The sequence below is a fragment of the Roseateles sp. P2_H4 genome (assembly GCF_056403315.1).
Window position 1 is genome coordinate 1 of sequence record NZ_JBFUFR010000018.1, and the last position, 56,015, is coordinate 56,015.

At 68.6% G+C, this 56,015-nt stretch carries 49 protein-coding genes and 1 tRNA gene (1 of these 50 running past the window's edge); 24 read left to right on the top strand and 26 right to left on the bottom strand.

The genetic code is table 11. The features are described 5' to 3' along the window. The 8 genes from mnmC2 to AC1DW3_RS14785 form a co-directional block, all read right to left on the bottom strand. The coding region (gene mnmC2, locus AC1DW3_RS14750) for a tRNA (5-methylaminomethyl-2-thiouridine)(34)-methyltransferase MnmC2 (protein ID WP_477932148.1) at positions 1–789 on the bottom strand (789 nt) is incomplete at its 3' end. Further along, positions 786–2,075: an MgtC/SapB family protein gene (locus tag AC1DW3_RS14755; RefSeq protein ID WP_477932150.1), complete on the bottom strand. Its 1,290-nt coding sequence runs from the start codon at positions 2,073–2,075 to the stop codon at positions 786–788. The genes mnmC2 and AC1DW3_RS14755, both read right to left, overlap by 4 nt. Continuing rightward, entirely contained in the window at positions 2,075–3,445 is a 1,371-nt protein-coding gene (locus AC1DW3_RS14760; RefSeq protein WP_477932152.1) for an MBL fold metallo-hydrolase RNA specificity domain-containing protein, read from the bottom strand. The genes AC1DW3_RS14755 and AC1DW3_RS14760 overlap by 1 nt, the downstream gene beginning before the upstream one ends. After that, positions 3,442–4,068 (bottom strand): Rossmann-fold NAD(P)-binding domain-containing protein, encoded by a 627-nt coding sequence (locus tag AC1DW3_RS14765; RefSeq protein WP_477932154.1) that lies wholly within the window; start codon positions 4,066–4,068, stop codon positions 3,442–3,444. The genes AC1DW3_RS14760 and AC1DW3_RS14765 overlap by 4 nt, the downstream gene beginning before the upstream one ends. Continuing rightward, entirely contained in the window at positions 4,069–8,193 is a 4,125-nt protein-coding gene (locus tag AC1DW3_RS14770) for a DEAD/DEAH box helicase (protein ID WP_477932156.1), read from the bottom strand. Between the two features lie 73 nt (positions 8,194–8,266). After that, complete coding sequence (locus AC1DW3_RS14775; protein WP_477932158.1) at positions 8,267–9,820, bottom strand: DEAD/DEAH box helicase; 1,554 nt, start codon at positions 9,818–9,820, stop codon at positions 8,267–8,269. Between the two features lie 166 nt (positions 9,821–9,986). After that, positions 9,987–11,567: an ABC transporter substrate-binding protein gene (locus AC1DW3_RS14780; RefSeq protein WP_477932160.1), complete on the bottom strand. Its 1,581-nt coding sequence runs from the start codon at positions 11,565–11,567 to the stop codon at positions 9,987–9,989. Between the two features lie 63 nt (positions 11,568–11,630). Then, positions 11,631–12,221: a DUF642 domain-containing protein gene (locus AC1DW3_RS14785; RefSeq protein WP_477932162.1), complete on the bottom strand. Its 591-nt coding sequence runs from the start codon at positions 12,219–12,221 to the stop codon at positions 11,631–11,633. Between the two features lie 153 nt (positions 12,222–12,374). On the opposite strand from AC1DW3_RS14785, the gene ettA reads away from it, so the two are divergent. From ettA to AC1DW3_RS14805, 4 genes are all read left to right on the top strand, one after another. Next, a complete protein-coding gene (gene ettA, locus AC1DW3_RS14790) occupies positions 12,375–14,039 on the top strand; it encodes an energy-dependent translational throttle protein EttA (protein ID WP_477932164.1) in 1,665 nt (554 codons plus the stop codon). A gap of 140 nt (positions 14,040–14,179) precedes the next feature. Beyond that, entirely contained in the window at positions 14,180–14,671 is a 492-nt protein-coding gene (locus AC1DW3_RS14795) for a Spy/CpxP family protein refolding chaperone (protein ID WP_477932166.1), read from the top strand. A gap of 91 nt (positions 14,672–14,762) precedes the next feature. Further along, entirely contained in the window at positions 14,763–15,482 is a 720-nt protein-coding gene (locus tag AC1DW3_RS14800; protein ID WP_477932168.1) for a response regulator, read from the top strand. Between the two features lie 10 nt (positions 15,483–15,492). Next, positions 15,493–16,875 (top strand): sensor histidine kinase, encoded by a 1,383-nt coding sequence (locus AC1DW3_RS14805; protein WP_477932170.1) that lies wholly within the window; start codon positions 15,493–15,495, stop codon positions 16,873–16,875. On the opposite strand, the gene AC1DW3_RS14810 is transcribed toward AC1DW3_RS14805, so the two are convergent. From AC1DW3_RS14810 to trpS, 3 genes are read right to left on the bottom strand one after another with little or no spacing between them, the layout of a single operon-like run. Then, the gene (locus tag AC1DW3_RS14810) at positions 16,872–18,215 is read right to left on the bottom strand and encodes an MATE family efflux transporter (protein WP_477932172.1); all 1,344 of its coding nucleotides are present in this window, start codon (positions 18,213–18,215) and stop codon (positions 16,872–16,874) included. The genes AC1DW3_RS14805 and AC1DW3_RS14810 overlap by 4 nt on opposite strands. Beyond that, on the bottom strand, positions 18,212–18,619 hold the full coding sequence (locus AC1DW3_RS14815; RefSeq protein WP_477932174.1) for a DUF3717 domain-containing protein: 408 nt from the start codon (positions 18,617–18,619) through the stop codon (positions 18,212–18,214). Before AC1DW3_RS14815 ends, AC1DW3_RS14810 begins: the two co-directional genes overlap by 4 nt. Beyond that, positions 18,616–19,620, bottom strand: a complete 1,005-nt coding sequence (trpS, locus tag AC1DW3_RS14820; RefSeq protein WP_477932176.1) for a tryptophan--tRNA ligase — start codon at positions 19,618–19,620, stop codon at positions 18,616–18,618. The genes AC1DW3_RS14815 and trpS overlap by 4 nt, the downstream gene beginning before the upstream one ends. A 58-nt stretch (positions 19,621–19,678) precedes the next feature. Here trpS and purN point away from each other — a divergent pair, with 58 nt between their 5' ends. After that, positions 19,679–20,311 (top strand): phosphoribosylglycinamide formyltransferase, encoded by a 633-nt coding sequence (purN, locus tag AC1DW3_RS14825; protein ID WP_477932178.1) that lies wholly within the window; start codon positions 19,679–19,681, stop codon positions 20,309–20,311. On the opposite strand, the gene AC1DW3_RS14830 is transcribed toward purN, so the two are convergent. Then, the gene (locus AC1DW3_RS14830) at positions 20,304–20,951 is read right to left on the bottom strand and encodes a DUF1345 domain-containing protein (protein ID WP_477932180.1); all 648 of its coding nucleotides are present in this window, start codon (positions 20,949–20,951) and stop codon (positions 20,304–20,306) included. The two genes, purN and AC1DW3_RS14830, sit on opposite strands and share 8 nt — an antisense overlap. A 25-nt stretch (positions 20,952–20,976) precedes the next feature. On the opposite strand from AC1DW3_RS14830, the gene AC1DW3_RS14835 reads away from it, so the two are divergent. From AC1DW3_RS14835 to AC1DW3_RS14845, 3 genes are all read left to right on the top strand, one after another. Beyond that, positions 20,977–22,239 (top strand): RsmB/NOP family class I SAM-dependent RNA methyltransferase, encoded by a 1,263-nt coding sequence (locus AC1DW3_RS14835; protein ID WP_477932182.1) that lies wholly within the window; start codon positions 20,977–20,979, stop codon positions 22,237–22,239. Between the two features lie 130 nt (positions 22,240–22,369). Continuing rightward, positions 22,370–23,581: a DesA family fatty acid desaturase gene (locus AC1DW3_RS14840; protein WP_477932184.1), complete on the top strand. Its 1,212-nt coding sequence runs from the start codon at positions 22,370–22,372 to the stop codon at positions 23,579–23,581. Positions 23,582–23,679: 98 nt separating this feature from the next. After that, on the top strand, positions 23,680–24,174 hold the full coding sequence (locus AC1DW3_RS14845; protein WP_477932186.1) for a DUF3016 domain-containing protein: 495 nt from the start codon (positions 23,680–23,682) through the stop codon (positions 24,172–24,174). Positions 24,175–24,269: 95 nt separating this feature from the next. On the opposite strand, the gene rpmG is transcribed toward AC1DW3_RS14845, so the two are convergent. The 3 genes from rpmG to trxB all read right to left on the bottom strand — a co-directional run bounded on the left by rpmG (position 24,270) and on the right by trxB (position 25,842). Further along, entirely contained in the window at positions 24,270–24,440 is a 171-nt protein-coding gene (rpmG, locus tag AC1DW3_RS14850; protein WP_056274272.1) for a 50S ribosomal protein L33, read from the bottom strand. 34 nt (positions 24,441–24,474) lie between these two features. Continuing rightward, positions 24,475–24,708 carry a 50S ribosomal protein L28 gene (rpmB, locus tag AC1DW3_RS14855; RefSeq protein ID WP_477932188.1) on the bottom strand — a complete coding sequence of 78 codons (234 nt, stop codon included), beginning with the start codon at positions 24,706–24,708 and terminating at the stop codon, positions 24,475–24,477. 177 nt (positions 24,709–24,885) lie between these two features. Then, positions 24,886–25,842: a thioredoxin-disulfide reductase gene (gene trxB / locus AC1DW3_RS14860; RefSeq protein WP_477932190.1), complete on the bottom strand. Its 957-nt coding sequence runs from the start codon at positions 25,840–25,842 to the stop codon at positions 24,886–24,888. Positions 25,843–26,006: 164 nt separating this feature from the next. On the opposite strand from trxB, the gene AC1DW3_RS14865 reads away from it, so the two are divergent. From AC1DW3_RS14865 to AC1DW3_RS14885, 5 genes are read left to right on the top strand one after another with little or no spacing between them, the layout of a single operon-like run. Further along, positions 26,007–26,675, top strand: coding sequence for a Crp/Fnr family transcriptional regulator (locus AC1DW3_RS14865; protein WP_056196243.1), 669 nt, complete (start codon positions 26,007–26,009; stop codon positions 26,673–26,675). 16 nt (positions 26,676–26,691) lie between these two features. Beyond that, entirely contained in the window at positions 26,692–29,070 is a 2,379-nt protein-coding gene (locus AC1DW3_RS14870) for a DNA translocase FtsK (RefSeq protein ID WP_477932192.1), read from the top strand. After that, the gene (gene lolA, locus AC1DW3_RS14875; RefSeq protein WP_477932194.1) at positions 29,067–29,672 is read left to right on the top strand and encodes an outer membrane lipoprotein periplasmic chaperone LolA; all 606 of its coding nucleotides are present in this window, start codon (positions 29,067–29,069) and stop codon (positions 29,670–29,672) included. The genes AC1DW3_RS14870 and lolA overlap by 4 nt, the downstream gene beginning before the upstream one ends. Beyond that, positions 29,669–30,964: a replication-associated recombination protein A gene (locus AC1DW3_RS14880; protein WP_477932196.1), complete on the top strand. Its 1,296-nt coding sequence runs from the start codon at positions 29,669–29,671 to the stop codon at positions 30,962–30,964. The genes lolA and AC1DW3_RS14880 overlap by 4 nt, the downstream gene beginning before the upstream one ends. Next, the gene (locus tag AC1DW3_RS14885) at positions 30,948–31,847 is read left to right on the top strand and encodes an amino acid ABC transporter substrate-binding protein (RefSeq protein ID WP_477932198.1); all 900 of its coding nucleotides are present in this window, start codon (positions 30,948–30,950) and stop codon (positions 31,845–31,847) included. Before AC1DW3_RS14880 ends, AC1DW3_RS14885 begins: the two co-directional genes overlap by 17 nt. On the opposite strand, the gene AC1DW3_RS14890 is transcribed toward AC1DW3_RS14885, so the two are convergent. Next, entirely contained in the window at positions 31,844–33,184 is a 1,341-nt protein-coding gene (locus AC1DW3_RS14890; protein WP_477932200.1) for a sigma-54-dependent transcriptional regulator, read from the bottom strand. The two genes, AC1DW3_RS14885 and AC1DW3_RS14890, sit on opposite strands and share 4 nt — an antisense overlap. Further along, a complete protein-coding gene (locus AC1DW3_RS14895; protein ID WP_477932201.1) occupies positions 33,177–35,030 on the bottom strand; it encodes a sensor histidine kinase in 1,854 nt (617 codons plus the stop codon). Before AC1DW3_RS14895 ends, AC1DW3_RS14890 begins: the two co-directional genes overlap by 8 nt. Positions 35,031–35,327: 297 nt before the next feature. Between AC1DW3_RS14895 and AC1DW3_RS14900 the strand changes: the two genes are divergently transcribed. Genes AC1DW3_RS14900 through AC1DW3_RS14915 form a run of 4 tightly spaced genes read left to right on the top strand, consistent with a single transcriptional unit; the run spans position 35,328 to position 38,876 of the window. After that, complete coding sequence (locus AC1DW3_RS14900) at positions 35,328–36,251, top strand: branched-chain amino acid ABC transporter permease (protein ID WP_025564063.1); 924 nt, start codon at positions 35,328–35,330, stop codon at positions 36,249–36,251. A 13-nt stretch (positions 36,252–36,264) separates the two neighbouring features. Next, a complete protein-coding gene (locus tag AC1DW3_RS14905) occupies positions 36,265–37,347 on the top strand; it encodes a branched-chain amino acid ABC transporter permease (RefSeq protein WP_477932203.1) in 1,083 nt (360 codons plus the stop codon). 15 nt (positions 37,348–37,362) lie between these two features. Next, positions 37,363–38,148 (top strand): ABC transporter ATP-binding protein, encoded by a 786-nt coding sequence (locus AC1DW3_RS14910; RefSeq protein ID WP_477932205.1) that lies wholly within the window; start codon positions 37,363–37,365, stop codon positions 38,146–38,148. 14 nt (positions 38,149–38,162) lie between these two features. Beyond that, the gene (locus AC1DW3_RS14915; protein WP_477932207.1) at positions 38,163–38,876 is read left to right on the top strand and encodes an ABC transporter ATP-binding protein; all 714 of its coding nucleotides are present in this window, start codon (positions 38,163–38,165) and stop codon (positions 38,874–38,876) included. Positions 38,877–38,938: 62 nt separating this feature from the next. Here the strand turns inward: AC1DW3_RS14915 and AC1DW3_RS14920 are convergent, their stop codons facing one another. The 3 genes from AC1DW3_RS14920 to AC1DW3_RS14930 form a co-directional block, all read right to left on the bottom strand. Beyond that, positions 38,939–41,275, bottom strand: a complete 2,337-nt coding sequence (locus AC1DW3_RS14920) for an alkaline phosphatase D family protein (protein ID WP_477932209.1) — start codon at positions 41,273–41,275, stop codon at positions 38,939–38,941. 13 nt (positions 41,276–41,288) lie between these two features. Next, entirely contained in the window at positions 41,289–42,761 is a 1,473-nt protein-coding gene (locus tag AC1DW3_RS14925) for an OmpP1/FadL family transporter (protein WP_477932211.1), read from the bottom strand. Positions 42,762–42,917: 156 nt separating this feature from the next. Next, a complete protein-coding gene (locus AC1DW3_RS14930) occupies positions 42,918–43,973 on the bottom strand; it encodes a Leu/Phe/Val dehydrogenase (RefSeq protein WP_477932213.1) in 1,056 nt (351 codons plus the stop codon). Positions 43,974–44,141: 168 nt separating this feature from the next. Here AC1DW3_RS14930 and AC1DW3_RS14935 point away from each other — a divergent pair, with 168 nt between their 5' ends. After that, entirely contained in the window at positions 44,142–44,819 is a 678-nt protein-coding gene (locus AC1DW3_RS14935; protein ID WP_477932215.1) for a LuxR C-terminal-related transcriptional regulator, read from the top strand. Next, complete coding sequence (locus AC1DW3_RS14940; RefSeq protein ID WP_477932217.1) at positions 44,816–46,543, top strand: sensor histidine kinase; 1,728 nt, start codon at positions 44,816–44,818, stop codon at positions 46,541–46,543. The genes AC1DW3_RS14935 and AC1DW3_RS14940 overlap by 4 nt, the downstream gene beginning before the upstream one ends. Before the next feature lie 4 nt (positions 46,544–46,547). On the opposite strand, the gene AC1DW3_RS14945 is transcribed toward AC1DW3_RS14940, so the two are convergent. Both AC1DW3_RS14945 and AC1DW3_RS14950 read right to left on the bottom strand, forming a co-directional pair. Next, positions 46,548–47,276 carry a 2OG-Fe dioxygenase family protein gene (locus AC1DW3_RS14945; protein ID WP_477932219.1) on the bottom strand — a complete coding sequence of 243 codons (729 nt, stop codon included), beginning with the start codon at positions 47,274–47,276 and terminating at the stop codon, positions 46,548–46,550. Beyond that, complete coding sequence (locus AC1DW3_RS14950) at positions 47,276–48,295, bottom strand: CDP-6-deoxy-delta-3,4-glucoseen reductase (protein ID WP_477932221.1); 1,020 nt, start codon at positions 48,293–48,295, stop codon at positions 47,276–47,278. The genes AC1DW3_RS14945 and AC1DW3_RS14950 overlap by 1 nt, the downstream gene beginning before the upstream one ends. A gap of 72 nt (positions 48,296–48,367) precedes the next feature. Between AC1DW3_RS14950 and AC1DW3_RS14955 the strand changes: the two genes are divergently transcribed. Further along, positions 48,368–49,228 (top strand): NAD-dependent epimerase/dehydratase family protein, encoded by an 861-nt coding sequence (locus tag AC1DW3_RS14955; protein WP_477932223.1) that lies wholly within the window; start codon positions 48,368–48,370, stop codon positions 49,226–49,228. A 177-nt stretch (positions 49,229–49,405) separates the two neighbouring features. Here the strand turns inward: AC1DW3_RS14955 and AC1DW3_RS14960 are convergent, their stop codons facing one another. Next, positions 49,406–49,999, bottom strand: a complete 594-nt coding sequence (locus AC1DW3_RS14960) for a rhomboid family intramembrane serine protease (RefSeq protein ID WP_477932225.1) — start codon at positions 49,997–49,999, stop codon at positions 49,406–49,408. Between the two features lie 94 nt (positions 50,000–50,093). Beyond that, positions 50,094–50,178: transfer RNA gene (locus AC1DW3_RS14965), tRNA-Leu, on the bottom strand. 94 nt (positions 50,179–50,272) lie between these two features. Between AC1DW3_RS14965 and cysM the strand changes: the two genes are divergently transcribed. Genes cysM through AC1DW3_RS14980 form a run of 3 tightly spaced genes read left to right on the top strand, consistent with a single transcriptional unit; the run spans position 50,273 to position 51,931 of the window. After that, positions 50,273–51,169 (top strand): cysteine synthase CysM, encoded by an 897-nt coding sequence (gene cysM, locus AC1DW3_RS14970; RefSeq protein WP_477932227.1) that lies wholly within the window; start codon positions 50,273–50,275, stop codon positions 51,167–51,169. Further along, on the top strand, positions 51,166–51,699 hold the full coding sequence (locus tag AC1DW3_RS14975) for an NUDIX domain-containing protein (protein ID WP_477932229.1): 534 nt from the start codon (positions 51,166–51,168) through the stop codon (positions 51,697–51,699). The genes cysM and AC1DW3_RS14975 overlap by 4 nt, the downstream gene beginning before the upstream one ends. 4 nt (positions 51,700–51,703) lie before the next feature. Continuing rightward, positions 51,704–51,931 carry a sulfurtransferase TusA family protein gene (locus AC1DW3_RS14980; RefSeq protein WP_057299823.1) on the top strand — a complete coding sequence of 76 codons (228 nt, stop codon included), beginning with the start codon at positions 51,704–51,706 and terminating at the stop codon, positions 51,929–51,931. 64 nt (positions 51,932–51,995) lie between these two features. Here the strand turns inward: AC1DW3_RS14980 and galU are convergent, their stop codons facing one another. After that, the gene (gene galU / locus AC1DW3_RS14985) at positions 51,996–52,880 is read right to left on the bottom strand and encodes a UTP--glucose-1-phosphate uridylyltransferase GalU (RefSeq protein WP_477932231.1); all 885 of its coding nucleotides are present in this window, start codon (positions 52,878–52,880) and stop codon (positions 51,996–51,998) included. Positions 52,881–52,966: 86 nt separating this feature from the next. Between galU and AC1DW3_RS14990 the strand changes: the two genes are divergently transcribed. Further along, on the top strand, positions 52,967–53,917 hold the full coding sequence (locus AC1DW3_RS14990) for an NAD(P)-dependent oxidoreductase (protein WP_477932233.1): 951 nt from the start codon (positions 52,967–52,969) through the stop codon (positions 53,915–53,917). Positions 53,918–53,924: 7 nt separating this feature from the next. Here AC1DW3_RS14990 and AC1DW3_RS14995 read toward each other — a convergent pair whose 3' ends face one another. Continuing rightward, on the bottom strand, positions 53,925–56,015 hold the 3' portion of the coding sequence (locus AC1DW3_RS14995) for a valine--tRNA ligase (protein WP_477932234.1). Its footprint extends 723 nt past the window's final position; the window shows 2,091 of its 2,814 coding nt (coding positions 724–2,814); its start codon lies beyond the right edge, outside the window; it ends in the stop codon at positions 53,925–53,927.

The following is a 56,015-nucleotide window of genomic DNA, read 5'->3' on the forward strand; positions in this document are numbered from 1 at the left end:
CGCGAGGCCGGCACCGACGATGACGGCGCGGCGCGCGCCGGGCGCGAGCGGTTCGCGGCCCGCTGGTCGCTGCGGCTGGTGCCGAGGCGCGAAACGGGCGACGGTCATCTCCGGCTTGTTGGCAAAGCCCGGTGCCAGCTCGACCTCGAAGCCCAGCGATACCAGCGCCCGGCGCATCGGACGGTTGATGCTCCATGTCGCGGCCGTCGTGCCGGGCACGGCGTGGCGGGACAGGCTTTTCAGCAGCCACTCGTCCCAGAGCTCCGGGTTGCGCAGGGGCGCGAAGCCGTCGAGGTAGAGGGCATCGGCCTGCAGGACGAGTTCACGCAGCAGCTCGCGCGCTTCGCCCAGGCCCAGCAGCAGCTCGACGCGGCCGCCTTCGAAGCTCAGCGCGTGCAGGCCGGCCGTGAGCGGCGGCCACCGGGCGATGAGCTGGCTGGCCAGGTCCACCAGCGGGCTGGCCGCGTGGGCGCGAGCCAGATCCTCACGGCGCAGCGGGTGTTTCTCGACGCTGACAAAGACCAGGCGTTCGCAGCGTGCCGGGTCTTGCCGCCAGGCGTCCCAGGTCGCCAGGAAGTTGTTGCCCAGGCCGAAGCCCGTCTCCAGCACGACAAAGCGTTCGCGGCCCTGCCAGCGGCCGGGCAGGCCGCTGCCGGCGACGAAGACATGGCGGGCTTGCGCCAGCGCGCCGGCGCGGGAGTGATAGACGTCGCCGAAGGCGGGCGAGGCCGGCGCATCGGGGTCGGAGAAGTCGACATCGGCGGGCGTGATGGCCATGTTGGCGGTCATGCGCCGGTTCCGTACAGCAGGGCCACGAGGCCGCCGCCGAGCAGCAGCGGCAGGGCCAGGGCCGGGATGACGAAGCGCGCGAAGCGCCAGCCGCCCGCCGCGACGGCCGTGATGCCGCGCGTGCCGCTGTTGCAGGCAAAGGCCAGCAGCAGGCCCCGCAGCGCCTGGTCGGTGCTGATGCTGGCGGCGGCCTGCAGGCCGGCCAGCGAGGCGATGGGTGCGTGCACGTCCGCGAAGGCGGCGAGCGCGACGGCACCGTACAGCCCCGTGCTGCCGAAGTGCTCGCGCGCCCAGCTCACTGCCACGGCCACGGCGCTGAGGATGAGAGACAGGATCAGCGCTTCACGCAGGCGCAGCGGCCCGCGATGGTCACTCGGGCCGGCCGCCTGGCCAGCGGGCTCGGCCCGCCGCGAGCGCCGCGCCAACAGCCAGCCCAACCCGCCGCACAAGGCCATGCCCAGCAGCGAAACCGGCAGCGCCGCCAGCGCAGCCTCGGGCGCCATCGCGAACAACATGGCCTGGGCCTGCAGCCAGGTTGCACAGGTGGACAGCACCGCCCCCGCCGCGCAGGCCAGCGCCAGGCCCGGCGTGTTGCGCGCGCGGGCACCCATGGCAGCGATGGTGGCCGTGCTGGACACCAGGCCCGACATCAGGCCCGACAGCGCCAAGCCCGTCTGCGGCCCGGCCAGGCGCAGCGCGACATGGCCGGCCGCCTGCAGCACGAGCATCAGCAGCATCAGTCCGAGCAGGGAATTCATCTTCATGCCGGCCAGCCAGGGCAGGGGTTGCTGCGGCATCAGCGGCAGCACCACGAGGGCCAACGCGCCGAGCAGCAGGCCATCGTGCAGTTCCTCCTCGCGCAGCACCTGGGTGGCGAAGCGGTGCAGCCGGGTGCGTGCGGCCAGCAGGGCTGTCAGCACCACCGCGGCGGGCGAGCCCAGCAGCGGCGCCGTCACGCACAGCGCACCGATCAGATAGGTCACCAGCAGCGCGATCTCCGTCGTCAGCCCGGGTTCGCGGTCGCGGCTGCGCAACAAGGCCATGGCAGCGAGTGCCGTGATGGCGAGGGCGCCCACYGCCACCAGGCCGGGCAGTTGCAGGGCCTGGGCGAGCGCGCCGCTCATCGAGGCCAGCGTGAAGGTGCGCAGACCGGCGGGTTCGCGGTGGGCTCCGCGGCGCTTGTGGCGCTCGCGCTCCAGCCCGATCAGCAGGCCGCTGCCCAGCGCGGCAGCCAACCCGAAGATCAGCGCGTCAGAGACGCCAAATGCCTCGCCCAGGCCGCTCATCACCAGTCGACGGTCTCGCCGTGTTGGGGCACGCGCACCGCCCAGCCGAGTTCGTCCTGGATGCGGCCGCGCAGCGCGTCGGCGGCCGCCGGCTCGCCGTGGACGACATAGACCTGCTCGGGGCGGCGGGGCAGGGCACGCAGCCACTGCAACAGCCCGTCGGCATCGGCATGGCCGGACAGGCCATCCAGGTGGCTGATCTCGGCATTCACCGGCACCCAGTGGCCGCGGATCTTGACCTCGCGTTCGCCCCCCACCATGCGCGCGCCGCGCGTGCCCCCGGCCTGGAAGCCGGGGAAGGCGATGTGGTGGCGGGCTTGCGGCGCGAGCGTCTCGATGTAGTTCAGCACCCGGCCGCCGGTGGCCATGCCGCTGGCCGAGATGACCACGGCCGGCCGGGCACGCGGGCCGGCAAGGTCGGCGGCGAGCTTGAGGCTCTGGGCCTGCTTGGTCACATAGTGCACGCGGTCGGTCAGGCTGCGCGCCTCGCTGGCAGAGATGCGCAGCAGCCGCGCGTGCTTGATGGTCAGCTCGGTGGCCAGCTCAGCCATCGGACTGTCCAGCCAGATGGGCACGTCCAGCGGCAGCTCGCCGGCGTTGCGCAGGCGCTGCAGCAGCAGCAGCAGGGCCTGGGCGCGGCCGACGGCAAAGCTGGGCAGCAGCACCGAGCCACCGCGCTTGAGTGTGTTGCGCAGGATCTGGGCCAGGCGGGCCTGGGCATCCTGGGCGGGGTGCAGGCGATTGCCGTAGGTGGACTCGATGAGCACCACGTCGGCGGCGGCCGGCACCTGGGGCACCGGCATCAGCAGGTCGCCCACGCGGCCGATGTCGCCCGAGAACAGCAGGGAGCGGCCGCCGTGGCTGACATGGATGCTGCTGGCGCCGAGCAGATGGCCGGCCGGCGTGAAGCGCACCTCGGTGGCGCCCAGCTTGAGCTTGCCGTCGCGGGGCAGCGGGGCGAACTGCTTGAGCGTGGCCTCGGCCTCGCGCACGCTGTACAGCGGCAGCGCCTTGTCGTGGCGGCTGCTGCCGTCCCGGTTGGCGCGGCGTGCGTCCTCCTCCTGCAGGTGGGCGCTGTCGCGCAGCATCACGTCGCAGAGGTCGCGCGTGGCGCTGGTCGCGTAGATCGGGCCGTGAAAGCCCTGGCGCCGCAGCGCGGGCAGGTAGCCGCAGTGGTCGAGGTGGGCATGGGACAGCAGCACGGCGTCCAGCTGTGCGGCAGGGGCTCCGAGCGCCGCCCAGTTGCGCTCGCGCAGCGCCTTGTAGCCCTGGAACAGGCCGGCATCCAGCAACAGGCGCTGGTCGCCCAGCGTCAGCAGGTGGCGCGAGCCGGTGACGGTGTCGGCGGCGCCGAGGAAGGTCAGCTTCATGGGGCCCCCAGGGTTTGCATGGTGCCGGATTCCAGCACCTGCACGGCCGGGCCGGCTTGCGCCAGCGCAAGCCGCAGCGCGCGGGCGACGCGGTCGGCGGCGATGGGGCGCCAGGTCTTGGGGATCAGGCCGGCAACGGGGCGGACGAGGCGCAGCGTCCAGGCTTCGGCGTTGCGGCGCGGCTGGTCGAGCGCTTCGCGGTGGCCGTCCAGCAGAGAGGGCCGGGCGATGACGAGGCGCTCGAAACCCAGCGCGATCAGCGCGTCCTCGGCTTCGCCCTTGACGCGGTTGTAGAAGACCGCGGAGCGTGCATCGGCACCCAGCGCCGAGACGAGGCCGCAATGCGTGGCCCCGCGCTCGCGAGCGGCGCGCGCGACGGCGACGACGGCGTCGAAATCCACCGCGCGGAAGGCCGCCTGCGAGCCGGCCTGGCCCATCGTCGTGCCCAGCGCGATGAAGACGCGGTCGGGGGCGGGCAGGGCGGCGACGGATTCGGGGCGCGTGTAGTCCACGGTCATCGCGCCGGCCTGTGGCTTGCGCACCAGCGCGATGGCGTCGGGCAGCTCGGATCGCAGGGCGCGGCCGACGAGGCCGGTGGCACCGGCAATCCAGATGGTTTTCATTCAGTCCTCCAGCAGGGCGGCCAGGGCCGCCGCGTCCAGCGGGCTGGCCTGTTCATGGCCCTCCAGCATGCCTTCGGCCAGGCCACGCTTGTCGCGGTGCAGCTCGATGATGCGCTCCTCCACCGAGCCGGCCGTCACCAGCCTGTAGACGGTGACGGGCCGCGCCTGGCCCATGCGGTGGGCGCGGCCTGCGGCCTGGTCCTCGGCGGCAGGGTTCCACCACGGGTCGACGATCAGCACGTAGTCGGCCATGGTCAGGTTCAAACCGAACCCGCCGGCCTTCAAGCTGATCAGGAAGACCTCGCCCTCGCCATGCTGGAAGGCCGTGACACGCTTGGTGCGCTCGGCCTGCGGCGTGCTGCCGTCCAGGCGCTGGTGGTGCACGGCCATCTGCGTCAGGCGCTCACCCAGCAGGTCGAGGTAGTCGGTGAACTGGCTGAACACCAGGGCCTTGTGGCCGCCGTCCAGCAGCTCGCGAACGATGCGCTCGAACTCAGCCATCTTGGCGCCCACCAGGCCCAGCTCGGGTGCCACGAGGCGGGGGTCGCAGGCGGCGCGGCGCAGGCGCATCAGCTCGGCCAGCACCTGCATGGGCGCGGCGCGTTCGTTGCCGGCCGCTGCCGCTGCAACTGCAGCCTGGGCGTCGCGGCGCAGGGCTTCCAGGAAGTGGCGCTCCGGCTCGCTGGGCTCGACGCGGTGGACGATCTCGGTGCGCGGCGGCAGGTCCTGCAGCACCTGCGCTTTCGTGCGACGCAGCAGGAAGGGCGCAACGATGCGGCGCAGCCGGGCCCGGGCGGCGCCGTCCTTCTGGCGTTCGATGGGGCCGGCGAAGCGCTCGTTGAACTGCTGCGCCGAGCCCAGCAGCCCGGGGTTGACGAGATTCATGATGGACCACAGGTCGGCCAGCCGGTTCTCCACCGGCGTGCCGGACAAGGCCAGGCGGAAATCGGCATCGAACTCGGCCACCGATCTGGCGCGCTTGGTGGCGGCGTTCTTCAGCGCCTGGGCTTCGTCCAGCACCAGCGTGTGCCAGCGTCGCGCGGCGAAGGCCTCGGCGTCGATCTGCGCCAGCGCGTAACTGGCGACGATGACGTCACCCGGGCCGGCCGCGGCCAGCAGCGCGGCGCGGTCGGCCACGTCGCCGTAGCCTTGGGGCCTCAGCGACGGCGCGAACGTGGCGCACTCGGCCAGCCAGTTGCCGCAGACCGACGTGGGCGCGATGACCAGCGCCGGGCCGTCGTCGGCGCGGTCGATCAGCAGCGCCAGCGTCTGCACGGTCTTGCCCAGGCCCATGTCGTCGGCCAGCACGGCGCCGAAGCCGGCGGCGGCCAGGCGGCGCATCCAGGCATGGCCCTCGGCTTGGTAGCTGCGCAGCTCAGCCCGCAGCGCGGCGGGCGGGCGGGGTTGCAGCGCGCTGGCGTCGGTGAGGCGCTGAATGCGGTCGCGCCACGGCTTGTCGCCGCGCAATTGCGTGCCGGTCAGGCCCTGTTCCAGCCAGGCCGCACCGGCGTGAGGGATCTGCAGCGCGTCCTTTTTGACGACGGCGAGCGAGTCCAGGTCGCGCAGTTGTTGGCGCAGCTGTTCGGACAGCGCCAGATAGTGGCCCTCGGCCATGCGCACAAAGCGGCTGCGGCTGTCGCGGGCGAGGGCCAGCAGCTGCTGCAGTGTCAGCACGCGGTTGTTGTCGATGGTGGCGGTGCCCGTCAGGCCCAACCAGTCTCGGCCGCTGCTGACGTCGACCTGCAAGGCTGGTGAGTCCAGCGGCTGTACGGTGACGGGCTTGCCCTTGGGCCAGTCCAGGCCAGCGATCGCGTCCAACGAGGGCAGGCGCTCCAGGGCGGCCAGGGCCTGCTCGGGGTCGAGCAGCTGCCAGGGCTGGTCGGCGGGGTGCTCGGGGTCGAGGAAGGGCAGGGCGTCGATGACAGCCTGACGATGTTGCGCTTCGGCGGCCAGGTCGCGGTCGGTTGTCAGGCTCAGGCCTTCGTGCAGGCACATCAGCCGCTCGCGGCCCTGGCCGGGCGTGACGGCGGGGCCGAACGTGCCGAAGGGCTGGGCCACCAGCTGCAGCAGCAGGCCGTCGCGGTCGGGTGTGAGGCGGGCGCGCAGGCGACTGCTGCCGTTCACGCGCTGGCCGGCTTCGGCGTCGCTGTGCAGCTGGAAGTGGCCGGCCAGCACCTGCAGCGCCGCGCCCAGCTCGGCCGTCGCGTGGGCCGGCACGCGCCAGCCTTGTGCCACCAGCTCGGCCACGCGGCGCTGCGTGGGCGTGATGCGGATCAGCCGCGCCCGGCCCGGGCCGGTGCGCTCCACGCGCTGGGTGTTGCGGCGCTCCTGCTCCAGTTCGGCCTGGGCGCCGAAACGGTCGCCGGTGGATGCAGGCTCGGTGGTCGCCAGCGGCGGGTGGATATGGAATTCGAAGGCCGAATCAGCGGCCAGGCCGACGCGCTTGACCTCCAGCTCCGGCAGCTCTTCGCTCAGCTCGACCCATTGGCCGGGTGCGTCGGCGAACATCAGGTGCGGGTGGCCAACAAGGGCGACGAGGGCTTGCGTCACGTCCAGGCGCAGGTCGCGCGCGCCGGCCCAGGCGTCGCGCTCGATGTGGCGCAGCACGAGGTTGTCGCGGTTGCGTGGCGCGCCCTTGCTCTTCAGGCGGGACAGCGTCACGTCCTTGAACTTGACGACGCCGCGCGCGCTGACGGTCATCTCCAGCGGCTCCAGCGTGCGCACGCGGCCGGCGGCGTCCAGCGCCAGTTGCCAGGCCAGGTCGGGCTGGGTGCCGGGGCCGCCGGCGGGCTTGCCGTCCTGGCTCAGTGCGGTGATGGCGGCGAGGGCGTCCTGCCAGGCTTCGCGCGGGCGACCGTAGGGGTTGGCGATGAGCGTGGGTTCGGCGCCGCCCAGTTCCAGCCGCAGCCGCGCGGCGCCCAGCATTTCGGCCAGCAACGCCTGGGCGGAGCCGAGAACGTCTGCGACCTGCTGCGCTTGCCGAGTCGTCCAGCCGGTGGCGGGTTTGTCCAGCCAGGCCAACAGCACGAGGCGGTCGACCGGCCTCGCGTCGCCGCCGGCCTGCGGCGCGAAGGCGGCTTCCAGCAGCGGGTCGTGCCCCAGCCGGCTGCCGATGGCGTGCACCCACAGGCCCCAGGCGTCGTAGACACCCGGCGAGCGGCTGCCGGATTCGGCGATGGCGTATTTGCGGGCCCGCTCCCAGGCCACGGCGTCGTCCTGGGCCAGCAGGCTCAGCAGGTAGAGACGGGCGATGTCCAGCGGCAGCGCGCCGCGGCGGCTGCGGGTGGTGGTGTGAAGCGCCTTGATGGCGGCTTCGAAGCCGGCGCTGGCATCGCGCCACTGGCCGGCGGCGAAGGCGCAGGTGGCGGCCAGCACGGTGACGGCAGGGCCGGTGAGGCCGTCGAGGTGGCCTTGAGCGCCTTCGAGGTCCAGCGCCAGCATCGCGGCCTCGGCCAGGCGTCCGCGCATGGCCGGCGTGGGTTTGGCGGCTTGCTGGCCGAGCCAGCCGAGCATGTCGGCGCGCAGCGAGTGGCCTGCTGGCAGCGTGCCCATCAGGTGAGTGAAGAGTTCGTCGCGCAGCCCGGCGTCGACCTGGGCGAGCGCCTGCGGCAGCCAGGGCTGGACGAGGGCCAGCGCGGCCTGGGTCGGCTCGTTCAACTTGTGCAGCGGGCCGGCCAGGTGGCCGCGGAACTCGTCGGCCGGCATGCCCGAGAACAGCATCAGCCGCAGCACCGCGTGCAGCTCCTGCTCGCTGCGGACGCTGATCCAGCCGACGGGGTCCTGCCAGTCGCCGTGCCCGTTGCCGAGCAGGTGCACGCGCTGGCGCCACAGCCGGTCGGCATGGCGCTGCGCCAKCAGCTGTTGCAGGCGCGCGGCGTGGTCTTGCACCTCGACGCTGACGCCGCGACCCGGCGATGCGTGGGCAATGCCTAGCGCCACCAACTGCTGCAGGCCTTCGCGCACGTCCAGTTGTTGGAAGGACTCGCCGTTGGCGCGCTCCTTGCCGGTCATCTGCAGCCACTGCACGACATGGGTGACGGGCACGAGGCTGCCGAGCAGCAGCAGCGCGTCCAGCAGGGTCTGCAGGTCGGCCTTGAGCGTGGCGGAGGATGCGCGGTCTGGCATGGCGCGGGATTAGATCAGCGCAAAAAGAGAAACGGCCCGCACTGGGCGGGCCGCTTAGGCAACGCGTTGAAGCTCAGCGCTTCGGCTGGGTCAGGCGCGGGCCGTTGTTGTGGCGCGGCGCGCTGCCGTCACCGCGGCTGGGCTGGCTGGAGGCCGAACGCGGTGCGTGCTGCGAATGCGGCTTGGCAGCGGGCTTGGCACCGCCAACACCGGTGTGGCCGGCCGGCTTGGCGCCGCCATGACCGGCGTGTGCGCCACCCGGCTTGCCGCTCGGGCGACCGCCGTCGCGCGAACCGCCACGGCTGTCGCCACCGCGGCCAGCACCGCCGCCACCGCCACCGCCACCGCCACCAGGGCGACCACCACCGCCGCCACGGCCACCGCGTCCATTGGCGCCAGCCGGCGGGTTGGGGTTGCGGCCCCGGCTGCCGTTCGGGTTCAGCACGGTGCGGCCCAGCACGATGGGCTCGGCGCGCTCATTGGGATCAGGCGCGAAGCCGGCCACGATCTCGCGCGGGATCTCGCGCTTGATGAGGCGCTCGATATCCTTCAGGAAACCGTTCTCGTCGACACAGACCAGGCTGACCGCCTCGCCCTGGGCGCCGGCGCGGCCGGTGCGGCCGATGCGGTGCACGTAGTCTTCGGCCACGTTGGGCAGCTCGAAGTTGACGACGTGGGGCAGCTGGTCGATGTCGATGCCGCGGGCGGCGATGTCGGTCGCCACCAGGCAGGTCAGGTCACCGGCCTTGAAGTCGGCCAGCGCCTTGGTGCGCGCACCCTGGCTCTTGTTGCCGTGGATGGCCATGGCGCTGATGCCCTGGTCGTTCAGGTAGTCGGTCAGGCGGTTGGCGCCGTGCTTCATGCGCGTGAAGACCAGCACCTGGTGCCAGTCACCCGACTTGATCAGGTGGGCCAGCAGTTCCTTCTTGCGCTCGCGGCCGACCGGGTGGACCTTCTGCGCGATGGCGTCATTGGTCTGGTTGCGGCGGGCGACCTCGATGAGCGCCGGGGCGTTGAGCAGGCGGTCAGCAAGGTTCTTGATGTCGTCGCTGAAGGTGGCGCTGAACAGCAGCGACTGCTTCTTGGCGGGCAGCAGGGCCAGCACCTTCTTGATGTCGTGCACGAAGCCCATGTCGAGCATGCGGTCGGCTTCGTCGAGCACCAGGATCTGCACTTGCGACAGGTCCAGCGTGCCTTGCTGAGCGTGGTCGAGCAGGCGGCCGGGCGTGGCGACGAGGATGTCGACGCCGTCGCGCAGCTTGTTGATCTGCGGCTGCATGCCGACGCCGCCGAACATGACCATGCTCTTCAGCGGCAGGTATTTGCCGTAGGTCTGCACGCTTTCCTCGACCTGGGCGGCCAGTTCGCGGGTGGGCGTCAGCACGAGGGCGCGGATGGCGATCTTGCCGCGCTTGTTCAGCAGCTTCTCGCCGGTGGCGAGGCGGTGCAGCATGGGCAGCGTGAAGCCGGCGGTCTTGCCGGTGCCGGTCTGGGCGCCGGCCATCAGGTCACCGCCGTTCAAGACGGCGGGAATCGCCTGGGCCTGGATGGGGGTGGGGGTGGTGTAGCCAGCGTCTGCAATGGCCTTCAGCAGCGGAGCTGCCAGGCCGAGGGTGTCGAAACTCATCGAATCCTAAGGGGGGAGGGCACGCCAACAATCACCGGGGCTCGCCGTGCCGCCGGGGAGGCGACACCAGTCTTCGGGCAAGCCAGGCCGCGTGCGGGGGCTCTAGAAAAATGAAACGCCGCGCAAGACTGTCAGCGCGGCGTTGGGTTGCATTCTAGCGGGTGAACTATTTACGGACCGTGACCCAATCCATACTGGCCCAGTTATTGGGGGAATGCGGGATGCTGACCTCCTTGCGCATGGCCCAGGGAATGACCTGGCGGTGCAGGGGAATGATGTTGACCTGGTCGCGGTAGGCCTGCAGGGCGGCCTTGACGGCGATTTCGCGCTTCTTGGGGTCGGTCTCGATGGTGGAGGCGGCGGCCAGCGCGTCGGCCTCGTTGTTGACGATGCCGCCATAGTTGGCCACGCCCACGCCCTGCTCGCCGCGGTTGCGCAGCACCGGGGTCAGCATGATGTCGGCGTCCGTCGAGCCGCCGCCCCAGCCGGTCAGGAAGAGGCTGGTGTCGAACTTTTCGACCTTGGGGAAATACAGCGTGCGCGGCATGGCGTTGACCTTGACCCTGACCTTGACCTGGGCCCACATGCTGGCCAGCGCGATGCAGATGCGCTCGTCGTTGATGTAGCGGTTGTTGGGGCAGTCCATGGTGATGTCGAAGCCGTCGGGGTAGCCGGCCTCGGCCAGCAGCTTCCTGGCCAGCGCGGCGTCATAGGGCAGGCGGGTTTCGAGCTTGGGGTCGTTGTAGGCGCCGCGCGGCGACGAGGTCAGGCCGCCGGTGGGTGCCGAATAGCCGCTCATCAGCTTGGTCTTGATGGCCTCGATGTCGATGGCGTGATACAGCGCCTTCCTGACGCGCAGGTCCTTCAGCGGGTTCTTGTCACCCGGCGCCTGGCCGTAGAGCAGCTTGTCGCGGCTCTGGTCCATGCCGATGTAGACGATGCGGTTCTCCTGGCCGTCGACGACCTTGAGGTCGGGCATGCTGCGCAGCCGGGCCACGTCGCGGGGCGGCGGGTCGAGGACGAAATCGATCTCACCGGTGATCAGGGCCGCCGTGCGCGTCGCATCGTTGCCGATGGGCACATAGATGAACTCCTGCAGATTGCCTTCGAACTTGTTCCACCAGTTCGGGTTGCGCTTGAAGACCGTCTTCACGCCGGGCTGGCGGCTCACCAGCATGAAGGGGCCGGTGCCGTTGGCGTTCTGGCTGGCATAGGACTCTTCCTGCTGCTTGAAGTTCAACGGCCGCGTGACGCGGTGCTCCTCGCACCACTTGCGGCTCATGATGAAGAGGTTGACCAGCAGTTCGGGGACGATGGGGTTGGGCTTGTCCAGCGTGAACACGACGGTCAGCGGATCGATGGCCTTGGGCATGCCGACGGCGTTGGCATAGACGCGCTGCGGCGCGTTGTCGTCGCGCAGGCGCTGCATCGAGAAGACGACGTCGTCGGCCGTGAAGGGCGTGCCATCGTGGAACTTGACGCCGGGGCGCAGCTTGAAGCGCCAGATCAGCGGCGTGACCTGGGTCCACTCGGTGGCCAGCGCGGGCATGACGCTCATGTCCTTCTGGCGGCGGGTCAGCGACTCGTAGACCTGGTTGTTCAGGCTGTTGGTCATGACCTCGTTCTGCGAATGCGGATCGGTGGTCTGCATGTCGCCCTGGCTGGACCAGCGCAGGGTCTGGGCCGGTGCGGCGAGGGCCGTCAGCAGCGGCAGCGAGAACAGCAACGTGGAACGCAGAAACGACATGGCCACCTCATCGGCTTCGATGGGTGGCCAGTCTAGGGGCAGCGGCCGGGTGGCCGCGCGAGTTCAGGCGCGACGGCGCTTGACCAGGGCGACGCCGCCCAGGCCCAGCAGCAGCAGCGCGGCGCTGGTGGGTTCGGGCACGGCGGCCGTCAGCGTCACGTTGTCGAGGATGGCGCCCTGGTTGTCGCCGCCGGCATTGGCGAAGCTCAGGGTGTACAGGCCGGTGCTCGCCGGCGTGAAGGCCAGCGACATCGTCTGGTAGGCGGCGGCGGGGCTGCTGTCCGTCAGGCTGTAGTTCAGCGAGGCGCTGCCCAGCGTGACGACGCCGGTCTCGGTGCCGGCACCGCGGCGGTTGCCCGCGATGTCGAAGCTCAGCGTGTAGGTCGTGCCGCTGTTCAGGTTGAAGCTGCGGCTGAGCACRCCGGCCAGGCCGGTGCTGCCGTCCAGGTCGACGCACTGCCCGCTGCCGCCGCAGAGGCTGCCGAACAGGCCGCCGCCGATGACGTCCACGGTGCCGCCGGGGTTGGTGACCGTCCAGCCCGTGGGCGCGGTGTTCAGGCCGAGGGTGGCGGTTTCGAAACTGTCACTGAATACCGTCTGCGCCTGGGTGGCGGCAGAGAGCAGGGCGAAAGCAAGGGCGGCAAGGGTTTTCATGGGTGGCATTGTGCAGATCCCGTGCGGCGCCCCCATCCCGCGAGCACGGGGGGCAGGCCCCGTCATGTGCAGTCCTCACGGTCAGGTTCGCGCTGCGGCGACAATCACGCCTTTCGCGGCAACCCGCCGCGCATCACCTCCGCATTGAGAGCCATGGCCCAGTACGTCTTCTCCATGAACCGTGTCAACAAGACGGTTCCCCCCAAGCGCCACATCCTGAAAGACATCTCGCTGTCCTTCTTCCCGGGCGCCAAGATCGGCGTGCTGGGTGTGAACGGCTCGGGCAAGTCGACCATCCTGAAGATCATGGCCGGCGTCGACAAGGAGTACGAGGGCGAGGCCGTGCCGATGCCCGGCATCAAGATCGGCTACCTGGAGCAGGAGCCGCGCCTGAACCCCGACCAGACCGTGCGCGAGGCCGTGGAAGAGGGCATCGGCGGCGTGCTGGCCGCCAAGAAGCGCCTGGACGAGGTCTATGCAGCCTATGCCGAGCCGGATGCCGACTTCGACGCGCTGGCCGCCGAGCAGGGCGAGCTGGAGGCCGTCATCGCCGCCGCCGGCTCCGAGAACACCGACCTGCAGCTGGAACTGGCCGCCGACGCGCTGAACCTGCCGCCGTGGGACGCCGTCATCGGCGTGCTGTCCGGCGGCGAGAAGCGCCGCGTGGCGCTGTGCCGCCTGCTGCTGAGCAAGCCCGACATGCTGCTGCTCGACGAACCCACCAACCACTTGGACGCGGAATCGGTCGAGTGGCTGGAGCAGTTCCTGCAGCGTTTCCCCGGCACCGTCGTGGCCATCACCCACGATCGCTACTTCCTGGACAACGCCGCCGAGTGGATTCTCGAACTCGACCGCGGCCACGGCATCCCCTGGAAGGGCAACTACTCCGACTGGCTGGACCAGAAGGAAAAGCGCCTGGAGACCGAGCAGAAGTCCGAAGACGCGCGCATGAAGGCGATGAAGGAGGAACTCAAGTGGGTTCGCTCCAATGCCAAGGGCCGCCAGGCCAAGAGCAAGGCGCGTCTGGCCCGCTTCGAGGAACTCTCGGACGTCGAATACCAGCAGCGCAACGTGACGAACGAAATCTTCATCCCCGTGGCCGAGCGCCTGGGCAATGAAGTCATCGAGTTCGAGAACGTCAGCAAGAGCTTCGGCGACCGTGTGCTGATCGACAATCTGTCGTTCAAGGTGCCGGCCGGCGCCATCGTCGGCATCATCGGCCCCAACGGCGCCGGCAAGTCGACGCTGTTCCGCATGCTGCAGGGCGTGGAGCAGCCGGACAGTGGCACCGTCAAGATCGGCAAGACGGCCAAGATGGCCTTTGTCGACCAGAGCCGCGAGAGCATGGAAGCCGACAAGACGGTGTGGCAGGACGTCTCCGGCGGCCTGGACAACATCATCGTCGGCAAGTTCATCATGCCCAGCCGCGCCTATCTGGGCCGCTTCAACTTCAAGGGCAACGACCAGCAGAAGCTCGTCGGTGCGCTGTCCGGCGGTGAACGCGGCCGCCTGCACCTGGCCAAGACGCTGGCCCAGGGCGGCAATGTGCTGATGCTGGACGAACCGTCCAACGACCTGGACGTCGAAACCCTGCGCGCGCTTGAAGAAGCGCTGCTGGAGTTTGCCGGCTCGGCCATGGTCATCAGCCATGACCGCTGGTTCCTGGACCGCATCTGTACCCACATCCTGGCCTGCGAAGGCAACTCGCAGTGGTTCTTCTACGACGGCAACTTCCACGAGTACGAAGCCGACAAGAAGAAGCGCCTGGGCGAGGAAGGCGCGCGCCCGAAGCGCATGCGCTTCAAGCCGATCAAGTAAGACCCTGTCGAGAAGCTGACCGGTTCACTAAAAACAAAACCGGTCCTGCTTATCGACACAGTTCTTTACCCCACCCCCAAAGATGCCACACAGGCCGCCTGGAAGATGACCTCACTCACTCTTCTTCCAGGAGACCTCTGATGAAGTCCTTCCAGATCCAGAACCTGTTGCGCGTTGGTACGGTGGCTGCGGCGCTGGCCCTTGGCGGTGTGGCCGCCCAAGCTCAGCCCGGCCACGGTCCCGGCCACCACGGCGGCGCCGCCATGATGGCTCCCGGCGGCCTGTTCGGCGGCCATATGGAGCATCTGCTCGACCTGGTCAATGCGACGGACTCGCAGCGCAGCCAGATCGAAGCCATCTTCAAGGCGGCCCGCCAGGATCTTTCCGGCCAGCGCGAAGCCGGCATGAAGCTGCACCAGCAGATGGCCACGCTCTACACGGCCACCAATGTCGACGCCGCCGCCATCGAAGCTGTGCGCGTGCAGATCAGTGCCCAGCACGAGGCCGCCTCCAAGCGCCTGAGCCAGGCCAGCATCGACGCCGCCCGCGTGTTGACACCCGAGCAGCGTGCCAAGATCGCGGAAGTCATGAAGAAGCGCCAGGCCCGCATGGCTTCGCGTCACGCCGGCTGATTGGCCCTAGACGAGGAGTTCTGCGATGCTTGAGCCTCGTTCCACCGGCGCGGAAGCGCGCCGGATTCCTTTTTCTTCCCTCGCCCCGGTGATGAGTAGCGCCCGACTGCTGTTGATCGATGACGATGCCCGCCTGACCGGCATGGTGGGCGACTACCTCCGCTCCGCCGGCTTCGAGGTCAGCACGGCCGGCAGCCTGGCCCAGGCCCGCGAGGCCCTGGCCCACGGCCGCTTCGAGCTGCTGGTGCTGGACCTGATGCTGCCCGACGGCGACGGACTGGACTTCTGCCGCTGGCTGCGCGGCGACCCACGCTGGCGCCACCAGCCGGTGCTGATGCTGTCGGCCCGCGGCGAGCCCATGGACCGCATCCTCGGCCTGGAACTGGGCGCTGACGACTACCTCGCCAAGCCCTTCGAGCCGCGTGAGCTGCAGGCCCGCATCAAGGCGCTGCTGCGTCGCCTGGAACCCAAGCTGGATGGCGACGAGGTGCTGCGCTTCGGCCGCCTGGAGATCGACCTCGCGGCCCGCGTGGCGCGGCTGGACGGCAAGATCTGCGACCTGACCAGCCACCAGTTCGACCTCCTCGTCGTGCTGGCGCAAAGCCCGGGCCGCGTGCTGAGTCGCGACCAGATCATGGATGCGCTGAAGGGCCACCCACTGGAGGCCTTCGACCGCTCCATCGACGTGCACATCTCACGCATCCGCGCCGTCATCGAAGACGACCCCAAGAACCCCCGTCGCGTGCTGACCGTGCGTGGAGCCGGCTATGTCTTTGCCCGCAAGCAAGACGCCGACGCGGACGCCGCCTGAACGCCCCGGCTTGAAGTCACTCTACGTCCGCATCTACCTGACGCTGGTGGCGCTGCTGCTGGCGTTCGCCTTCGGCTCGGCCTGGCTGTTCCAGCGCCACATCGAACAGGAGCGTGGCAATGTCGAGTCGGCGGCCGGTGAGAGGCTGAACGCGATGGCCGGGCTGCTCAAGCTCGCCCTGCCACCGGCCACGGCACCGCGCGCGGAGCAGGCGGCTGCCTTCGCCGACTGGGGCCAGCGCCTGCGCATGCCCATCGCCCTCGAGGACGTGGATGGCAAGCGCATCGCGACGACGCAGATGTTCCAGCGCCGTGCCGACGACCCCGGTGCCATCATCGTCAGCGCCAACCTCGGCGATGGTCGCAGCCTGGAGATGGTGCGCAGCGTGCGCCCGCCTGGCAGCCCGCAGGGCGGAGCTTCGGCAGCCTCCGGTGCGGGTGGTCCCGGCGCCCGACCGCCGCGCGTGGACGAAGGCCCGTGGACCGGCCCCTGGCTGCACCGCCCCGTGTCGCCGGGCGCGCCGGCCGTGTCGACGCTGGCCGTGGTGCTGGTGCTGCTCTTCATCGGTGTCGCGGCCGGTGCCTATCCCGTCGTGCGCCGCCTGACGCGGCGGCTCGAAGCGCTCAAGCGCGGCGTCGAGAAATTCGGCTCCGGCCAACTGGGCCACCGCGTCGACGACGGCGGCCGTGACGAGGTGGCGGCCCTGGCCACCAGCTTCAACCAGGCGGCCGACCGCATCGAGACGCTGCTGCGCTCCCATCAGACCCTGCTGGCCAATGCCAGCCACGAACTGCGCTCGCCGCTGGCGCGGCTGAAGATGGCTTTCGCGATGTTGGACGATGCCGCGCCGGCCCAGCGCGAGCGTCTGGCGCACGAGATCGACGTCAACATCGCCGAGCTGGATGCCCTCGTCGAGGAGGTGTTGCTGGCCAGCCGGCTGGAGGCTGGCAGTGCGGTCGGCGAAACCCATCCGGTCGAGCTGCTCGCCCTGGGCGCCGAAGAGGCCGCCCGCGCCGAGGCGGCCTTCGAGCCCGAGACCGACGCGGCCCGCATCGAGGGCCAGGAGCGCCTGCTGCGCCGGGCGCTGCGCAATCTGCTCGACAACGCGCGCCGCTATGGCGGCCCCGACGTGGAGTTGGCGCTGCGACCGGTGGCCGGTGGCTATGAGTACGTCGTCGCCGACCGCGGTCCCGGCGTGCCGGCCGACCTGCGCGAGCGCATCTTCGAGCCCTTCTATCGGCTGCCCGGCCATGCCGAGATGGCGGGTGGCGTCGGCCTGGGGCTGAGCCTCGTCAAGCAGATTGCCGAACGCCATGGTGGCAGCGTGCGCTGCCTGGCGCGCGACGGTGGCGGCAGTCGCTTCGTGGTGTTCCTGCCTGCGGCCAAGTCCTAACGGTTCTCGTCGAAGACCCTGTGCAGTAGCAGGCTGAGCAGCAGGGCCGCGGCGATCAGTCCCGCGGTGGCCGCCTGCCAGAAGCCGACCGCGCCGGCGCCATCGGCACCGAAGGCGAGGAAGTAGCCGCCGCCTATGCCCAGGCCCCAAAGTGCCACGACGTAGATGATCATCGGCAGCGTCGCGACCTGGTAGGCGCGCAGCACATAGGCGGCCACCGTCTGCAGCGCATCGCCGAGGTGGAAGAACCACACCCAGACCAGCAGCGGCAGGGCGGCCGCGGCTGCTGCGGAATTGTTGGTGTACAGGGCGACGATGGGTTCCCGCGCCAGCGCGACGACGGCGCCGACGGCCGCGGCAGTCAACGCGGCCAGCGTCATCGCATGCCGGCCGACGGTGCGTGCCTCATGCTTCTCTTGGGCGCCCAGGTGCTGGGCCACCAGCGTGCCGGCCGCGGTGGCCAGGGCCAGCGCGATCATGAACATCATCGCGACGAGGTTGACGGCGATCTGGTGGCCGGCCACGGGCGTTGCGCCCAGACGCGCGATGAAGAAGGCCATGAAGGTGAAGCCCGTCACCTCGACGAGGATGGAGCCGCCCATGGGCAGGCCCAGCTTCACCAGCGCCGCGAGTTCGCCCCAATGCGGCCGGGTCTGCCACAGGTGCAGGATCCTGAACGGCAGGTAGAAGGCGTCGCGTCTGAGCAGCAGCAGGGCGACGATGGCTTGGCCGATCAGCGCGATGGCCGTGGCGACGCCGCAGCCCGCGACGCCCATGGCCGGGATCGGCCCCCAGCCGAAGACGAGCACCGCGTTCAGCGGTACCTTGGCGGCCAGGCCGGTCAGCTGCATGGCCATGACGGCCTTGGGACGGCTGACGGCGGTGGAGAAGCCGCGGAAGGCGGTGAAGAGCAGGGCGGCCGGCAGCGCGAAGGCTTCGGGCCGTGTGTAGGCCCGCACCTTGTCGGCCTGGGCGGCATCGAGCTGGGCCAGTGCGGTGAACGGGTCGGGGAACCACAGCGCCAGGCAGCCCGGGATGCAGAGCAGCACGGCCAGCCATTGCGCCTGCACGAAGCTGCTGCCGGCGCCGGGCAGATCCTGGGCGCCAAACTGCCGGCCGGCGATCGGCCCGACCGCGAGGATGATGCCCATCAACCCGACGAAGATGGTCACATAGGCCGCCGAGCCGACAGCGAACGCGGCCAGATCCTCGGGGCTGACTCGGCCCATCATCAGCGTGTCGATGGTGCTGAACATCATCACGGCGATCTGGCCGACGAGCACGGGCCAGGCCAGCGGGACGAGGCGGCGGGCGCTGTCGATGAAGCGGATGCGGGTCATCGGCCTGCTCTTTCGGCGTAGCGATTGAAGCGCCAGGCCGTGCCTTCTTGCGTGATGCGGTGCCAGACGACGCGCTTCTCGAAAGGGTCGAGGGCCGGCCAGTGCTGTACTTCGTCGAATGTCCTGCCGCAGCCTTTGCAGATGGCGTCGCCCTGGGCCGTCGAGCAGATGGCGATGCAGGGCGAGTCCGCCGTCGTCGCGTACCAGGCCAGCCAGGCGTCGAGGGCCTTGGGCTTCAGCGAGTCGGTGTCGAGTTCGGTCGCACGGCTCCAGGCCAGCAGGGCATAGGCCTCGGCCAGCGCGCGCACCTCCGGTGCGGCGCTGATGCCATCGGGCGAGGGCACGCGCTCGCGCCACCAGTTGATGGCGGCCTCGAGGTCGGTGACATGAATGGTCGAACTCAAGCCACCAGCCCCATCGCACCGCGCACCTCGCGCAGCGTCTTGCGCGCCACGGCACGGGCGCGTTCGGTGCCGACTTCCAGCGTCCACTGCACCTGCTGCGGGTCCAGGGCCGCAGCGCGTTCCCGCCAGGGCGCCTGTTCCTTCTGGATGGCCTCGATCAGGGGTTGTTTGCAGTCCAGGCAGCCGATGGCCGCCGTGCGGCAGCCGGTGTCGCAGGCGGCGCGGGTCGCGTCGTCGCTGTAGATCTGGTGCAGGGGCCAGACGGGGCAGCGCGCCGGGTCGCCGGCGTCGCTGCGGCGCACGCGCTGTGGGTCGGTCGGCATGGTGCGGATCTTGGTGGCGACCGCCTCGGGCTCGTCGCGCATCGCGATCGCGTTGTCCAGGCTCTTGCTCATCTTCTGGCCGTCCAGGCCCGGTACGCGGGCCGTCTCGGTCAGCAGGGCCTGCGGTTCGACAAAGATGGGCGCGTCGGGCGCATAGAGGCGGTTGAAGCGCCGGCCGACCTCGCGGGTCACCTCGACGTGGGCGGCCTGGTCCTCGCCGACCGGCACGCCGGCGGGCTTGTAGAGCAGGATGTCGGCCGCCTGCAGCAGCGGATAGCCGAGGAAGCCATAGGTGGCCAGTTCGGGGTCGGCGGCCACCTGGTCCTTGTAGCTGGGCATGCGCGCCAGCCAGGAGGACGGCGTGCACATGGCCAGCAGCGTGAACAGCTCGGCATGCTCGGGCATGCGGCTTTGCAGGAAGAGGGTGCAGCGCTCGGGGTCGATGCCGGCGGCCAGCCAGTCGGTGACCATCTCGTAGACGTGGCGGGTCAGCGTCTCGCCACTGGGGCGCTGGGTGGTCAGCGCATGCCAGTCGGCGACGAAGAAGAAGCCGTCGTGCGTGTCCTGCAGCCGCACCCAGTTCTTGATGGCGCCGTGGTAGTGGCCGAGGTGCAGGGCACCGGTCGGGCGCATGCCCGACAGGATGCGTGGGCGGGTGGGGGAGGGTGTCGTCGACATGGGGCGCGGATTGTCGTTCAAGGGCCGACAGGCCGGCCGGCCCCTAAACTGCCGCCCCATGAAGAGGCTGGTGATTTTGATTTCGGGGCGGGGTTCCAACATGGAGGCCATCGTCAAGGCCTGCAAGGCCGAGGGGTGGCCGGCCGAAGTGGCGGCCGTCATCAGCAACCGGCCGGATGCCGGCGGGCTGCAGTTCGCTGCCTCTCATGGCATTGCGACAGCCGTCGTCGACCACAAGGCCTATGCCAGCCGCGAGGATTTCGACGCCGAGCTGGCCCGCGTCGTCGATGGCTTTGCGCCCGATCTCGTCGTGCTGGCCGGCTTCATGCGCATCCTGACACCCGGCTTCACGGGCCGCTATGCGCGTCGCATGCTCAACATCCACCCGTCGCTGCTGCCTGCCTTCACCGGCCTGCACACACACGAGCGGGCGCTGGAGATGGGTTGCAAGATCGCTGGCGCGACGGTGCATTTCGTGACGGCTGAACTGGACCATGGCGCCATCGTCATGCAGGCCGTGGTGCCGGTGCTGCCGGGCGACGACGCCAAGGCCTTGTCCGCCCGTGTGCTGACGGCCGAGCACCGCATCTATCCGGAGTCGGTGCGCTGGTTCGTCGAAGAAGCGCTGGTGTGGGACGGCGAGCGCGTCGCCCACCGCGACGGCGCCGCTCAGCAGCTCTTCGTCAGCTGATCAGTCCGGCCAGGATATTGATCGACAGCGCCAGCACGCCGGTGTTGAAGACAAAGGCGAGCAGGGCCTGGACGAGCACCAGGCGCCGCATGGCGCGCGAACTGACGCAGACGTCCGATGTCTGCGAGGTGGCAGCGACCGTGATCGAGAAATAGAGGAAGTCGCCGTAGTCCGGCGGCTCCTTCTCGTCGCCCGGGAACTCCAGCCCATGTTCGCCCTTGCCTTTGCTGTGATAGCGGCTGGCGTAGGCGATGCCGAACTCCACCGGCAGCAGCAGCCACGAGCCGGCCACGGTCGTCAGCGCGAGCAGCACATAGCGCGGGTCGTGATGCTGTTTTGCGGCCTGCAACTCCAGCGTGATGGCCGCCAGGCTGGCCAATGCGCCGAGCACGGCCAGCGCCAACATCGGTATGACGCCTTCGTTCAGGCGCCGGGCGCTGGCTTGCACGTCCACGGTGCCCGCGCGGCCCAGCATCATCCAGAACGCCAGCGGCAGGTAGATCCAGACAACCAGGTTCCAGCCGATCAGCAGCCGGGTCTGCAGGCTGGTCACGTCGGGCCAGGCCGCAGCCAGCGCGCTGCCCACGAGGATCGCCGTCAGCAGGCGAGGGCGCAGGCGCAACTGGTTCCAGAGCTTCATGCAGGGACGTTGGGATAATGGGGCGATGCATCCTAATGCCCTGCTGGAGCTGTGCGCCGAGCTGATCGCCGCCGTCAACAAGCTCGACGCGCCGGCCGACTCGACCGTTTCGGCCTTTTTCCGTCAACACAAGAACCTCGGCCAGCGCGAACGTGCCAGCTTGGCCGAGACCGTCTATGCGCTGCTGCGCGAGCGGATCAAGTTCCAGAACCTGGCCCAGAGCGGCAGCGGCTCCATGCACCGCCGCCTGGCCATGCTGGCTTGGCGCGGCAATGCCGCGTTCCTGCGCGGGGCTCTCAGCCCTGCTGAACAGCATTGGCTGGAACAGGTTCAGGCCATCGACCCGATGAGCCTGGCGTCCAAGCTGCGCCACAACATGCCCGAATGGCTGGCAGAGCCGCTGCTGGCCCGGCTGGGCGAAGAAGAGTTCTGGAAGCTGGCCGCCTCGCTGAACGAGGCCGCGCCGCTGGATCTGCGTGTCAACACGCTGAAGCTCAAGCGCGAGGAGGCGCAGGCCCAGCTCAAGGCCGCCGGCATCGAAGCCACGCCGACGCCGTATTCGCCCTGGGGTCTGCGCATAGACGGCAAGCCGGCCCTGAACAAGCTGGAGCTGTTCACCAACGGTTCGATTGAGGTTCAGGACGAGGGCAGCCAGCTGCTGGCCCTGCTGCTGGCACCCAAGCGCGGCGAGATGGTGGTGGATTTCTGCGCCGGTGCGGGTGGCAAGACGCTGGCCCTGGGCGCGGCCATGCGCAACACCGGGCGGCTCTACGCCTTCGACGTTTCTGGTCACCGACTCACGGCGCTCAAGCCGCGCCTGGCGCGCAGTGGCCTGTCCAACGTCTACCCAGCCCAGATTGCTCATGAGCGCGACGACCGCATCAAGCGCCTGGCCGGCAAGATCGATCGCGTGCTGGTGGACGCGCCCTGTTCGGGCCTGGGCACTCTGCGCCGCAACCCGGACCTGAAGTGGCGCCAGTCGCCCCAGGCGGTGACGGAACTGCAGGCCAAGCAGCGCGCCATCCTGGCCAGCGCGGCCCGGCTGGTGAAGCCGGGCGGCCGTCTGGTCTACGCGACCTGCAGCCTGCTGGACGCCGAGAACGAGGTCATCGCGGCCGAATTCGCCGCCGCTCACCCGGACTTCAAGCCGCTGGCGGCGGATGAGGCGCTGGCCAAGGCCCAGGTCGAGCGCGCCGATGAACTCGTGGAAAACGGCGCACTCCGGCTGTGGCCCCACCAACACGCCACGGACGGGTTTTACGCCGTCGCTTGGGAAAGATCGGCTTGATGCGGGTCAAAGAACGCGTCGATTCGCACGGCACCGCCTGAATACGGTGCGACAAACCCCTTGAATTTGGGGGCTCTCCCCTACAATTGACATTCCTTTGCATGGCCGCTGTGGCCGAGGTCTTGGACGCATGAATGACATCCTGAACGCGCTGATCGACTGGGTAGGCTCCGGCCTGCTGGGCCTCAGCGTCTGGCAATTGGTGATCTATACGCTGGTTGTGACCCACATCACGATCGCTTCGGTCACGATCTTCCTGCATCGTGCTCAGGCTCACCGGGCCCTGGATCTCGGGCCCATCCCGTCGCATTTCTTCCGTTTCTGGCTCTGGCTGACGACCGGCATGGTCACCCGCGAATGGGTCGCCATCCATCGCAAGCACCACGCCAAGTGCGAAACCGAGGAAGATCCCCACAGCCCGCAGACCCGCGGCCTGAAGAAGGTGCTGGCCGAAGGCGCTGAGCTTTATCGCGCCGAGGCCAAGAACGCCGAGACGATCGCCAAGTACAGCCGCGGCACGCCCGAGGACTGGATCGAACGCAATCTGTACACCAAGTACAGCTGGCAGGGCGTGGCGCTGATGCTGATCATCAACGTGGCCTTGTTCGGTGCCGCAGGCGCCACGATCTGGGCGATCCAGATGATCTGGATTCCCATCTGGGCGGCCGGCGTCATCAACGGCATTGGTCACTACTGGGGCTATCGCAATTTCGAAGCGCCGGACGCGTCGACCAATCTGACGCCCTGGACGCTGATCGTGGGCGGCGAAGAGCTGCACAACAACCACCACACCTACCCGACGTCGGCCAAGTTCTCGGTCAAGCCCTACGAATTCGACATCGGCTGGATGTATATCCGCGGCCTGGAAATGCTGGGCATGGCCAAGGTCCGCAAGACGGCGCCCAAGCTGAGCCTGGGTGAAATCAAGCCGGCCGACGCCCGTACGCTGGAGGCCTTGATCGCCAACCGCTACGAAGTCATGGCCAGCTATGCCCGCGACCTGAAGGCGGCCTGCGCCGCTGAACTGGCCAAGGTCAAGGCCGAGGGCGGCAAGCACAGCGAGCGCTTCACCCAGTTCAAGCTGGCCAAGCGCTGGCTGCACCGCGACGAAGACCGCATCCCGGTCGCTGTCCATGGTGAGCTGGCCAACGTCCGCGCCGCCAGCCCGGTCATCGACCAGCTGGTGACCATGCGTGAAGAGTTGCGCCAGATGTGGACCCGCACGAATGTGTCGGCCGAGCAGCTCGTTGCCGACCTGCAGGCCTGGTGCCGCCGCGCCGAGGAAAGCGGCATTGCCGAACTGCAGGCTTTTTCGATGCGCCTGCGTGCCGCCCACGCCTGAGCGAGCGTTTCTCAGAGTAAAGGGCGCCCCTGCGGGCGCCCTTTTTCTTGGCCTGGCCTAGACTCGAGGCATGCAGTCACTGAATTAGGAGGCTTGCCATGAAGACTCGTTGGATCGCCCTGGCCGTGATGGCGCTTGCATCCGCTGCCGCACATGCCGATGTGCAGGTGAACTTCATCAACCCCGAGAAGTTCTCGGACACCAAGGACAACAACGGCTTTCGCCAGCCGGATGTGCTGAAGGACATCGAGGCCCATCTGGTGGCTCAGGCCGGGAAGTTCCTGCCGGGGCGCAATATCCGCTTCGACGTGTCGGACGTCGACCTGGCCGGCGAGGTGGAGCCTTTCGTCTGGCGCGGCCAGTGGCTGCGCGTGATGCGCACGGTGACATCGCCCTCCATCGAACTCAGCTGGGAAGTCCGCGAGGGTGACAAGGTCATCCAGCAGGGAAAGACCCGTCTGCGCGACATGAACTATCAGGATGGCTTCAACGCCTATTACAGCGGTGACTCGCTGCGCTACGAGAAGCGCATGATCGACCGCTGGATGCAGCGCGAGTTCAGCCCCGCCGTAGCCGCTGCCGCCAGCCGCTGACTTCGTCCGGCGCCCCCAAAAGAACAAACCCGCCAGCGTTGCCGCTTGGCGGGTTTTGTCTTGCTGCGTGGACTGGGCGGACAGGCCGCCCGGCATCACTTCAGCTTGATTTCCTTGTACAGGACATGCTTGCGCACCTTGGGATCGAATTTCATGAATTCGAGCTTTTCGGGCGTGGTCTTCTTGTTCTTGTTCGTGGTGTAGAAGTGGCCGGTGCCCGCAGTGGACTCCAGCTTGATCTTCTCGCGGCCGCCTTTGGATGCCATGGTCGTATTCCTTCAGTGGGTCAGTGAGCGACGATCAGAGAGCGCCCTTGGCGCGCAGATCGGCGACGACTTGGTCGATGCCGACCTTGTCGATCAAACGCAGAGCGGCATTGGTGATGCGCAGACGCACCCAACGGTTTTCCGATTCCACCCAGAAACGGCGGTATTGCAGGTTCGGCAGGAACCGACGCTTGGTTTTGTTGTTGGCGTGGGAAACATTGTTCCCGACCATGGGCTTCTTGCCCGTGACTTGACAGACGCGTGCCATGACGCTTCTCCGGTTTGACTTCGCTGACCAGCTTCCCAAGTTCCTCGGGAAGCCCTTTGACCGCAAATGCCTGCTAAATCCTCAACCAGAACGATGTTCGTGGTTTCGGATGCGATCCATACGGCAGGCAAGCCCGCGAGTGTAGCGGAAAACCCGCGGACCCGGAAGGGGCTTGGCTCAGGCTTCCTGGTCGAGGAAGCGCTGGGCGTCCAGCGCCGCCATGCAGCCCGTGCCGGCGCTGGTGATGGCCTGGCGGTAGATGTGGTCCTGCACGTCGCCGGCGGCGAAGACGCCCGGCACGCTGGTCATGGTCGCGAAGCCGTTCAAGCCGCTCTTGGTGATGATGTAGCCGTCCTTCATCTCCAACTGGCCCTTGAAGATGTCGGTGTTGGGCTGGTGGCCGATGGCGATGAAGCAGCCGTGCACCGGGATGTCGGCCTTGGCACCATCCAGCGTGCTGAGGGTGCGCACGCCGGTCACGCCCGAGGCGTCGCCCAGCACCTCGTCGAGTTGCTGGAAGAGGTGCAGCACGATCTTGCCGGCGGCGACCTTCTCATGCAGCTTGTCGACCAGGATGGGCTCGGCGCGGAACTTGTCGCGGCGGTGGATCAGGTGGACGGTGCTGGCGATGTTGGACAGGTAGAGCGCCTCCTCGACAGCCGTGTTGCCGCCGCCGACGACGCAGACTTCCTGGCCGCGGTAGAAAAAGCCGTCGCAGGTGGCGCAACCACTGACCCCGCGGCCCATGAAGGCCTGTTCGGAGTCCAGGCCCAGGTATTTGGCCGAGGCGCCGGTGGCGATGATGAGGGCGTCACAGGTGTAGACGCCGCTGTCGCCGGTCAGCGTGAAGGGGCGCTTGGAGAAGTCGACCGCGTTGATGTGGTCGAAGACGATCTGGGTCTGGAAGCGCTCAGCGTGCTCCTGGAAGCGCTGCATCAGCTCAGGCCCCTGCACGCCCATCACATCGGCCGGCCAGTTGTCGACCTCGGTCGTCGTCATGAGCTGACCCCCTTGGGCCATGCCGGTGATCAGCGTAGGCTTGAGATTGGCGCGTGCGGCATAGATGGCGGCGGTGTAGCCGGCAGGGCCGGAGCCGAGGATGAGCAGGCCGTGGTGTTGGGTCGTAGCGGTCATGGGAGGGAAGGTGAGGGTGGGCTGGCGGCTCGCAAGGTCGTCTTAGGGGTAAAAACCCCGGCCTTACCCCATGCGGGGAAGCCTGCCGCGTGTGCACAATGCACGCCATTTTAGGCAGGCGCATTTATTGCCGCTGGCCTGGAGCCCAAACCTGGAGACTGCATATGGCGATGATTTCCAACCTCGACCTGATCCGCCGTGTTCCGCTGTTCTCGATGCTGACCACCGATCAGGCCCAGTCCATCGCTGACAGCGTCGTCAAGCGCCGCTTCAAGCGTGGCGAGTTGATTGTCGAGCAGGGCACCAAATCCAACGCCCTCTTCATCCTGCTGAACGGCCGCGCCCGCGTGCTGACGGCCGACCACCGTGGCCGCGAGGTCATCCTGGCCGTGCTGCAGTCGGGCGACTATGTCGGCGAGATGAGCCTGATCGACAACGAACCCCATTCGGCCACGGTGCGTGCCGAGGTCCAGACCGACATGCTCGTGCTGGGACGCCTGGAGTTCGCGCGCTGCCTGCCCGAGAGCAGCAGCCTGTCCTACGGCATCCTGCGCGGCCTGGTGGCGCGCCTGCGCAATGCCGACCGTCAGATCGAGTCGCTGGCACTGCTGGACGTCTATGGCCGCGTCGCGCGCACGCTGCTGGACATGTCCGAGGACGAGAAGGGCATCAAGCTCATCCGTGGCAAGGTCTCGCGCCAGGACATGGCCAAGGTGGTGGGGGCCTCCCGCGAGATGGTCAGCCGGGTCATGAAGGACCTGGAAGAGCGCGGCGTCATTGAAACGCTTGAGAACGGTTCGGTGGTCATCAAGGAACGGCTGACCCACGATTGACGGCGACAATGCGGGGATGAGTTTTCCCCTCGGTTCCCTGCTGGGCGGTGACGATGCCGCCGGCGAACCCGCCGCACCCGCCAAACCCACCCGCCGCCAAGCGCCCAAGCGCGAGGCAGCACCGCCGTCGACCGCTTCACGGCTGCTGCGCACGCCGCTGTGGCTGGCCTTGACGGCCCTGGTCCTCGCCCTGCTCGTGCTGGCATTGGCCACGCATGACCTGCGCGACGCCGCCTTCAGCACCAGCGGCCAGCGCGACCTCGTCGGCAATCGTGTCGGCAGTTTTGGCGCCTGGGTGTCGGACGGCCTGCTCTTCCTGTTCGGCTTCTCGGCCTGGTGGCTGCCTGTCCTCGCCGTGCGGGCGTGGTTGCGCGGCCTGGCCGGCCTGCTGCGCCACGACGCGCCGGAGGCCATGCGCTGGAGCCGGCGCCTGCGCGGGTGGGCCGGCGTGCTGCTGCTGGTCGGGGCCAGTTGCGCGTTGGAGTGGAGTCGGCTCTACGCCGTCGAGGCTCGGCTGCCCGGCCATGCCGGCGGCCTGCTCGGCTACGCCCTGGGTCCGCTGGGCATGAAGGGCCTGGGCTTTGCCGGCTCTGGCGTCGTCTGGATCGTGCTGTTGCTGACGGGCATGTCCTGGGCACTGCGCTTCTCCTGGGGCCAACTCGCGGAGTCGATCGGCGAGCGCATCGAGCAGTTGCGCGAGCAGCACCTCGAAAAGCGCGAAATCAAGGCCGACCAGAAGGCCGGCGAACAGGCGGTGAAGGAGCGCGAGCAGGAGGTCGAGGTCGAGCGCCAGATCGAGCGCCAGGTCGAGGCTGACCATGCACCGCTGGTCATCGAGGCGCCCGTCGTCGAAGTGCCGCAATCCACCCGCGTCGCCAAGGAGCGCCAGCAGACGCTGTTCGTTGATGCCGGTGACGCCAAGCTGCCCCAGGTCGACCTGCTGGACGCCGCACCCGGCCGCCAGGAGACGGTGACACCCGAGTCGCTGGAGATGACCAGCCGCCTCATCGAGAAGAAGCTGCGCGATTTCGGCGTGGAGGTGCATGTCGTCGCCGCATCGCCGGGCCCGGTCATCACGCGCTACGAGATCGAGCCCGCCACCGGCGTGAAGGGCTCGCAGATCGTCGGCCTGGCCAAGGACCTGGCGCGATCGCTGAGCCTGGTGTCCATCCGCGTCGTCGAGACCATCCCCGGCAAGAACTACATGGCCCTGGAGCTGCCGAACGCGCGCCGCCAGACCATCCGGTTGTCCGAGATCCTCGGTTCGCAGGTCTACGCAGACGCGTCGTCTCAGCTGACCATGGGTCTGGGCAAGGACATCATCGGCCTGCCCATCGTGGCCGACCTGGCCAAGATGCCGCACTGCCTGGTGGCCGGCACGACCGGTTCGGGCAAATCGGTGGGCATCAACGCGATGATCCTCAGCCTGCTCTACAAGGCCGAGGCCCGCGATGTGCGCCTCATCCTCATCGACCCCAAGATGCTGGAAATGAGCGTCTACGAAGGCATCCCGCACTTGCTGGCGCCCGTCGTGACCGACATGAAGCAGGCCGGCAATGCGCTGAACTGGTGCGTCGGCGAGATGGAGAGGCGCTACAAGCTCATGTCCAAGATGGGCGTGCGCAATCTGGCCGGCTACAACAAGAAGATCGACGAAGCCAAGGCCAACGGCATCAGCATCCCGAATCCCTTCGCGCTGAACAATGAGGAGCCGGAGCCGCTGGAGCGCCTGCCCTTCATCGTCGTCGTCATCGACGAGCTGGCCGACCTGATGATGGTCGTCGGCAAGAAGATCGAGGAGCTGATCGCCCGTCTGGCGCAGAAGGCGCGCGCGGCCGGCATCCACCTGATCCTGGCCACGCAGCGCCCATCGGTGGACGTCATCACCGGCCTCATCAAGGCCAACATCCCGACCCGCCTGTCCTTCCAGGTCAGCTCCAAGATCGACAGCCGCACCATCCTCGACCAGATGGGCGCCGAAGCCCTGCTGGGCATGGGCGACATGCTCTACATGCCCTCGGGCACCGGCCTGCCCATCCGCGTGCACGGCGCCTTTGTCAGCGACGACGAGGTGCACCGCGTTGTGGAGTACATCAAGTCCCAGGGTGAGCCCAACTACATCGAAGGCATCCTCGAAGGCGGCGTGCTCGACGGCATCGACGGCGAGGCGCCGGCGCCGGGCGAGGCCAGCGGCGAGCAAGACCCCATGTACGACCAAGCCGTGGCCATCGTCCTACAACATCGCAAGGCCTCCATCTCGCTGGTGCAGCGCCATCTGCGCATAGGCTACAACCGCGCCGCTCGGCTGCTGGAGCAGATGGAGAACTCGGGGCTTGTCGGCGCGCTGGCTGCCAATGGCAGCCGCGAATTGATCATTCCCAAGCGAGACGAATGAAGAACTTTCTGCTTTCCCTGACCCTGCTGATGGCCGGTGCGGCCCACGCCGATGCCGTTGACGCGCTGCGCGATTTCGGTCGCGAGGTGAAGAGCGGCAAGGCCAACTTCACGCAGACCGTCACATCACCCGACGGCAAGCGCAAGAAGGTCTCGTCGGGCAGCTTCGAGTTCGAGCGGCCCAATCGCTTTCGATTCGCCTACGCCAAGCCCTTCGAGCAGGTCATCGTGGCCGATGGCCAGAAGGTCTGGATCTATGACGCCGACCTCAACCAGGCCAGCTCGCGCAAGCTGACCGACGCGCTGGGCGCGACACCCGCGGCCCTGCTTGCAGGCAGCAATCTCGAACGCGACTTCACGCTGAAGGCCCAAGCGAGCGATGGCGGCCTGGACTGGGTGCAGGCCTTGCCCAAGCAAGCCGAATCGACCATCCAGTCCCTCAAGCTCGGTTTCAAGGGCAAGGAGCTGGCGGCCATGGAGATCGTCGACGGCTTCGGCCAGCGCTCGCGGCTCGATTTCAGCGCCGTGCAGGCCAATGTGCCGGTCGCGGCCGACCGCTTCCAGTTCAAGCTGCCGGCCGGGGCTGACCTGATCGAGCAGTGAGCACGGGTTCCCTCTTCGACGCTGATCCGCCCGCTCCGCCGCTGGCCGAGCGTCTGCGCCCGAAGACGCTGGACGAGGTCATCGGCCAGCGCCATCTGCTCGGGCCTGGCATGCCGCTGCGCGCGTCGTTTGAAGCTGGCAGGCTGCAGAGCATGATCCTGTGGGGCCCGCCCGGCGTCGGCAAGACGACGCTGGCGCGTCTCGTGGCCGGTGCCTTCGACGCGCAGTTCATCGCCATCTCGGCCGTGCTGGGTGGCGTGAAGGACATCCGCGAGGCGGTGGACCGCGCCCAGATTACAGCCCAGCAGGGCCGGCGCACGGTGGTCTTCGTTGACGAGGTGCACCGCTTCAACAAGGCCCAGCAGGACGCCTTCCTGCCGCATGTCGAGTCGGGCCTGTTCACCTTCATCGGCGCCACGACCGAGAACCCCAGCTTCGAAGTCAACTCAGCGCTGCTGTCGCGCGCCCAGGTGCAGGTGCTGAAGAGCCTGGGAGCGGGCGAGTTGCAGGAGCTGATCGAGCGCGGTGCCAGGGAGCTGGGTGTCGAGCCGCCGACCCAGCCAGCCGCCGACCGCCTCATCGGTTATGCCGACGGCGATGCGCGCCGGCTGCTGAACGCCCTCGAATCCGCCGCTGCGCTCGCCAATGGCCAGCTCATCGATGAGGCTCTGCTAGAGCGGACGCTCGGCGAGCAACTGCGCCGCTACGACAAGGGCGGCGACCAGTTCTACGACGTCATCAGCGCCCTGCACAAATCCGTGCGCGGCAGCAGCCCGGACGGCGCCCTCTACTGGTTCGTGCGCATGGTGGATGGCGGCGTCGATGCCCGCTATATCGCGCGCCGCCTGATCCGCATGGCCAGCGAGGACATCGGCCTGGCCGACCCGCGTGCACTGCGCATCACGCTGGATGCGGCCGACACCTACGAGCGCCTGGGCACGCCCGAAGGCGAGCTGGCCTTGGCCGAGGCGGTCGTCTACCTCGCCATCGCGCCCAAATCCAACGCGGTCTACAAGGCCTTCAACGCGGTCAAGGCCTTCATCAAGCAGGACCAGACTCGCCCGGTGCCCGAGCACCTGCGCAATGCGCCGACGCGGCTGATGAAGGACCTGGGCTATGGCAAGGCCTATCGCTATGCCCACGACGAGCCCAATGGCTATGCGGCCGGCGAGCAATACCTGCCCGATGGGCTGGAAGGCCAGCGCTGGTACGAGCCCGTACCGCGCGGCCTGGAGCTGCGCATCGCCGACAAGCTGGCCGAGCTGCGCCGCCTGGATGATGAAGCGACTTAGCGCGGCCCTGCTCGCGCTGTGCGCCTTGGCTGCATACGCGGCCGACGGCCCGACGCTGACTCGCGTGCGTGACACCGGCGTCATCGTCATCGGCTACCGGCCGGCCTCCCTGCCTTTCTCCTACCTCGACGCCCAGCTGCGCCCCACCGGCTACACGGTCGAGCTCTGCGACCGCATCGTCGCGGCCGTCCGAACCAAGCTGCAGCTGCCAGACCTGGAGGTGCGCCGCGTCGAGGTGGCATCCGCCACGCGCATGCCCCTGGTCATCAACGGCACGCTGGACCTGGAGTGCGGCATCACGACGCACACCGCCGAGCGGGCGCGCCAGCAGGCCTTCTCGCTGACCATCTTCATCGCCGAGACCCGGCTGATGACGCGCGCCGCCGAGCGCGTGCAGGGCCTGGCCGACCTGCGCGGACTGCCTGTCGCGTCGACCATCGGCACCACCAGCATCCAGCATCTGGCCAAGGTCAACGACCAGCAGGGTCTGGGCATCCGCATCCTCGGCGGCCTGGACGACCCCGAGGGCTTCCAACTGCTGCGCAGCGGCCGCGCCTCGGCCTTCCTGATGGACGACGTGCTGCTGCGCGCGCTGCTGGCCCAGCAGGGCCCGGGCGCCGACGACTACCGCATCTCCGATCAGGCCTTGACCGTCGAGCCCTATGCCATCGGCCTGCGCAAGAACGATCCGCAGTTCAAGGCGCTGGTGGACGAGGTGCTCGTCGGCCTCTACCGCAGCGGCGAGATCCACGCGATCTACCGCCGCTGGTTCGAGTCGCCGCTGCCGTCGCAGGGTCTGAACCTGAAGCTGCCGATGAGTGCGGCCTTCCGCCGCGTCATTGCGAACCCGACGGATTCGCCGGATCCCGACAAATACCGCTAGCGGAAGTCGTCCAGCACGATGCCGTGCCGGTTCAGCTTGTCGTACAGCGTCTTGCGCGGCGTGCCCAGCAACTCCATGGCGGCCGGCACCTTGCCGTGGCAGCGGCGCAGGGCCTGCTCGATCAGCGTTTTCTCGACCAGGTCCATCTGCCGCGCCAGGTTCAGCGCCGGCATGGCCTGCAGCGCAGCCTGTGGGTCGAGGTCGTCCAGGGCCAGCACGAAGCGGTCGGCCGCGTTGCGGATCTCGCGCACATTGCCCGGCCAGTCGTGGGCCATCAGTTCGCGCAGCTTCTCTGGCGTCATTTCGGGACCGGGACGTTCGTAGCGCGCGCAGGCCTGGGCGACAAAGTGCTCGAACAGCAGCGGGATGTCCTCGCGGCGCTCGCGCAGCGGCGGCAGTTGCAGCGTCGCGATGTTGAGGCGGTAGTAAAGGTCGCTGCGGAACTCGTTCTTGGCGGCCTGCTCCTTCAGATCGGACTTGCTGGCGGCGATGAAGCGCACGTTGACCGGCAGCTCTTCGTTGGAGCCCAGGCGTTCGATGCGCCTTTCCTGCAGCACGCGCAGCAGCTTGATCTGCAGCGCGATGGGCATGGTCTCGATTTCGTCCAGCAGCAGGCTGCCGCCGTTGGCATGCTCGATCTTGCCGATGCGGCGCTTGGCTGCACTCGTGAAGGAGCCGGGCTCGTGGCCGAACAGTTCGCTCTCGAACAGCGCCTCGGGCAGTCCGCCGCAGTTGATGGCGACGAAGTGGCGATCGCGGCGCGCGCTCTGGTCGTGCAGGCAGCGTGCCACCAGCTCCTTGCCGGTGCCGGTCTCGCCGACGATCAGCACATCGGCCGAGGTGCCGGCCAGATTCAGCACCTGGCGGCGCAGCTGCTGCATGGCCGGAGACTGTCCCAGCAGCGCGGCCTCGATGCCGCTGGCGCGCTGCAGCTGYGTGCGCAGCTCGTCGGCCGAGTGGCGCAGCGTGCGCAGGTCCAGGGCGCGGCGGGCCACGTCCAGCAGGCGCTCGGGCGCGAAGGGCTTCTCGATGAAGTCGTAAGCGCCGGCACGCATGGACTGCACGGCCATGGTCACGTCGCCGTGGGCCGTGATGAGGATGGTGGGAATGCTGGCGTCGGTGGCCTGCACATGGGCGAGCAGCGCGCGGCCATCCATGCCAGGCAGGCGCACGTCGGTGATGACGATGATGGGTGCGCCGGGCTGGATGTGGGGCAGGGCCTCCTCGGCCGTGCGGCAGGGCTGCACAGTGAAACCCTCCAGTTCCAGCGTCTGCGTGAGGCTGACCCGCACCGGCAGGTCGTCCTCGACGAACACGACCTTGTAGCCCTCAAACATCTTCAGACTCCCATGTTTCCACGGCGAGGTCGAACTCGAAACTCATGCCGTGCTCCAGGCGTTGGGCGCGCAGCGTGCCGCCGAACTCATTCACGATCTTGGCCGAAATCACCAGGCCCAGTCCCAGGCCTTCGCCGGCGGGCTTGGTGGTGAAGAAGGGCTCGAAGAGATGCGGCAGCTGCTCGTCGCCGACGCCGGCGCCGCTGTCCTGCACCTGCACGAGCACACGCCGCCCGCCGTCCTGTGCGGTGGCCCGCACAAGCAGACGGCGCTCGGTCTCCTGCTGCATTGCGTCGATGGCATTGCCGAACAGGTTGACCAGCACCTGCTCCAGCCGATTCGCCTCGGCGCGCACGCGCAGGCCGGCGGGCACGTCGATCTCGGCCTGCACGTCCAGCGCGCGACTGCGGTGCTCCAGCAGCAGCAGGGCGTTGCGCACGCTGTCGAGCAGCGCCACGGCGCCCGTGACCTGTTCATCGGCCTTGCGCGCAAAGCTCTTCAACTGGCGCGTGATCTGACTCATGCGCTCGACCATGTCGTCCATCAGCTGCAGATTGGTCGCCACCGCGTCCTGGCGGCCGGCTTCCAGCAAGCGGATCGAGTTGCGCGCCAGTGCGCGCAAGGCGGTCAGCGGCTGGTTGACTTCGTGCGACAGCCCGGCCGACATCTGACCCAGCACGGCAAGCTTGCTGGCCTGCAGCAACTCGCCTTCGGTCTGCAGGCGCTGGGCGATCTGGGTCTTCAGCGCGTCATTGGTCTGGCGCAGCTCGGCGGTGCGGCTGTCCACCAGCTGCTCGAGCAGGGCGTGGGCCTGCTGCAGCTCGGCCTGCGCCCGGGTGAGCTGGCGCAGCGCGCGTCGGCGCGAAGACAGATAGAGGACGAGCAGGCCGATGCTGGCGCCGAAGGCCGCGCCACCCCAGGCTGCGAGCTGGGCGCGCTGGCGCACCTCGGTCAGGTCGGACAGGGCCACCAGGCGCAGGCCCAGCGGCACGATCTGCCGCTGCTGGGCCAGCATGGGTTTGGCGCCGTAGGCCCCCGGCAGGGGCAGCTTGACCTGTTGGCCCTGGTGTACCTCCAGCGAGGCGGGCAGTTCCAGGTCGGGCCCGATCGCCTGCGGATAGCGCGCGCTGGCCTGTAGGGCCTGGCGGCGCGAGGGGTCGGCATGGCCGARCACGGCGTACTTCCAGGCCTGCACCGAGCTCATGATGACGACGTCCTGGTCGTCGGCGATGAGGATGCGTTCGTTCTGCGAGCGCAGCCCGAGGTCGATCCAGGTCGCCTCCAGCGGCGCGAGGTTGAAGCGCACGACGATGACGCCACTGTCCCGGCTGGCCTGGCGCAGCGGGTGCAGCAGATAGAAGTCCGTGCTGCCGGTGTTGGCGTCTGCGGCGAAGAAATGCGTGCGTCCCTGGGCCAGGGCCTCGGCCAGGCGGGCCGGCGGCGTCAGCGTCTCGCTGGCCGACAAGACCTGGCCCTTGGCATCGGCGACGAAGAGCTGGTGGGTGCCGGCACGCACATTGACGCGGGCCAGCATCTGGCTGGCGGCGCGCCGGGCCGCGGCGTCATCGGGCGCCTGCACCAGCGCCTGCAGCGTCGGCGCGATGGCCAGCAGGCTGGGAAGCGAGGCGTGGCGGCCCAGCTCGGCGGCGAGGTTGGAGGCATAGAGCTCCAGCCTCTCGGTGCTGAGCGCCGACAGCTGCTCGCGGCCGCTGCGTTCACTGAGACGGTGCGCCAGCGCGAAGCCGAGCACCATCAGCAGGCCCGTCAGGAAGAGATGGAAGCCCGGCCGGCTCAGCAGGCGGAGGAGGCGCAGCGCGCGCGGACGAAGGGAGGCAGGCACAACCATGGCGGGGGCCGTGTAGTTTGCCCACGCGACGGGCGGCATGACAGGCCCGGCGGCAGTTTTTTCGACGCTGGCGGAGAACCGCTCGCGAGCGCTGCGGTTTGTGCGGATTTCCGCCCAGTTTTAGYGGGCCGACACTCGTGAAATCTGACCAGGCCCGCCCCCGTGGGGCGGAGCTAACGGTCGGCCGTTTCATACCGTCGGTGAATACCCTTGAAACGCCTTCATTGGCACGAGGGTTGCGATTTAACGCAGGTCGCGTAGCGCATGCTGCGCCCAACAATTATTCCAGGAGCCCTCATGGAGACTCTGATTCAACAGATCATCAACGGCCTGGTGCTGGGGAGCATGTATGCCCTCGTCGCCCTGGGCTACACGATGGTCTACGGCATCATCAACCTCATCAATTTCGCTCACGGCGAGATCCTGATGGTGGGCGCCATGGTCAGCTGGACGCTGGTCACGCTGCTGGCGGATTCCGGCATTCCCGGCTGGCTGCTGATGCTGATCGGCCTGGCCGCCGCCATCGTCGTCTGCGCCACCCTGAACTTCGCGGTCGAGAAGATCGCCTACCGGCCGCTGCGCAACGCGCCGCGCCTGGCGCCGCTGATCACCGCCATGGGCATGTCGCTGCTGCTGCAGGTGCTGGCGATGATCATCTGGAAGCCGAACCCCAAGCCCTTCCCGCTGCTGCTGCCGACGACGCCCTTCGACCTTGGCGGCCCCGTCATCACCGTCACGCAGTGCCTGATCCTGGGCCTGACGGTCTGCATCCTGGCCGGCCTGATGTACCTCGTGAACTACACCCGCCTGGGCCGCGCGATGCGTGCCACTGCCGAGAACCCGCGCGTGGCCGGCCTGATGGGCGTCAAGCCCGACTTCATCATCTCCACCACCTTCGTCATCGGCGCCGCGCTCGCGGCAGTGGCCGGCCTGATGTGGGCCGCCAACTACGGCACCGTGCAGCACACCATGGGCTTCATGCCCGGCCTGAAGGCCTTCACGGCCGCCGTGCTGGGTGGCATCGGCAACCTGGCCGGTGCGGTCGTGGGAGGCGTGCTGCTTGGGCTGATCGAGGCCATCGGTGCGGGCTACCTCGGTGACCTCACCGGCGGCGTGCTGGGCAGCCATTACGCCGACATCTTTGCCTTCGTCGCCCTCATCCTCGTGCTGACGCTGCGCCCCTCGGGCCTGCTCGGCGAGCGTGTGGCCGATCGCGCCTGAAGGGAGCCAAGACATGGACACCAAGAAAATCTTCACCTTCCTCGCGGCCGCCATCGGCCTGCTGGTTGTGCCGTTGTTCGCACAGCAGCTGGGCAACGGCCCGGTCCGCATCATCGACCTGGCCCTGCTGTATGTGCTGCTGGCGCTGGGCCTGAACATCGTCGTCGGCTACGCCGGCCTGCTGGACCTGGGCTACGTCGCCTTCTACGCGGTCGGCGCCTATATGTTTGCGCTGATGTCCAGCCCGCACCTGAGCGAGAACTTCGAGGCCATCCAGGCCGCCTTCCCGACGGGCCTGCACTCGCCGCTGTGGCTGGTCATCCCCGCCGGCGCGGCACTCGCGGCCTTCTTCGGGGTGATGCTGGGGGCGCCGACGCTGAAGCTGCGCGGCGACTACCTCGCCATCGTCACGCTCGGCTTCGGCGAAATCATCCGCGTCTTCCTGAACAACCTCGAGTACCCGGTCAACATCACCAACGGCCCGCGCGGCATCGGCCAGATCGACTCCTTCCACGTCTTCGGCGTGGACCTGGGCAAGTCCTGGGAGGTGTTCGGCTTCACGCTGCCGTCGGTGACGCTGTACTACTACCTCTTCCTGGCCCTCGTGGTGGGCGGGGTGGTGGTCTGCTACCGCCTGGAAAACTCCCGCATCGGCCGCGCCTGGATGGCCATCCGCGAGGACGAGATCGCCGCCAAGGCCATGGGCATCAACACCCGCAACCTGAAGCTGCTGGCCTTCGGCATGGGCGCCACCTTCGGCGGCGTGTCGGGCGCGATGTTCGCGAGCTTCCAGGGCTTCGTGTCGCCCGAGTCCTTCAGCCTGCAGGAGTCGGTCATGATCGTCGCCATGGTCGTGCTGGGCGGCATCGGCCACATCCCTGGCGTCATCCTCGGCGCGCTGATGCTGTCGGCTCTGCCCGAGGTGCTGCGCTATGTCGCCGGCCCGCTGCAGCAGATGACCGACGGGCGCCTCGACGCCTCCATCCTGCGTCAGCTGCTGGTGGCCCTGGCCATGATCGGCATCATGCTCGCCCGCCCGCGCGGCCTGTGGCCATCGCCCGAGCACGGCAAGGTCGCACCGCCGGCCGCGAAGTAAGGGAGGACGCACAACATGACCACCCACGACAACATCGTTCTCAACGTCAGCGGCGCGTCCAAGCGCTTCGGCGGCGTGCAGGCCCTGTCCGACGTCGGCATCCAGATCCAGCGCGGCCAGGTCTACGGCCTGATCGGCCCCAACGGCGCCGGCAAGACGACCTTCTTCAACGTCATCACGGGCCTGTACGTGCCGGACGGCGGCAGTTTCGCGCTGGGCGGCACGCCCTATCAGCCCCAAGCCGTGCACCAGGTCGCCAAGGCCGGCATCGCCCGCACCTTCCAGAACATCCGCCTCTTTGCCGACATGACGGCCATCGAGAACGTGATGGTCGGCCGCCACATCCGCACCAAGTCCGGCCTGATCGGCGCGGTCTTCCGCACGCCGAAGTTCAAGGCCGAGGAGGCCGCCATCAAGGCACGTGCCCAGGAGCTGCTGGACTATGTCGGCATTGGCGAGTATTCGGACTACAAGGCGCGCACGCTGAGCTATGGCGACCAGCGCCGCCTGGAGATCGCCCGGGCCCTGGCCACCGACCCGCAGCTGATCGCGCTGGACGAGCCCGCCGCCGGCATGAACGCGACGGAGAAGGTCGTGCTGCGCGAGCTGATCGACCGCATCCGCAATGACGGCCGCACCATCCTGCTCATCGAGCACGACGTGAAGCTGGTCATGGGGCTGTGCGACCGCGTGACGGTGCTGGACTACGGCAAGCAGATCGCCGAAGGCACGCCCTACGACGTGCAGCGCAACGAGAAGGTGATCGAGGCCTACCTCGGCGCCGGCCACAAGAACCATTGAGAGGGACGAAAAACATGGCACAAACCCTTCTCAAAGTCAGCGGCCTCAAGGTCGCCTACGGCGGCATCCAGGCCGTCAAGGGCGTCAACTTCGAGGTGCGCGAGGGCGAACTCGTGTCGCTGATCGGCGCCAACGGCGCCGGCAAGACGACGACCATGAAGGCCATCACCGGCCTGCAGCCCATTGCTGCTGGCAGCGTGGAATATCTCGGCAAGGCCATCAAGGGCCAGGGCGCCTGGGACCTGGCCAAGCAGGGCCTGGTCATGGTGCCAGAAGGCCGTGGCACCTTCACGCGCATGACCATCACCGAGAACCTGCAGATGGGCGCCTACAACCGCAGGGATGGCGAGGTGCAGGCCGACATGGACAAGGTCTTCACGCTGTTCCCGCGCCTGAAGGAGCGCGCCAAGCAGCTGGCCGGCACCATGTCCGGCGGCGAGCAGCAGATGCTGGCCATGGGCCGCGCGCTGATGGCCCGCCCCAAGGTGCTGCTGCTGGACGAACCGTCCATGGGCCTGTCGCCCATCATGGTGGACAAGATCTTCGAGGTGGTGAACGACATCCACCAGCAGGGCGTGACGGTGCTGCTTGTCGAGCAGAACGCTAGCCGCGCGCTGCAGCTCGCCAACCGCGGCTATGTGATGGAGTCGGGCGAAGTGACGATGGAGGGCGAGGGCAGTGCCCTGCTGAACGACCCGAAAGTCCGCGCAGCCTACCTCGGCGAGTAAGCGGCTAGTTCGCCAAAGAAAAGCGCCCGGCACTGCCGGGCGTTTGTTTTGGTGGACCGCGCTTAGAGGCTGGCCACCACGCTCACATCCGTTACACCGGCCGCGACACGAACGGTCTTGACGCTGGCGACCGGGCTTGCCGGTGCCGTGCCGCCGACCTGGCGCGCCATCTTCTTGAAGGTGCAGAGCAGCTCGGTCTTGCTCAGCGACACGACGGCATAGCCCTGGGCGTCGCTGTCGACGTGCTTGATCCAGGGGTTGTTGACCGTCGGCGGCACGCCCGTCGTCGAGTTGGCGAAGGGGTTGAGGCGCTTGACGATTTCCGAGGCCGGCACGAAGTTGGCCGGGATGCCCAGGGCCGTGGCCAGCGACTGCTGGATCAGGCCGTAGAGCGTCATCGCGGCGACCGACTTGGCGGCGCCGGCCAGGCCGGCGATGGTGCCCGCGACGATGGTGCCCATATTGCCGTTCTGGGTCTCGTCGAAGGTGTTGATGATGGCCCTGGACAGCGTGGCCGTCGGCGCGAAGGCCGCGGCCGGCACCTTGCCCGCGAGGATGGCGCCCTGCACGGCAGCCTGGATGGCGGCCGTGTTGCTCAGGTCGGTCACGCCCGCGGCGATGGCGATGGCGGCGCTCAGCATCTGGATGGCGATGCCCTCGGCCTCGGCCTCGCTCGTGGCCACCAGCGGCTTCAGCGCCGCGAACGTCGGCTGGGTGGCCGCGCTGTAGAAGTAGCTGAAGTTGGAGTTGCTGGACACGCCGGCCGTGACGAGGTCGACCATCGCTGGCACTTGCGTGGCGGCGTCGTAGTCGGCCATGACCACGCCGGCATAGAAGGCGTGGATGTCACCGGTGACGGCCACGACGTTCTTCACGCCCTTGGCGAGCAGCTGGCCCATCAGGTATTTGCGCTCGGCGTTGAAGCCGTCCCACTGGTCGGCGTTCAGCACGAACTTGGCCTTGAAGGCGGCCGGCGCGGTCGGGATCTTGTTGCCGTCCATGCCCATGCGCAGCAGCGAGACCTCGTTGCCCCAGACCTTCCACTGGGCGGTCGACGTCGTCATCGTCTGCACCCACCACTGGCGCTGGGCGCCACCGAGCACGCTGACCAGGGCCAGCGGATCGGGCAGGCCGGCGCCGGCCGTCAGCTTGGCGGTCTCGACGGCCGACAGCGTGGCCTGCGGCACCAGGTAGCGCGCACCGATGGAGCCGACGGCCTGGCCCGTCAGCGGGCTGGGTGCGGCTTCGGGGATGAGGTGGTCGGCGCGGTAGAGGCGCTGGTCGGTCATGACCAGGTGCATCAGCCTGCCGAACTTCAGGTCGCGGTAGATGCGGATGCCGGTGATGCCCTGGCCGGGGTCCAGCGTGAAGCTGATGTCGGCCGGCATGTTCTCGAACCAGGCCTGGTTGGCCGACATGCGGCGCGAGGTCTGGGCCGTGTTGTCGCCGACCTGGGTGGTCGCGTTGAAGGTGCCGTTGTCGTAGGTCTCGCGGTCCTGCCAGCAGTCGTCGCTGAACTCGTGGTCGTCCCAGACGGCGACGAAGGCGAAGCGCTCGTGCAGGTTCTGCAGGCGGCGGTCGGTGCGGTAGCGCTTGTAGAGGTAGCGGTAGTCGGCCAGCGTCGTCGCGTACTTGCCGCCCGTGGGCAGGGTCGTGCCGGCGGGCAGGGCCAGCGCGGTGTGGGCGCTTTCGACGCCACCCGCCTGGTAGTCGGCGCCGACGGCCTCGTAGATGTAGTCGCCGAGGTGGACGACGAAGTCGATGTTCTCCTGGGCCAGCGTGTCCATGCCGGCCCAATGGTTCACGCTCCAGTCCTGGCAGGACACGAAGGCGAAGTTCAGCGTGCTGATGTCGGCGTCGGCGGCCGGCGCCGTCTTGAAGCGGCCGATGCGCGAGACGCTGCTGCCTGCGGTGAACTGGTAGTAGTAGACCGTGGCCGGCTGCAGGCCGCTGATGCGGTGGCGCAGCGTGTGGTCGTAGAACTCGTAGACCGGCACGTCCGCGGTGGCGTCGGCGGTGCCCGTCAGCGCCGAGGTCGTGCCCAGCAGTGCGGCATTGCCGGCGGCGCTGCTGATCTTCAACGTCACGTTGTAGCTGCCGCCACCCGTGGCGCTGGTCACGTCATCGGCGCTGCTGGGCACCACGCGGGCCCACAGCACCGCGCCATCGGGCTTGGGGTCGCCCGAGGCGACCGACTGCGGGAACTTGAACGTGCCGCTGGCGGCGGCCGTCGTCGGCAGCGGCGTGCTGCTGCCGGGGAAGGTGGCGGGCAGGGGCTCGATGGGGGCCCCGGCATCGCCGCCACCGCCGCAGCCGACGAGGCTGGACAGGGCGGTGGAGGCGGTGATCAGGGCGCCCGCTTGAGCGGCGCTGCGGCGAAGAAAACTGCGGCGATCCATGATGTTCGCCTCCTCAGAACTTGTAGTTGAACTGGACACCGAAGATGGTGGCCTTGGTGGTGTAGTTGCCGCGCGCGGTTGCGTAGGAGCAGTTGCACGGCGTCTCGCCCTCGGCGTCATCGGTCGCGTTCATCGCGGCGTCCTTCAGCTTCACCTTGCCGAAGGAGAAGTCGACGCTGGCGCTGTCCGTCACGGCCAGGTTGGCTCCCAGGGCGACCCAGGTGCGGTGGGCATCGGGCAGGGCCGGGCTGCGCGTGGCCGAGGGCACCGGCGACAGGTCCTTGCTGTAGCCGGCCCGCAGCAGCAGCGACGGCAGGGCCTGCCAATGCGCGCCGACGGACACCTTGGTGCTGTCCTTCCAGTGCTCGGGCGTGATGGAGTCGGCCGTCGAGTTGGCGAAATCGATGCGCAACTGCTGCAGGCGCGAGTCGCGCGTCCAGGTGAAATCGGCCATCACGGCGATGGTCGGCGTCAGCTGCTGGAAGCCGTGCAGCGAGACAGACTCGGGCGTGCGCACGGCAAGGCTGACGTCGGAGTCGTTGTGGTCCAGCGCCGACGTGCCGTTGTAGGGCTTGCCGGTGATCGCGGCGAGCACTTCGGGCGGCAGGTTGCTCGGCTGCGTCCAGTCGGCCGTCCCCTTGAGCTTGTGACTGACGCTGCTGCGGTAGGCCAGGCCCACGCGCGTGCCGGCGGCCGGCTCCCACAGCGCGGACAGGTTGAAGCCCAGGCCCCAGTCCTTGCCCTCGACGGCGATAGAGCCGTCATAAGCGCTGTTGCCGAAGATGACAGCCGCCTGCTGCTGCAGCTGCAGGGCCAGGCCCGGCGCGCCGGCCGCGGCGGCCTGTTGTGCGGCACCGAGCAGGCCCTTGGCATAGGCCGAGGCGTAGGGCACAGCGCGCTTGAGCTTGCCTTCCATGTATTGCAGGTTGATGCCGCCGGCCAGCGACAGCTCGGGCGTGGCCTTCCACGCGACATTGGGGTTCAGCGCGAAGGACTTCAGTTCGACCTTCTGCAGGTTGTAGCGGCCGCCCCAGTCATCGCGGTACTCGAGCTTGGTGCCCCAGGGCACGAAGAAGCCGACGCCGTAGGCCAGCGTGTCGGAAGCCCTGTAGGAGGCATACATATGGGGCACGACGGCGGCCTTGGCGAAGCTCATCGTGTCACCGGTGGTGCCGGTCGGGCGCGACTGCAGGCCGGTGCCGGGCAGGGAAATGTAGGAGCCCTGGTCGGTGAACTTGGTCTTGGGGTCGACGTAGTCGATGACGCCGGAGAAGTTCCAGCCGCTGAGCCTTGTCATGCCGGCGGGGTTGGCGAACAGCGTGCTGGCGTCGGCGGCCTCGGCGCCGTTGGCATTGGCCGTGCCTTCGGCAGCGGCGCTCTGGGTGCCGAAGCGGTAGCCGGCGGCCTCGGCCGTCAGGGCCAGTGGCAGCAGCGCCATGGCGACCAGCAACGGGCGCAGCGCGCCCGCGGGACGTGGGGTCTTCATGATGTATTTGTCTCCGTAATCGTGCGTAACCGATGCGAATTGTGCGCATCGGTCGTGTCACGTCGAGGACAAAACCGGTCGAGACAAACCCTGGACTGGGGAGAGCTCTCTAGGTGTTGGCTGGGCGCAACCGCCCAGCCAACTTAGGGGCTGGACTCAGGCCAGACGCACGAGCTTGGAGCGCGCCCAGTCATCGGCCACGCGGGCGGGCGTCGAGTCGGCAGTCTGCACGCGCTGCAGCAGCTCTTCGACGCGCTCGGCGATCTTGCTGACCTCGGCCATCACGGCGGTCTCTTCGCCCTCATTGCGGTACTCGCGGGCCACGCTGATGATGCCGCCGGCATTCACCAGGTAGTCGGGCAGGTAGCAGATGCCGCGGCGCTGCAGCGCGTCGCCGTCGTCCGGCGTGGCGAGCTGGTTGTTGGCCGCGCCGGCGATCAGCTTGGCGCGCAGCGTCGGCACCGTCTTCTCGTTCAGCGAGGCGCCCAGTGCGCAGGGCGCCAGCACGTCGACGTCGGCAGCCAGGATGTCCGCCACGCTGGCGGCTGTGGCGCCGAACTGCGCCACCGCGCGCTCGACCTTGGCGGCGTCCACGTCAGCCACGACCAGCTTGGCGCCGGCCTTGTGCAGGAACTCGGCCAGATGCCAGCCCACCGCGCCCAAGCCCTGCAGCGCGACGCGCACGCCTTCCAGCGAATTGCGGCCCAGCACGAGGCGGGCGCCGGCCTGGATGGAGACGAACACGCCCCAGGCCGTCTTGGGGCTGGGGTCGCCACCGAAGGCGGCTTCGCGCGGGATGCCGCTGACGAAGGGCGTCACGGCCTGCATGCCACGCATGTCGGCGGTGGTGGTGCCGACGTCTTCAGCCGTGATGTAGGCGCCTTGCAGCGACTGCACGGCGCGGCCGAAGGCGGCGAACAGGGCCGGGCGGTCGAAGGCGCCCTCGGGCTTCAGGATGACGGCCTTGCCGCCGCCGAAGGGCAGGTCGGCCAGCGCGTTCTTCAGGCTCATGCCCTGGGACAGGCGCAGCGCGTCGTTCAGCGCCGCGGCTTCGGATTCGTAGTGCCACAGGCGGCAGCCGCCGAAGGCGGGGCCGCGGGCGGTGCTGTGCACGGCGAGGATGGCCTTGAGGCCGGTGGCTGGGTCGGTGGCGAGCAGCACGCGCTCATGGGCAGCTTGCTCGGGCAGGCCGAAGAGGGAGGTCGGGTTCATGCGTTGGGCGCTTTTGGCGCGGCAGTGAGGGAGGGCAGCCACGCTTTTGGCGCAGCCGGCGGCGATTTTAAGGGACCACCCGCCGCGGCCTCGGCAGGCCCGCAGCGCGGTTAACCTTCGCACCCATGACGACATAGGCGCGGACGACAGCGCCAAGGGGAGTTGGACGTGCGGGCCCTGTTGATCGACGACGAGGATCTGGTGCTGGAGGGGCTGGAGGCTTTCCTCCAGGTGAGCATGCCCGACCTCAGCCTGGACAAGACGGCTGAGCTGGCGGTGGCCGTCGAGCTGGCCGCGAACGTGCCCTATGAGCTGACGCTGCTGGACTGGCATCTGACGGGGGCGGACGGGCGGCCACAGGACGGCCGGGCGGTGATCGAAGCCCTGCGCGCGGCCGGGTCGCGGGCGCCCATCCTGGTGGTGTCGGGCGGTGACCCGACGCCCTGGCCGCAGCGGGTGTTTGACCTGGGGCTCGCCGGCTTCGTGCCCAAGCGCGCCAGTGGCGCCACGCTGCTGGAGGCCATCAGGATTGCCCTGGGCGGCGGCGTTTTCCTGCTGGACCGGGCCTTGCAACAGCGCGCGCATGTGGCGACCGTGCCGCCGCAGGACACGCCGCCCTCTGCCGATGACGTGGTCGCCCTGCAACTGCGCTTCCCCGCGCTGACCGAACGCCAGGCCGAGGTGTTTCGCGTCATGTTGCGCGGCGCCAGCAACAAGGAGATCGCCCGCGAACTCGACATTGGCGTCAACACCGTGCACACCCATGTGCGCGGCGTGCTGGCCGCGGTGGGGGCGCAAAGGCGCGGCGAGGCGGTGTTCCGTGTCGTCGGTGGCGGCCAGGCATGACGCCTGAAACGGCGCAGTCGGCGCTGGCGCGCCGGCTGGTCATGGCGCGTGCTCAGGTGCTGCGGGCGCAGTGGCCCATCACGCTGGCGCATGCCCTTGTGGCCTGGGTGCTGTGGCGCGATGGCCTGGCGACTGCCGCGGCCGCCTGGTTCGTGGTCATGACGGGCGTCAACCTCGCGCGCAGCTGGCAGTTGCCCAAGCTGTCCGCCGTCACCGAGGAGGAAGCGCAGCGGGTCAGCCGCATTGCTTTCAACTGGCTGGTGGCCATCGGCCTGCTGCGACCGGTCCCGGTGCTGCTGACGCTGCTGGGTCATGACGCGCAAGGCCTCTACCTGATCACCATGGTCATGCTGGGCCTGACGGTGGGTGGCGCACCCAATCTGGCGGGCCTGATGCACCTCTACGACGTCTGGGCGGCACCGCTGTTCCTGGCTTTTTGCGGCGTGTGGCTGGCGCGCGCCGATGTCGAAGGCGTTGCGATCGCGCTGCTGCTGGCCATGTTCTTCTTCGTGCTGCGTTCCTATGTGCGGGACTACGGCGCCGTGCTGGCCCGCGAGATGACCTGGGCCGAACAGCTGCGCGTGGAGCGCGACCGGGCCGAGGAGGCCATCGTGGCCCGGGGGCGCTTCTTCGCCGCGGCCAGCCACGATTTGCGCCAGCCCATCGCCGTGATGCGCTGGTATGGCGAGGCCGTCGAGGAGCACGCCCGGCAGCTGGATCATGCGGGGCTGAAGCAGATTGGTGAGGGCATCGCCCGGGCGATGGCGCGCGCCGACCCGCTGCTGGCGCAGTACCTGGAGATCTCGCGGCTGGAGGCGCATGAGGCGGCCTTGCCGCTGAGCGCCGTCGACCTGAGGGCGCTGTTGCAGCAGACGGCCGAGGCCTGGGCGCCCCAGGCCCGCGAGCGCGGCTTGGCCGTGGTGGTCGATGCGCCCGAGGTCGCGACCCTCGCCTTGGGCAACGAGGCCGCGCTGCGGCGCATCCTCGACAACCTGGTGGCCAACGCGATCAAGTTCACGCCGGCCGGCACGGTGACGCTGGCGGCCGAGGCCGGAGCGCCCGGGCGCTGGCATGTCAGCGTCAGTGACACCGGCATCGGCATCGCCCCTGCCGACCAGCATCAGGTCTTCGACGACTTCTTCCAGATCGGCAATGCCGCGCGTGCCGGCGACAAGGGCGTGGGCCTGGGGCTGTCCATCGCGCGGCGCCACGCCGAGCGCCTCGGCAGTTCATTGCGGTTGAGCAGCATGCCGGGCCAGGGCAGCCGCTTCGAGTTCGAGCTGGCGGCGGCCGGTGGCGGGTCGGGGCCCGTCGCGGCGGTTGCCGAGGATGCGTCGGACCGCTTGCCGGCAGCGCTGAAGTTCCTCGTCGTCGATGACGATGTCGATGTCCAGCAGGCCTTGAAGGCGCGCCTGGAGGCCAGGGGTTCGACGGTGCGGACGGCTTCAGCCTCGGGCGAGGCGCTGAGCGTCTGGCGCGGCGGCTATCGGCCGGACCTCGTGCTCGCCGACTACCGTCTCGGTGACGAGAAAACCGGCGCCGAGCTGATCGCCGCGCTGCGCGCCGAAGGCTGCGAGGCGCCCGCCCTCATCATCACCGGCGATACCGCGCCGGACCGCCTGGCCGCGCTCGCCCGCAGCGGTCTGGAGGTGCTGCACAAGCCGGTCAACGACGCCTTGCTGGTGCAGGCGGTGCGGCGGCTGCTGGCCAAGGCGCCCGTCTGACGGCTCAGGGCCCCTGGAAGCCGCCACTGCGCAACGTGAGGACCAGGGTGTCGCGCCAGCCGCGCTCGCCGGCGACCAGCGGCTGGATGGGCGTGGTCTCGTGGATGACGCGGGCGTCGTCCAGCAGCAGCGTCGTCCAGGGCTGGGTCATCGTGAAGCGCTGGCCCGCCGGGCCGTCGGCGTCGAAGACACGCGATTCGCCACCCTTGATGCCGTGGCGGCCGACGAAGAGCACGGCCACCAGGTCGACGCCGTCGCGGTGAGCGCCCTCGGGCGTCGGGCGGCCGATGCCGTCGCTGGTGTCGATGCGAAAGGGATGGGCCTCGATGAACCAGGGCTGCTCGCCCTTCAACGCCGAGGCGGTCCTGGCCAGGCCCAGCAGCAGCGCGGTCCATGCAGGCGAGGTGACCATCTCCTGAGCCAGCGGCACGAACCAGCGCTGGATGCCGCCGTGCAGGGCGTTGTAGTCCAGCGGCTGCCAGTGGGCGCGATGGGGTTGAAGAGTCAGCGTGCCGCCGTCGGCGACGAAGCAGCCGTGGCGGCGGAAGCGGTAGCGGCCGCCGTCGCGCAGATAGCCATCGAGCGGCAGGTCGTCCCAGCAGGGCTTGAGGGCATCGAGATCGGTCGCCGATGCACCGAGCACGCTCAGCGAGCTCGGCGACAGCACGGCCTCGCCGTCGCGCCTCAGCGCGTCGACGACCTCAGCGGCAGCGGTCCATGGCGGCTCGAACATCAGTGCTTGTCTGCTTCAGAGGTGAAGGCATCCGCATAGAACTCCTCGTCAGGCAGCTTGCACTGCGCGACGAAGTCCTTGTGAGCGGACTCGACCATGATGGGCACGCCGCAGGCATAGACCTGGTGGCCGGAGAGATCGGGCTGGTCCTGCATGACGGCACGGTGGACGAAGCCGGTGCGGCCCGTCCAACCGGCATCGGGCTCCGACAGCACGGGCACATAAGTCAGCTGTGGCCACTCGGCGGCGGCCTGCGCGGCCCAGTCGTTCAGGTAGAGGTCGGCCTGCTTGCGCGCGCCCCAGTACAGCACCATGGGCCGGGTCGACTCGATGTGGCGGGCGCGCTCGATGATGGCCTTGATGGGCGCGAAGCCCGTGCCGCTGGCCAGCAGCACGATGGGTTTTTCGCTGTCCTCGCGCAGGAAGAAGCTGCCGAAGGGGCCTTCCATGCGCAGGATGTCCTTCTCCTTCAGCGCGCCGAAGACGTGGTCGGTGAACTTGCCGCCGGGCATGTGGCGGATGTGCAGTTCGATCTGGCCGGGCAGGCTGTGCGGCGCATTGGCCATCGAGTAGCTGCGGCGCGAGCCGTCGCGCAGGATGAACTCGACGTACTGGCCGGCGCGGAACTGGAAGTTCTGGTTGGCGGCGAGTTGCATCGTCAGCACGGCGACGTCGGCAGCGGGGCGCAGGATGGTGGTCACGCGGCTGGGCAGCTTCAGCACCGGGAACTCGCCGGCGCCAGGGACCGTGCGGGCTTCGATGGTGCAGTCGGTCTGGGGGCGGGCGCAGCAGGTCAGCACGAAGCCGGCGGCCTCTTCCTCAGCCGACAGCGCCTTGGGCTGGTGGTTGCCGTGGATGACGGCGCCCTCCAGCAGCTTGCTCTTGCAGGAGCCGCAGGCGCCGTCCTTGCAGCCATAGGGCAGGCCGACGCCATTGCGGATGGCTGCGGCGAGCAGGGTGTCGTCGCCCTCGGTCTGGTAGACGCGGCCGGCGGGCTGGATGGTGATCTGATGGGACATGAGCTTCCGAAAAGGCAGCGGCCCCGCACGAGATGCCCGGGGCCGTAGACTGCGCCGCATTTTGCCCGAGGCATGAAATCCCGACTCTTGATCATTGGTTGCGGTGACGTCGGTCTGCGCGTGTTGAAGCTGCTGGCCGGTCGCTGGCGGGTGTTCGCGCTGACGTCCAGCCCGTCGCGGGCCGACGCCTTGCGCGCTGCGGGTGCCGTGCCGCTGGTCGGCAATCTGGACGAGCCGGCGACCTTGGCCCGCCTGGCCGGCCTGGCCGATCTCGTGCTGCACCTCGCACCACCGGCTCGCGATGGCGAGGCGGACCTGCGAACCCGCCACCTTCTCTCGGCCCTCGCGCGCAAGGCGCCGGCGGCGCTGGTCTACGCCAGCACGACCGGCGTCTACGGCGATTGCGCCGGCGCCTTGATCGACGAGACGCGGGCCCTCGAGCCGTCGACCGACCGCGCCCGCCGCCGCGTCGACGCCGAAGCCCAGCTGCGCGCCTTCGGCCGCCGCCACGGCACGCGCGTCAGCCTGCTGCGCATCCCCGGCATCTACGCCCGCGACCGCGAGGGTGGTCATCCCCGTGAGCGCCTGGCGCGTGGCACGCCGGTGCTGCGGCGCAAGGACGATGTCTTCACCAACCACATCCACGCCGACGACCTGGCCCATGCCTGCCTGCTCGCGCTGCTGCGCGGCCTGCCTCAGCGCGCCGTCAATGTCTGCGATGACAGCCAGCTGCTGATGGGCGACTACTTCGACCTGGCCGCCGACCTGACCGGTCTGCCGCGACCCGAGCGCATCAGCCGCGCCGAAGCAGCCGAAAGGATGTCGGCCATGCAGCTGAGCTTCTGGAGCGAATCGCGCCGCCTGGGCAACGCCCGCCTCAAGCGCGAACTGCGGCTGCGGCTGCGCTACCCGACGCCGAAGGACGGCCTATAGGGCCCGTTCGCGTCACGGCAGTGGCTCCTGACGGATGGCCTTCCCTTCGGGTTGTGGCCAGAAAGCCCGCGCGCTGCGTTGCGAAGCCTCGCTKGGGGCCTACCCAAGCTTCGTTCCGCGCCTTGCTCGCGGGCTTTCTGGCCACAACGCGGCCCGCTGATGTGGCGCTAGCGGACCCTACCCGCGCCGGCGCGGCGAGCGCCAGTGGCGGATCAACAGCCAGGCGCCCAACATGCCGCCCAGGTGGGCGAAGTGGGCCACGTTGGGCGGGCCGAAATCGAATATGCGGGAGCCAAGGATGAGTTCCAGGCCGCCGAAGATCGCGACGAAGTACTTGGCCTTCATCGGGATGGGAGGGATCAGCGGCACGATGATGCGGTTGGGGAACAGCATGCCGAAGGACAGCAGCAGGCCGAAGATCGCGCCCGAGGCGCCTACCGTGGGCGAGTTGGCGTTCGTGACCCAGGTGAACAGCAACTGCACCAGTGCGGCGGTCAGCGCGCTGGCGATCAAGATCTGCAGATAGCGCTTGGGTCCCCAGACCCGCTCCAACTCGCCGCCGAACATCCACAGGCCGAGCATGTTGAACAGCAGATGCGTGAAGCTGCCGTGCAGGAAGACGTAGCTAAGCAGCTGCCAGGGCAGGAAGGCACCCGACTTCAGCGGCCACAGCTCGAACCACGGCGCCAGGAAGGGGAAAAGATAGAAAAAGCAGAAAGCACCGACGCAGGCCAGGATGAAGGCTTTGGTGACCGAAGGCAGCGGGGGCATGAGTCGCGCGGTTTGCGCCAGGGGAGGGCGCCTGCACCAGGAGGGCCGGTGCTTACCGTTTTGAGTATGCCAGGGGTTGGCGTGCTGTTTCGTTTGGTGCCTCGGGCCGGACTCGAACCGGCACACCTTGCGGCGGGGGATTTTGAGTCCCCTGCGTCTACCGATTTCGCCACCGAGGCCCGTCGGAAACAGCTTTTCTCGCCGTTGCAGCGAGGGGCTGGATTATGCACTCGCTAAGGGTCGGTCTTTGATCGCGCTGCCACAATCGCCGCCATGAGCTATCCGACCCTCGAAGACGTCATCGGCGCCACGCCCCTGGTGAGGCTGCAGCGCCTGCTCGGCGCCGATGCGCGTGGCAACGTGATCCTGGCCAAGCTGGAGGGCAACAACCCGGCCGGCTCCGTGAAGGACAGACCCGCCATCAGCATGATCAAGCGTGCCGAGGAACGCGGCGAGATCAAGCCGGGCGACACGCTGATCGAGGCGACCTCGGGCAATACCGGCATCGCGCTGGCCATGGCGGCGGCCATCCGCGGCTACCGCATGGTGCTGATCATGCCGGAGGACCTTTCCATCGAGCGCGCCCAGACCATGAAGGCCTTTGGCGCCGAACTCATCCTGACGCCCAAGACCGGCGGCATGGAATACGCCCGCGACCTGGCCGAGCAGATGGCCGGCGAAGGCAAGGGCCGGGTGCTGGACCAATTCGCCAATGCCGACAACCCGCGCGCCCATTACGAGACGACCGGCCCCGAGCTGTGGCAGGACACGGGTGGGCGCATCACGCATTTCGTCAGCGCCATGGGCACGACGGGCACCATCACCGGCGTGTCGCGCTTCCTGAAGGAAAAGAACCCGGCCGTGCGCATCGTCGGCGCCCAGCCGGCCGAGGGCTCGCGCATCCCCGGCATCCGCAAATGGCCCGAGGCCTATATGCCCAAGATCTACGACCCGAGCGGCATCGACGAACTGGTGCTGGTGGGGCAGAGCGACGCCGAAGACATGGCGCGCCGGCTGGCCCGCGAGGAAGGCCTGTTCGCCGGCATCTCGGCCGCGGGCGCCTGCTGGGTGGCGCTGCAGATCGCGCGCCGCGTCGAGAACGCGACCATCGCCTTCATCGTCTGCGATCGTGGCGATCGCTATCTGTCCACGGGCGTGTTTCCTGCATGAAGCCTTACCGCTTCTGCCCGGACTGCGCGACCGAGCTGGCCCTCATCACGCAGGCCGAGGACGGTGGGGACAAGGAGCGCCTGCGCTGCCCGGCCTGCGGCTTCACGCACTGGAACAACCCGACGCCGGTGCTGGCCGCCGTCATCGAATGCACGGACCGCGAGGGCCAGGTGCTGCTGGCGCGCAATGCCGCCTGGCCGGGGCGCTTCTTCGGGCTGATCACGGGCTTCATGGAGTCCGGCGAGACACCCGAGGACGGCATCCGCCGCGAGATCGCCGAGGAGACCTCGCTGGAGGTCGATTCACTGAACCTGCTCGGCGTCTGGGATTTCCAGCGCATGAACCAGATCATCATTGCCTACCATGCGGCGGCGCGCGGCGACATCCGCCTGTCGCCCGAGCTGGCCGAGTACAAGCTGATCGCCCCCGAAGACGTGCGCTGCTGGCCGCAGGGCACGGGCCAGGCGCTGGCGACCTGGCTGCGGTCAAAGGGCATCGAACCCCAATGGCTCGACCTCAAGCGAGAATGACGCCATGGACGTCCAACGCGAGATCGACACCCGGGGCCTGAACTGCCCCTTGCCCATCCTCAAGGCCAAGAAGGCGCTGGCTGAGATGCAAAGTGGCGAGCTGCTGCGGGTGGTCGCAACCGACCCGAGCTCGACGCGCGACTTCCAGGCCTTTGCACGCCAGACGGGCAATGAACTCGTGGCCCAGGAAACCCGGGCCGACGAGTTCATTCATGTGCTGCGCAGACGCTGAGCAGGCCCTGGTCAGTTGAGGACAGAGCTACTCGCTGCGCTCGGTCGGTCTGTCCCGCAAAGCCTTAGAGATTCAGGCCCTGCAGGAATTCCTTGAAGCCCGGGCCCAGTTGCGGGTGGGCCAGGGCCAGTTCGACATTGGCCTGCAGAAAGCCTTCCTTGCTGCCGCAGTCGTAGCGCTTGCCGTCGTAGCGGTAGGCGAACACCTTTTCACGGCGCAGCAGGCCGGCGATGCCGTCGGTCAGCTGGATCTCGCCACCCACGCCGCGCGGCTGGTTGGCGATCTCGTGGAAGACGCCGGGCGTCAGGATGTAGCGGCCGGCCACGCCCAGGCGTGACGGTGCGTCTTCCGGAGCCGGCTTCTCGACGATGCGGTTCACGTCCATCAGCTGGTCGTTGACGTGGGTGCCGGCGACGATGCCGTAGCGGCGGGTGTGTTCGGCCGGCACTTCCTGCACGGCCAGGATGGAGGCACGCCAGTCGGCGAACTGCTCGACCATCTGCTTGAGGATGGGGGTGTCGCCGACCATCAGGTCATCGGCCAGCAGCACGGCGAAGGGCTCGTTGCCCACCAGGCGCTGGCCGCACAGCACGGCGTGCCCGAGGCCCAGGGCCTGGGCCTGGCGCACATAGATGCACTCCATGTCATCGGGCTTGACCGAGCGCACGACGTCCAGCAGATCCTGCTTGCCCGCCTGCTCCAGGGCGACCTCGAGCTCGAAGGTCATGTCGAAGTGATCCTCGATCGGGCGCTTGTGGCGGCCGGTCACGAAGATCATCTCGCGCACGCCGGCGGCATAGGCTTCTTCGACCGCGTACTGGATCAGCGGCTTGTCGACGACCGGCAGCATCTCCTTGGGCTGGGCCTTGGTGGCCGGCAGGAAGCGCGTGCCGAGGCCCGCGACCGGGAAGATGGCTTTGGTGATCGGCGATTTGGGCGAAGAGGCCATGAACGTAAACTCGTTTGACGGGGGGCGCGCGGATTTTGTCACGCGGGGCATGACGGTCAGCGTAGGACGCCCTCCCTATCCCAAACATGACAGTCCTGATCCTGGAACCGTTGGAAGCCGAGGTCGTGCAGTGGCTGGCCGAGCGCCACGACGCCCGCTTTGCGCCTGAACTGGTAGGCGATCCGGAAGGCCTGATCGAGGCCTTGCAGGATTCACGCGCCCTGGTGGCGCCGCCTGAAGTGCGCATCGACGCCGAGCTGCTGCGCGGTGCGCCAGGCTTGCGTGCCATCGGCCGCGCCAGTGGTGGCGCCGAGAACATCGACATCGAGGCCTGCCGCAAGGCGGGCGTGGAGGTCGTGCGCTCCCAGTCCTCCACGGCCAGCGCCGAGGCGGAATTCGTCATCGGCGCGCTGCTCAGCCTGCTGCGCCGTGTGCCCATCGAGGGCAGCGACGGCCTGAAGGTGGGACGCGAACTGGGTTGTTCGACCATCGGCGTGCTGGGCCTGACACCCACGGCCCAGGTGCTGACGCAGTTGCTGCATGCCTTCGGTTCTCGCGTCGTCGGCTACGACCCGGGCCTGCATCCGAGCGATGCGACCTGGGCGCGCTGGGGCATGGACGCGGTTTCCCTGAGCGAACTCGTCGAGCACAGCGACGGCCTGGTGCTGCTTCAGCCCTATTTCCCGCGCTTTCGCGGCCTCATCGGCGACCGGCAGCTGGAGAACGTGCGGGTGGGTCAGGTGCTGGTCGGCCTGAGCCAGTCGGGCGTCGTCGACGAGGCGGCGCTGGGCCGGGCCCTGCGCAACGGCAAGCTGCGCGCAGCCTGGTTTGACAGCCTGGAGCCGGGCTGGCTGGAGGCGGGCCGACCCCTGCATGGCCTCTCGACGCTGCAGGTCACGCCACGGCTGGCGGGCACGACGCGGGAGTCGCGCGTGCGCGCCGCGTGGGCGGTGGCGCGCGGCCTCGACGAGCTGCTGGGCGTGCCGCCCAAGGGCAAGAAGAAGACGGCCTCGAAGAAGGCCGTCGACCACTACTGAGCCGGAATCAGGCGGGGAGACGGGCCAGCTGCTCGCGCAGGCGGGCCACGGTTTCCTTGAAGCCGGCCACGCGGGCGCGCTCCTGCTCGACGACGGCGGCCGGGGCGCGGGCGACAAAGCTCTCGTTGCCCAGCTTGGCTTCGGCCTTGGTGATCTCGCCTTCCAGGCGGGTCGCTTCCTTGGTCAGGCGGGCGCGTTCGGCCTCGACGTCGATCTCGACCTTCAGCGCCAGCCGGGCCGCGCCGTGCACCAGCACGGGCGAGGTGGCGCTCTGCCTGGCGAACTCGGCGTCATCGGCAATCAACTCGACGGCGCTGAGCTTGGCCAGCACCTTGAGCACGGCCGCCGCCTCGGWCATGAAGGACAGATCGCCGCCCACCAGCAGCGGCACGCGGTCGCTCGGGCTCAGGGCCATCTCGCCGCGCAGGCTGCGCGTGATGCCGACCACTTCCTTGAGCTGGGCCATCCAGGCATCGGCCTTGGCATCGATGCGCTCCGGCTGGCTGACGGGGTAGGGCGCCTGGCCGATGAAGTCGGTCGCCTTGCGGCCGGCCACGGGCGCGACGGTCTGCCACAGCTCCTCGGTGATGAAGGGCGCGATGGGGTGCAGCAGGCGCAGCGTCGTCTCCAGCACGCGGATCAGCGTGCGGCGCGTGGCGCGCTGCTCGGCCTCGCCGCCGGTCTGGATCTGCACCTTGGCGATTTCCAGGTACCAGTCGCAGTACTCGTCCCAGACAAAGCTGTAGACGCTGTTGGCGACGTTGTCGAGGCGGTACTCGGCAAAGCCCTGGGCTGCGGCAGCTTCCACGCGTTGCAGCTCGCTGGTGATCCAGCGGTCGGCCTGGCTGAAGGTGTTGTAGCCCGGCGGGCAGGCGCCTTGGTCATGCGCGAGGCCGCAGTCCTGGCCTTCGGTGTTCATCAGCACGAAGCGCGTGGCGTTCCAGAGCTTGTTGCAGAAGTTGCGGTAGCCCTCGCAGCGCTTGGTGTCGAAGTTGATGTTGCGGCCCAGGCTCGCGTACGACGCCATCGTGAAGCGCAGCGCGTCGGCGCCATAGGCAGGCATGCCTTCGGGGAATTCCTTCTTCACGCGGGCGGCCACCTTGGGCGCCGTCTCGGGCTTGCGCAGGCCCTGCGTGGATTTCTGGATCAGCGTGTCGAGGTCGACACCCTGGATCAGGTCCACCGGGTCCAGCACATTGCCCTCGCTCTTGCTCATCTTCTGGCCCTGCGAGTCACGCACGAGGCCGTGGATGTAGACGTCCTTGAAGGGCACCTGGCCGGTGAAGTGCGTCGTCATCATGATCATCCGGGCGACCCAGAAGAAGATGATGTCGTAGCCGGTGACGAGCACGGAGGACGGCAGGAAGAGCTCCTGCTCCAGCGTCTTCTGCGGCCAGCCCAGCGTCGAGAACGGCACCAGCGCCGAGGAGTACCAGGTGTCCAGCACGTCGGGGTCGCGGGTCAGCTCGCCCAGGTAGCCGGCGGCCTTGGCGCGGGCTTGGGCTTCGTCCTCGCTGCGCGCGACGAAGAGCTCACCGCCCGTGCCATACCAGGCCGGGATCTGGTGGCCCCACCACAGCTGGCGCGAGATGCACCAGTCCTGCAGATTGCCCATCCAGTGGTTGTAGGTGTTGACCCACTGCTCGGGGTGGAACTTGACGGCGCCGGTCTCGACGGCCGCGATGGCCTTGTCGGCAATGCTCTTGCCATCGGCGCTCGGCTTGGTGACGGCAACGAACCACTGGTCGGTCAGCATCGGTTCGATGACCTGGCCGGTGCGCTCGCAGCGCGGCACCTGCAGCTTGTGCTTCTTGACCTCGACGAGCAGGCCTTGCGCCTCGAGGTCGGCCACCACGCGCTTGCGGGCGACGAAGCGGTCCAGGCCGCGGTAGGTCTCGGGGGCGTTGTCGTTGATCTTGGCCTGCAGGTCCAGCACCGCGATCATGGGCAGCTTGTGGCGCTGGCCGACGGCGTAGTCGTTGGTGTCGTGGGCCGGCGTGACCTTGACGACGCCGGTGCCGAACTCGCGGTCCACATAGTCGTCGGCGATGACGGGAATCTCGCGGTCCGTCAGCGGCAGCTTCACGAGCTTGCCGAT

What these genes read in the sequence shown, in the direction of transcription:
- AC1DW3_RS14810 (WP_477932172.1), bottom strand. Translation starts at nt 18,215, where the DNA reads ATGACCCGCATCCGCTTCATCGACAGCGCCCGCCGCCTCGTCCCGCTG.
- AC1DW3_RS14940 (WP_477932217.1), top strand. Translation starts at nt 44,816, where the DNA reads ATGACGCCTGAAACGGCGCAGTCGGCGCTGGCGCGCCGGCTGGTCATG.
- AC1DW3_RS14950 (WP_477932221.1), bottom strand. Translation starts at nt 48,295, where the DNA reads ATGTCCCATCAGATCACCATCCAGCCCGCCGGCCGCGTCTACCAGACC.
- AC1DW3_RS14840 (WP_477932184.1), top strand. Translation starts at nt 22,370, where the DNA reads ATGAATGACATCCTGAACGCGCTGATCGACTGGGTAGGCTCCGGCCTG.
- AC1DW3_RS14980 (WP_057299823.1), top strand. Translation starts at nt 51,704, where the DNA reads ATGGACGTCCAACGCGAGATCGACACCCGGGGCCTGAACTGCCCCTTG.
- trpS (WP_477932176.1), bottom strand. Translation starts at nt 19,620, where the DNA reads ATGTCGACGACACCCTCCCCCACCCGCCCACGCATCCTGTCGGGCATG.
- AC1DW3_RS14925 (WP_477932211.1), bottom strand. Translation starts at nt 42,761, where the DNA reads ATGAAGACCCCACGTCCCGCGGGCGCGCTGCGCCCGTTGCTGGTCGCC.
- AC1DW3_RS14800 (WP_477932168.1), top strand. Translation starts at nt 14,763, where the DNA reads ATGAGTAGCGCCCGACTGCTGTTGATCGATGACGATGCCCGCCTGACC.
- cysM (WP_477932227.1), top strand. Translation starts at nt 50,273, where the DNA reads ATGAGCTATCCGACCCTCGAAGACGTCATCGGCGCCACGCCCCTGGTG.
- AC1DW3_RS14960 (WP_477932225.1), bottom strand. Translation starts at nt 49,999, where the DNA reads ATGCCCCCGCTGCCTTCGGTCACCAAAGCCTTCATCCTGGCCTGCGTC.
- AC1DW3_RS14885 (WP_477932198.1), top strand. Translation starts at nt 30,948, where the DNA reads ATGATGAAGCGACTTAGCGCGGCCCTGCTCGCGCTGTGCGCCTTGGCT.
- AC1DW3_RS14865 (WP_056196243.1), top strand. Translation starts at nt 26,007, where the DNA reads ATGGCGATGATTTCCAACCTCGACCTGATCCGCCGTGTTCCGCTGTTC.
- AC1DW3_RS14775 (WP_477932158.1), bottom strand. Translation starts at nt 9,820, where the DNA reads ATGAGTTTCGACACCCTCGGCCTGGCAGCTCCGCTGCTGAAGGCCATT.
- AC1DW3_RS14780 (WP_477932160.1), bottom strand. Translation starts at nt 11,567, where the DNA reads ATGTCGTTTCTGCGTTCCACGTTGCTGTTCTCGCTGCCGCTGCTGACG.
- AC1DW3_RS14835 (WP_477932182.1), top strand. Translation starts at nt 20,977, where the DNA reads ATGCATCCTAATGCCCTGCTGGAGCTGTGCGCCGAGCTGATCGCCGCC.
- purN (WP_477932178.1), top strand. Translation starts at nt 19,679, where the DNA reads ATGAAGAGGCTGGTGATTTTGATTTCGGGGCGGGGTTCCAACATGGAG.
- AC1DW3_RS14990 (WP_477932233.1), top strand. Translation starts at nt 52,967, where the DNA reads ATGACAGTCCTGATCCTGGAACCGTTGGAAGCCGAGGTCGTGCAGTGG.
- ettA (WP_477932164.1), top strand. Translation starts at nt 12,375, where the DNA reads ATGGCCCAGTACGTCTTCTCCATGAACCGTGTCAACAAGACGGTTCCC.
- trxB (WP_477932190.1), bottom strand. Translation starts at nt 25,842, where the DNA reads ATGACCGCTACGACCCAACACCACGGCCTGCTCATCCTCGGCTCCGGC.
- AC1DW3_RS14945 (WP_477932219.1), bottom strand. Translation starts at nt 47,276, where the DNA reads ATGTTCGAGCCGCCATGGACCGCTGCCGCTGAGGTCGTCGACGCGCTG.
- AC1DW3_RS14910 (WP_477932205.1), top strand. Translation starts at nt 37,363, where the DNA reads ATGACCACCCACGACAACATCGTTCTCAACGTCAGCGGCGCGTCCAAG.
- AC1DW3_RS14900 (WP_025564063.1), top strand. Translation starts at nt 35,328, where the DNA reads ATGGAGACTCTGATTCAACAGATCATCAACGGCCTGGTGCTGGGGAGC.
- AC1DW3_RS14760 (WP_477932152.1), bottom strand. Translation starts at nt 3,445, where the DNA reads ATGAAGCTGACCTTCCTCGGCGCCGCCGACACCGTCACCGGCTCGCGC.
- AC1DW3_RS14905 (WP_477932203.1), top strand. Translation starts at nt 36,265, where the DNA reads ATGGACACCAAGAAAATCTTCACCTTCCTCGCGGCCGCCATCGGCCTG.
- AC1DW3_RS14845 (WP_477932186.1), top strand. Translation starts at nt 23,680, where the DNA reads ATGAAGACTCGTTGGATCGCCCTGGCCGTGATGGCGCTTGCATCCGCT.
- AC1DW3_RS14870 (WP_477932192.1), top strand. Translation starts at nt 26,692, where the DNA reads ATGAGTTTTCCCCTCGGTTCCCTGCTGGGCGGTGACGATGCCGCCGGC.
- rpmB (WP_477932188.1), bottom strand. Translation starts at nt 24,708, where the DNA reads ATGGCACGCGTCTGTCAAGTCACGGGCAAGAAGCCCATGGTCGGGAAC.
- AC1DW3_RS14795 (WP_477932166.1), top strand. Translation starts at nt 14,180, where the DNA reads ATGAAGTCCTTCCAGATCCAGAACCTGTTGCGCGTTGGTACGGTGGCT.
- AC1DW3_RS14765 (WP_477932154.1), bottom strand. Translation starts at nt 4,068, where the DNA reads ATGAAAACCATCTGGATTGCCGGTGCCACCGGCCTCGTCGGCCGCGCC.
- AC1DW3_RS14955 (WP_477932223.1), top strand. Translation starts at nt 48,368, where the DNA reads ATGAAATCCCGACTCTTGATCATTGGTTGCGGTGACGTCGGTCTGCGC.
- galU (WP_477932231.1), bottom strand. Translation starts at nt 52,880, where the DNA reads ATGGCCTCTTCGCCCAAATCGCCGATCACCAAAGCCATCTTCCCGGTC.
- lolA (WP_477932194.1), top strand. Translation starts at nt 29,067, where the DNA reads ATGAAGAACTTTCTGCTTTCCCTGACCCTGCTGATGGCCGGTGCGGCC.
- rpmG (WP_056274272.1), bottom strand. Translation starts at nt 24,440, where the DNA reads ATGGCATCCAAAGGCGGCCGCGAGAAGATCAAGCTGGAGTCCACTGCG.
- AC1DW3_RS14920 (WP_477932209.1), bottom strand. Translation starts at nt 41,275, where the DNA reads ATGGATCGCCGCAGTTTTCTTCGCCGCAGCGCCGCTCAAGCGGGCGCC.
- AC1DW3_RS14915 (WP_477932207.1), top strand. Translation starts at nt 38,163, where the DNA reads ATGGCACAAACCCTTCTCAAAGTCAGCGGCCTCAAGGTCGCCTACGGC.
- AC1DW3_RS14930 (WP_477932213.1), bottom strand. Translation starts at nt 43,973, where the DNA reads ATGAACCCGACCTCCCTCTTCGGCCTGCCCGAGCAAGCTGCCCATGAG.
- AC1DW3_RS14830 (WP_477932180.1), bottom strand. Translation starts at nt 20,951, where the DNA reads ATGAAGCTCTGGAACCAGTTGCGCCTGCGCCCTCGCCTGCTGACGGCG.
- AC1DW3_RS14975 (WP_477932229.1), top strand. Translation starts at nt 51,166, where the DNA reads ATGAAGCCTTACCGCTTCTGCCCGGACTGCGCGACCGAGCTGGCCCTC.